A 56292-nucleotide genomic window follows, 5' to 3' on the forward strand; every position below is an offset into this window, starting at 1 on the left:
TGATCCTTTCAGAAGAAGACATCCCTGGACTTGACGCCAACTGGAAAATGAACCCGCCGCTACGCTCACGCCGTGATGTAGAGGCCTGCATTCAGGCGATTGAGGATGGCACAATTGATATCATTGTGACTGACCACGCCCCGCATAGTGAAGAGGAGAAAGCCAAAGGTATGCAGCTTGCACCTTTTGGTATCGTGGGATTCGAAACAGCCTTCCCGCTGCTCTACACGAAATTCGTAGCTTCCGGTAAATGGACACTGGCTAAACTAGTCCAGCGGATGACATCAGATCCGGCCCGCGTCTTCGGCCTTAAGTCCGGTAAGCTTGAACCGGGAGCGCCTGCCGACCTGACGATTGTGGACCTGGAGTCTGAAAGAGCTGTAGACCCATCGACTTTCGCGTCGAAGGGACGCAATACGCCTTTCACAGACTGGAAGCTTCAAGGCTGGCCAATCGCGACAATCGTAAGCGGCAAAGTAGTCTGGTCCGAGTAGGAGGACCACAAGCGAATCCCGAAGGGAGAGCGCAAAAGTAGCTCCCCGGCCTCTGCACAAGCCAAGAGCGAATCCCGCAGGGAGAGCGGCTCCAAGCCGACCAGGGATCAAGAACACAAAAAAAACTCCCCGGCCTCTGCACAAACCAAGAGCGTGTCCCGCAGGGACGACAAGCGGCTCTGTGCAGAACAGTCCGGAGAGTGAAATATAGCAGCACCACGCACCAGTGCTTTTTCGCAGCTAAGGAGCACCGCAGTCAAGCGGGTCCCTGAAAGGGACGGCAAGCGTTCCAAGGCTCACAGTCCAAAAGTGCAGCACAATGAAATCCTTCGCCAACCTTTCGGGTGTCCAGAGGGCAAAGCCCTTGGGGCCCTCCCTTCTAGGGAGGGTTTGGGAGGGTCAAAACTAAAGGAGATGATACCATAATGCAGGCAAGATTATTGCTCGAAGACGGTACTTTATTTACAGGCAAATCATTCGGAGCTGATGTCGAGAAGACAGGCGAGGTTGTTTTTAATACAGGAATTACCGGTTACCAAGAAGTTCTGTCTGATCCATCGTACTGCGGACAAATCGTAACCATGACCTATCCGCTAATTGGGAACTACGGAATTACCCGCGATGACTTTGAATCTGTAGCTCCATCGATTCACGGATTCGTGGTACGCCGTTACGAGGCGGTACCGAGCAACTGGCGTGCACAGAACAGCATTGGCGATCTGCTCAAGGAGTACGGGATTCCTGGAATCAGCGATATCGATACCCGCATGTTAACCCGGATCATTCGCCATCATGGAACAATGAAGGGAGTTCTTACTACTTCATCTAAGTCCATCGAGGAATTGAAGGAAATGATTCAAGCAACCAGCATTACTGAATTAAGAAACCAGGTGGCACGCACGTCCACTAACCATATTTACACCAGTCCAGGTGAGAAGGAACGCATCGTGCTCGTCGATTTTGGTGCCAAGAGCGGAATTCTCCGTGAGCTTACCAAGCGCGGCTGTGACGTTGTTGTCGTTCCTCATGATACAACGGCTGAAGAGATTCGCCAGCTGCATCCGGATGGAATTCAACTGTCCAATGGCCCTGGGGACCCGAAAGACGTTCCTTATGCCGTCAAAATGGTATCCGAGCTGCTGGGTGAATATCCGATCTTCGGCATCTGTCTGGGACACCAGCTGTTCGCACTTGCCTGCGGAGCCGATACAGAGAGCCTGAAGTTCGGTCACCGCGGCGGCAACCATCCGGTTAAGGAGCTTGAGTCCGGACGCTGCTATATTACTTCCCAGAACCATGGTTACACGGTAACGGAATCATCCATTGCGGGTACTCCGCTTGAAGTCACACACATTAACAATAATGATAAGACCATTGAAGGTCTTAAACATACGAAATACCCTGCATTCTCCGTACAGTACCATCCGGAGGCCGCACCAGGTCCGTATGACAACAGCTATTTGTTCGACCGTTTCCTGGAAATGATTCGTACACACAAAGAGCAGAACCCAACTAAACCGCGTCAGGCGCTAATTATGGCTGCAGCGAAAGGAGCGCGTTAAGATGCCAAAGAATAACGAACTTAAGAAGATCCTGGTAATTGGTTCCGGACCGATTGTAATTGGTCAGGCAGCGGAGTTTGACTACGCGGGAACACAGGCTTGCCAAGCGCTGAAAGAAGAAGGCGTAGAGGTTATCCTGATCAACAGTAACCCGGCGACCATTATGACTGATACGAATATGGCGGATAAAGTATATATCGAGCCAATCACCCTTGATTTTGTAACCCAAATCATTCGTCAGGAGCGTCCAGATGGATTGCTTCCAACGCTTGGCGGACAGACAGGTCTTAACATGGCAGTTGAACTGGCACGTGCAGGCGTTCTTGAGCGTGAAAATGTCAAGCTCCTCGGAACTCAGCTAACTTCCATCGAGAAAGCCGAAGACCGCGATTTGTTCCGTGAGCTCATGCGCGAGCTGGAGCAGCCGGTTCCAGACAGTGACATCATTACTACAGTTGAAGAAGCTGTAAGCTTTGCCAATGAGATCGGGTATCCGGTCATTGTCCGCCCTGCTTATACACTTGGTGGAACAGGCGGAGGAATTTGTGCGAATGAGGAAGAGCTGCTGGAGACCGTAGCGGCCGGAATTCGTTACAGCCCAATCGGACAGTGTCTGATCGAGAAGAGCATTGCAGGTATGAAAGAAGTCGAGTACGAGGTTATGCGTGATGCGAATGACAACTGTATTGTTGTCTGCAACATGGAGAACTTTGATCCAGTGGGCGTACATACTGGAGACAGTATCGTTGTGGCGCCGAGCCAGACGTTGTCTGACCGGGAATATCAAATGCTGCGCTCTGCATCTTTGAAAATTATCCGTGCACTGAACATCGAGGGTGGATGTAACGTACAGTTTGCCCTGGATCCACAGAGCTACCAATACTATGTAATCGAAGTGAATCCGCGGGTCAGCCGTTCATCAGCGCTTGCTTCCAAGGCAACAGGCTACCCGATTGCCAAGATGGCCTCCAAGATCGCGCTGGGTTATACGCTGGATGAGATTGTTAACCCCGTAACCGGCCAGACCTATGCCTGCTTCGAACCTACACTGGATTATATCGTCAGCAAAATCCCGCGTTGGCCGTTCGACAAATTTATCAGCGCGAACCGCAAACTCGGTACACAGATGAAAGCTACGGGAGAAGTTATGGCCATCGGCCGTACTTTTGAGGAATCTATCCATAAGGCTGTACGTTCCCTTGAGATCGGTACTCACCGCCTGCTCCTGAAGGGCGCTGACCAGCTCAGCCAGGAAGAACTGGACAGAAGATTGGTTCAACCTGATGATGAGCGTCTGTTCCTGGTTGCCGAAGCCTTCCGCCGCGGTTATGAGCTTCAGCAGATTCAGGATTTGACGAATATCGACTGGTGGTTCCTTGATAAGATCGAACGCATTGTGAATTTTGAGAATAAAATTGCTGCAGAAGCCGAGCTCACTAGCGAGACGCTCTATGAAGCCAAACGCCTTGGGTTCACCGACCGGGCCATTGCAGAGCTTCGCGCGGGGGCATCACGCAGCGAATATACTACGGAGAACAGCGTAAGAAGTCTTCGCCTGGAGCAAGGACTGCGTCCTGTATACAAAATGGTAGATACCTGCGCAGCAGAATTTGAAGCTACAACGCCGTATTACTACTCCACATATGAAACAGAGAATGAAGTCCTGCCTTCTACGAAGGAGAAAATCATCGTGCTGGGTTCCGGTCCAATCCGGATCGGTCAAGGCATCGAGTTCGACTACTCCACAGTTCATGCGGTGTGGGCGATCCAGAAGGCGGGTTATGAAGCCGTCATTATCAACAATAACCCGGAGACGGTATCGACTGACTTTAACACGTCAGACCGACTTTACTTCGAGCCATTATTCTTCGAAGATGTAATGAACGTCATTGAAGAAGAGAAGCCGGTAGGCGTCATTGTACAGTTCGGTGGTCAGACAGCGATCAACCTCGCTGCACCTCTGCAAGCTGCGGGCGTGAACATCCTGGGAACCAGCCTGGAGAGCATTGACGAAGCGGAAGACCGCAAGCGGTTTGAAGCTCTTCTATCCCGGCTTGAGATTGCTCAGCCTAAAGGCAGCACAGTAACATCCGTCGAAGACGCTGTAGGTACAGCGCAGTCCCTCGGTTACCCTGTACTGGTTCGCCCTTCTTACGTACTCGGCGGCCGCGCAATGGAAATTGTGTACTCGGACGACGAATTGCTGAGATATATGGAGCAGGCCGTACAAATCAACCCTAAACATCCTGTACTCATCGACCGCTACATGCTGGGTAAAGAAGTTGAAGTGGATGCTATCTGTGATGGAGAAACGGTCTTGATTCCGGGAATCATGGAGCACGTTGAGCGCGCAGGGGTTCACTCAGGTGACTCGATCGCCGTGTATCCGCCGCAGTATCTGTCCGAGACGCTGAAGCAGAAGATTGTAGATGTTACCATTAAAATAGCCAAAGAACTCAAGACCGTCGGACTGGTCAATATTCAGTTCGTTATCTATAAAGATGAAGTGTATGTAATTGAAGTGAATCCGCGTTCTTCACGGACGGTTCCATTCCTGAGCAAGGTAACCAACATTCCGATGGCTAATGTAGCTACACAGTGTATCCTTGGCACAAAACTTAAAGACCTTGGCTATGTGGACGGATTATGGCCGGAGAGCGAATTTGTCTCAGTCAAAGTACCGGTATTCTCATTTGCCAAATTACGCCGGGTTGAACCTACGCTCGGTCCTGAAATGAAATCAACTGGTGAAGTTATGGGACGTGACCAGAACTATGCGAAGGCCTTGTACAAAGGACTGATTGGTGCAGGCATGAAGATTCCTGCAACAGGTTCTATGATCGCTACCGTATCGGATAAGGACAAAGAAGAAGCTATTGAGCTGTTCCGCGGCTTCCATAACCTTGGATACAATATCATTGCGACTGGCGGTACGGCAGAAGCGCTGACAGAAGCTGGAATTCACGTAACTACTGTGAATAAGCTAAGCGAAGGCACTCCGAATATTCTTGATCTGATCCGCGGAGGTAAAGCTCACTTTGTGGTCAATACGCTGACAAAAGGCAAAGAGCCTGAGCGTGACGGCTTCCGAATCCGCCGCGAAGCGGTAGAGAACGGCGTGGTATGTATGACTTCCCTGGATACGGTTCGTGCGCTTCTTACGATGCTCGAATCCATTAACTTCACATCGCAAGCAATGCCTTCTTTAGCTACTGTGTAAGACTTCTTATGCATCAGGAGTTGGAACTGAGTATAGGGAGGAGAACACAGCTATGGTGAATAATAATATTGCCGGACGTTTGATGGTGGCCCTGGATTATTCCTCAGCAGAGGAAGCCAGGCTGCTCATTGACCGGCTTCAGGGGATTCCCTGTTATATGAAAGTAGGTATGCAGCTGTTCTATACGGCTGGCCCTGATTTCGTCCGTGAACTGAAACATAAAGGGTATAATGTATTTCTGGATTTGAAAATGCATGATATCCCGAATACGGTCAAAGGAGGCGCGAACAGTATCACCCGTCTTGGTGTGGATATGTTCAATGTTCACGCCGCAGGCGGGGTACAGATGATGAAAGCCGTGAGAGAAGGGGCAAGCGAGGCTCTTGCACAAGATGCCTCTCTAACTTCCCCGCTCATCATTGCGGTAACCCAGCTTACAAGTACAGATCAGCGCACGCTGAACGAGGAGATAAGCATTCCGGGAACTGTTGAAGAAGCTGTGGTTCGTTATGCGCGCAGAACGCTGGAAGCGGGTCTTGACGGAGTGGTTGCTTCTCCGCTGGAAGTGCAGGCGATCAAGGATGCCTGCGGTACAAGCTTCAAGACGGTCACACCGGGTATCCGCCCGCAGGGCAGCGCTCAAGGCGATCAATCCCGGACGCTTACGCCCGGTGAAGCCATTAGCAGGGGGACGGATTTCATCGTAGTGGGTCGTCCGATTACTGCCCATGCGGATCCGAGACGCGCAGCTGAGCAAATCATAGAGGAGATGACCTTGTAGTGCTGAATCAAAAAGAAACTGAATTCAAAATTGCAGAAAGTCTGCTGGAGATTGGTGCAGTCGCATTGCGTCCTCATCAGCCGTTTACGTGGACTTCAGGCATTAAATCACCGATCTATTGTGATAACCGCCTTACAATGTCATTTCCCGAAGTTCGCGATCTGATCGCTGAATCTTTTGCCAGCCTGATCCGTGAGCAGTACCCGGATACAGAAGTCATTGCCGGAACAGCAACGGCTGGAATTCCTCATGCAGCCTTCGTATCGCAGAAATTAGGCCTGCCTATGGCCTATATCCGCGACAAAGCTAAAGGACATGGCAAAGAGAATCAGATTGAAGGCTTGATCAAGTCAGGCCAGAAGGTCATCGTCATTGAAGACCTGATCTCTACAGGGGGGAGCTCCATCAAGGCAGCGCAAGCTGTTCAGCAAGCAGGAGCTGAGCCGCAGGCAGTCCTTGCCATCTTCAGTTATCAGCTGGACAAGGCGGTTAATGCCTTTAAGGAAGCAGGGATTGAGATTCAATCGCTGTCGAACTACTCGGCTCTGATTGAGGTTGCGGTGAAGAAGGGCACGATACAGGAGCAGGATCTGGAACTGCTCAAATCCTGGAGAGAAGATCCGTCTTCATTTGGGAACTAGTAATATAAATAGTGTTTTTTAGAAGAACAAAAATCTTTATTTGAGAAGACAGCCGGTATAGCCGGCTGTCTTTTTCTATATTAGGAGTAAAAATAGTGATATTTTCTTATAAACTTATTGTAACTTTTTGACAGTACAAATCGTTTATAATTCAGAAGGACTTGGAAATATTTACATATCTTATTAAATAGGGAGAGCACAGGTTATGAGGCGATGGCTGCGCAAACGTCCTGTTGACGAAGGTCTGGGCGCGGGGAATGAAGCTTTGTCCACATCGGTACAGGTATTTGAACCGGAACCGGACACGAACCAGATGGAAGAGGATTGGATAGATTCAGAGAACTTAGATTCTAGTAAAACCGAGCCTATCAAACAAGACACAGACCCATTAATTGATCCGGTCATCATACATAAGCCATTAGAGCCTATTCTCGAAGTCAAGAATGTTCACCGGTCCTTTCAAGTAGGAGGACAATCTCTTCACGTGCTCAAGGGAATACACATGGAAGTGCTGCCAGGACAGCTGGTTATGCTCAAAGGGAGGTCGGGCTCGGGTAAGACCACTCTGCTGAATATGCTGGGTGGGCTGGATCAGCCAACAGAAGGGGAGATTTATTTCCGTGGTCAAACCCTTCATACGTTGAGTGACAAAAGAAGAACGGTTCTTCGCCGTGACCAGATCGGGTTTATTTTCCAGGCCTATGCTCTGCTTCCGCTTCTGTCGGCATGGGAGAATGTCGAGCTCAGTCTGCGAATGGCTTCAATTCCGTCTAAGGAGTGGAAGGAGCGGGCTGCCCACTGTCTGAACTTGGTAGGGCTGGGCAAGCGAATGCACCATCGGCCTTTTGAGCTCTCGGGGGGAGAGCAGCAGCGGGTAGCCATTGCCAAGGCTATTGCCCACCGGCCTCATCTGCTGCTTGCAGACGAGCCAACGGCCAATCTGGATTCCCAAATGGGCGCTCAGGTAATGGCCGTGTTCAGAAATATCATCGAAACGGAGAACGTCACCATCTGTATGACGACCCACGATCCTACAATCTTGGAGGTAGCAGACCATGTTTACGAAATGGTGGATGGAAAATTTATCTAGAAGAAAGGGGGGCCTCGGTCGAAGTCTTGCCATCACCGCTTTATGTGTGAGCGTTCTCGCCTCTTCAGGCTGCGGGCTTCTGCCCAAGGAGCAGGAGGAAGAAGTACTGCCCACCATTCAGGCTCCCAAGATTTCTAAGAAACCTGAATATGAGGTTACGTCAGATACATTTGAGACAACGGTACAAAGCAGCGGTCAGTTCCTGAGCCAGCGCGAGGAGCCGGTGTATTTTACACTAGGGGATACCCTATCGCTCCATCTCAAGGAATTAAATATCAAGCTTGGCGATAAGGTGAAGAAGGGTGCCGTTATTGCCACTCTGGATACAGAAGAGCTTCAGAAAAGCGTACGTGACAAGGAGCTTGATATCCGATCACAGGAAGTCACCATGAAGGAAGCGCTTCGTACACAAGATGAGAAGGACCCGATCGAATTTGAGACGAAGAAACTGCAGTTCGAGAAAGCCCGCCAAGAGCTGGCTGATCTTAAGGATCAGATCTCAAGAGCGGTACTCACAGCCCCTTTCTCTGGCACGGTAACCTCAGTCAATGTAGATAAGGGAGCCATGATTAAGTCCTATGATACGATCGCAGTTATTGCAGATACGTCCAATCTCGTTGTTGCCGCCAATATCCAGAAGGAAGATCTAGAGAAGCTGGTCGTCGGGATGCCGGCCAAGGTAGACATCAATAAGATCGGGGAGATCAGCGGCAAGATCAAAGTTCTACCCAGTGCAAGTGCTTTGGAGCGAGCTGGTGACAATGGGGGCAGCTCGGGCGGCAATGGGGGCAGCGGCAGCGGTGGAGCTCCTGGAACTGGGGGCACCACTACACCTCCGAAGAAGCAAAGCCTTGATCAATACATGATTATTCAACTGGACAAATATCCGAAAGGAATTGAACGAGGCACCCAGCTTAGTGTTACGGTATCCACCTCCAAGAGGGAGAATGTCATAGTTATTCCAATCTCTGCCCTGCGCACAACCGGCTCCCGCAGCTATGTGCAGGTTGTTGAGGATGACGGCAGCAAGCGGGAAGTGGATGTCGAAGTGGGCGAGCAGAGATCAACCGATGTTGAGATCAAAAAGGGACTTACTGTCGGACAGAAAGTAGTGGGCCGCTAATGGGAATGCCGCTGGTTCGATTCTTATTCCGAAAAATGTGGAATACAAGGTGGCTGACCCTCAGCACACTGCTCGGACTGATCGTGGCGGTGTCATTTACGGTAAGTATCCCGATGTATTCCGATGGCGCCCTCAAGCGAGTCGTAGCGCGGACCCTTCAGGAGAAGAGCACAGGTCTTCCAGCCGGATCTTTGCTAATGACCTATCAGGCTGCCGGAGGGGATAAAACCGATCTTCCCGGTCTTCAAACGGTGGACCAATACATAAGACAAGACCTTCCGAAGGAAATTCCGTTCCCGTATAAGGCCTATGTGAATACCCGCTCCATTCGGGGAACAGAGGTGTACCCGGAGGACCCTTCCAAGGTCGATGCCAGCCGAACCCGGTCGATGACGCTGGCTGCCATGAGCGGTCTTAAGGATGAGGTAGAGATCACCAAAGGCAGGCTGCCGGGAGATAAAAGAGCAGATGGTACCGTAGAGGTAGCCATGCTGGAGGACGGCATGTACCAGAATGATCTCCATGTAGGAGATATTCTGAATTACCCGGTATACAGCGGACTGGATATCACGCTTCGTGTGGAAATTGTGGGTTCTTTTAAACCTAGTAAAGAGACCGATCCTTATTGGGTACAGGGCCTTGAAGGCATTGCCAATAATCTGTACACAAGTGAATCCGCCTTTAACGGAGGAATTCTGAAGGAATTAAACGTCCCGTTAAATAACTCAACCTGGTACTATGCTTTTGATCTCGCTGACATTAAGACCAGCCAAATTGCCACCTTATCCGGATCGCTGGATCGACTTAATACTGAGCTTTATCAGAAGATGAAGAACACCAAAGTTACGATATCCTTTGGAGAGCTGCTGGCCAGCTTCCGGAGTCAAAGCCTACAGCTTCAGACGATGCTGTTCACGCTGGCCGCACCGATGATCGCCATGGTCTTTTACTATATTGTCATGAACGCACGGCAGGCTCTTGATAAGCAGCAGAGCGATATTGCAGTACTTCGCAGCCGGGGGGCATCAACCAGGCAGATCATCATGATCTACCTGCTGGAGAGCATTATACTGGGCACGATCTCGATGATTCTGGGACCGCTTCTTGGCTGGTTCATGTCGAAATCCATAGGCTCCGCGAACGGATTCCTTGAATTCGTTGACCGGAAATCGATTCCCGTCGGATTTAATACCGATGCTCTCCTGCTTGGCGCAGCGGCAGTCATCCTGGCGATATTATCCACCTTGATTCCGGCGATCTCTTATGCGAAGTCATCTATTGTGAACACGAAGCGGAAGCAGGCGAGAACAGACCGCAGTCCATTCTGGCAGCGCTGGTTCCTGGATGTTGTTCTGCTTGGTGTGGCAGGTTACGGCTACTACTTGTTCAATGAACGGCAGATGCTTACTTTTACAACAGGCTTGACAACAGACCAGCTGCAAATTCAGCCTTTTCTGTTCTTCGTACCAGCCATTGCCATTTTTGCGCTAGGGCTGTTCTTCCTGAGAATATTCCCATTGCTGCTGAAGTTCATCGGCTGGGCAGGGAAGCGCTGGCTGCCAGTGTCATCGTATTTGAGCCTTACCCAGCTATCCCGCTCCTCGTTATCCTATTACCCGCTCATGATCTTGCTGGTTCTCACCTTGGGACTTGGCGTATATAATGCATCTGCCGCAAGAACGATTGATCTGAATTCAACCGAACGCACGCTGTACAGCTACGGCACAGATGTTGTTGTAGAGACGCAGTGGACGGGTACTCCTGAGGTCACGCTGAATGCAGGCGGTAATGGAAGCTCCGGTGGAGCTCAAGGCGGCACGCAAGGAGGAGGAGCATCGGGAGGAGGACTCCAAGGCGGCGGTGGTGGAGCGCAAGGAGGCGCTGCAGGACCGGGGGGTCAGCAGAATAAAAATGCAAAGATCGTCTATTCTGAGCCGCCGTTTGAAGTATTCCGTACTCTACCGGGTGTAGAGAGTGCTGCAAGAGTTCTTCAGACCAAAGGAAATATCGTGGTCTCCGGTCAGTCCGCCGGGCAAGGACGAATTATGGGGATTGATAACGTTGACTTTTCCAAAGTGGCCTGGTTCCGGAATGATCTATTCCCGGCACACCCTTTCAAATATCTGAATCTGCTAGGACAATATGAGGCAGCAGCTTTGATTCCTACGAATCTGGCAGACAAGTATAAGCTGAAGCCGGGGGATACCTTCACGGTGTCGATTGATGATCTGACAATTGATTTCGCCGTCTACGGGATCATTCCTTACTGGCCGAATCTGTATCCGGACCAAGCTCCTTTTGTCATTGCTAATCTAGATTATATATATGACCAGGTCCCGATGATCCCTTACGAGGTATGGCTGAAGATGAAGCCTGGGGCCAAGGTAGCACCAATCTACAACAAACTATCCGAGGAAGATATCACGATATCGAAGATCAAGGATGTGAGAACCGAACTGGTTACCCAAAGTAAGCTGCCGACCCGCGGTGGGGTATTCGGAATCCTAAGTCTCGGTTTCCTTGTATCCGTAATTATATCGTTAATCGGATACATTCTATTCTGGTTCTTTAATCTCTCCGGACGAGTAGTTCAGTTCGGGATACTGAGGGCAATGGGTTTATACCGGAGACAGTTAACCGCTATGCTCCTCGCTGAGCAGATTTTAACTGCGGGCTTGTCCATTGTGCTTGGAATCGCGATCGGCAAGCTTGCCGGGCGATTATATCTCCCTTTTCTCCAGACAGCAGACAACGTGACCTCAGAGGTACCGCCGTTCCGGATTGTCTTCGATGCCAAGGATACGCAGCAGCTGTATCTGGTTGTAGCTGTCATGCTTCTAATGGGAGCAGGCTTGCTGCTCTGGCAGATCCGCCGGCTGAAGGTGCATCAGGCCGTAAAGCTTGGAGAGGAGAGATAAAGCATGATTCACTGCGAAGGTTTGGTCAAAATTTTCAAGACCAAGGATATCGAGGTTGTTGCGCTGCAGGGTCTCAATTTAACGGTTGAAGACGGAGAGATGATGGCGATTATCGGGAACAGCGGCAGCGGCAAATCTACCCTTCTTAATATACTTGGCGGGCTCGATCATCCATCAGCCGGTCAGGTCATTGTAGGTGAATGGGATCTTCTCAAAGTTAACGAGAGTGAACTCGTTCAGTACAAGAGGAACACGGTCGGTTTCATCTGGCAGAATAACGCACGGAATTTGCTGCCCTACTTGACGGCTCTGGAAAACGTCGAGATGCCTATGATGCTTGGTGGCAAGGTTGACCGTGCTTATGCGAAGCAGCTGCTGGAATGGGTCGGTCTGAAAGACCGGATGCATAACAAGCTGCAGCAGTTATCCGGGGGAGAACAGCAGCGCGTTGCTATTGCAATCGGCCTGTCTAATCGTCCGAAGCTGCTGCTGGCAGATGAGCCCACCGGTTCGGTTGACACCCGAACCTCGGATCAAATTATGGAAATATTCCGCCGGATCAATCGGGAGATTGGTCTTACTATAGTCATCGTAACGCATGACCTGACGCTTGCCAGTAAAGTTGACCGGGTTATTGCGATACGTGACGGACTTACAAGCACAGAGTTCGTTAAGAGGAACCCGGGACTTGACATGGCTACTGGAGATGGGGGATTTGGCAGTCAAGGCGGACTTCAGGAAGTTCATGAGGCATTCGTAGTGGTTGACCGGGTAGGTAGATTACAGGTTCCCAAAGAATACCTGGAGGCACTTGGAATTGGGGGAAGAGCCAGCATGGAATTCGATGGAGGGAAGATTGTAATCACACCGCCCAAAATAATTAAGGAGGAAGAATCTTGAGAAATCGATTTGGCAAGACGTACAAAATTCTCGCGACAAGTCTTGCTGCGATCATGCTGACAGGCATGATTGCAGGCTGTACCTCGGATAAGGCGAAGGACAGCAATGAGCCCAAGGTGCTGCGTATCGGAATGCTGTATGGCGGTGGGGGGAGTGATCAATATTTCAGGCAGCAGTTTACAGATGTATATGAATACACTCATCCTAATGTCACTGTAGAAATTGTGCCTGCAATTAACAACGATCAATACCAATATAGTGATATGCAGAATTATCAGCCGCCTGATACCTTGAAGAGCTTGAAAAAGCTTATGACTGGCAGCAACCCTGTTGATGTGATTGTCTCCGATACGAACAGCTTGAAGAAATTAATTGATGAGAACTTGCTTAAGCAGCTGGACCCGATGATACAAGAAGATAAGTTTGATACTTCAGATATCGTTCCTTCTGTTATCGATGGGATTAAGCAGATGGGAAATAACAACATCTATGCCCTGGCACCAACTTTTATGCCTTCCGCTCTCTTTTATAATAAGAAGATTTTTAAGGATGCCGGTGTAGATGTGCCTAAAGACGGGATGACTTATGACGATGTGTTTAATTTGGCCAGACGTGTAGCTAAAGGTCAAGGGAAAGACCGGATCTATGGTTTTGCATTTAATCGTTATAACGGTGCTACTGCGAGTGACGATGTGTTCAAATACAGTCAACCGCTGCAATTAAGGTTCTTTGATGAAAAAGCGGAAAAAATGACGGTAAATACACCTCAGTGGGAAAAGGTCATTAGTACAATTGTACAGCTCAGAAAAGATAAGATTTTATATGAGAATACGCAAATGAACAATCCGCAGCAAAATCAGACGTATAATCCAATTGACAATGATGTCTTTAAATCTGGCAAAACGGCGATGGTTTTAGGCGATATTGGCCTGGTTACCGAGTTGACTGGAATGAGTGAGGCTGCGAAGACGAACAAGAAGGTTAAAGCCTTTGACTGGGATGTTGTAACCATCCCTACACATCCGGAGAAGCCTGGCATTGGTGGGGACATCTACCTTAACAATTATATGTCGATCAATGCAAGCGCGCCGAATCCGGATACGGCATGGGATTTCATTAAATTTCTGAATGGACCAGAGTGGGCCAAGATTAAAGCAAGAAGCACAAGCTATGAGATGGTATCCCGCAAATCTTTTATCAAGCCCGTGAGTGGACTTAATTATAATGTGGCTGCTTTCTATAAGCTGAAGCCCATTCCTCCTGTGAACTCAAATGACGAGAAGCTGCAAACCGAGAAGCCGGGAATCTATGGAGTTACTATGGTGGGGCAGAACTTCATCCAAGAGGTTATCGACAATAAGAAGACACCAAAAGAAGCCCTTCAGGCTTGGGAGAAGAAGGGGAATGAAATGCTCCAGGAGATCAAAAAGAATCCAAAAACACAGTTCCAGCCTGATGGAACTCCATTTATCCCACCTACCGATGGTGCCGCTACTAAAGGCTAAGTTAACTGTAAGCCAGCCATTTTAACTAATCATATCAATACATGAGCCGTCCTTTCTGGATATCCAGAGGGCGGTTTTTGTATGACTATTTTTTGGTTCAATCTGGACATAATAAGGGAGAAGCTAAGTTTTGATCAAAAAGAAAGTGAGCGGATATTCATGCGCTGGGTGTACTTTAACAAACTTTATAGAACTAAATTTCAAGCAGGCTGTCTGGCTCGCAGGCTGGAGCATGATGGGTGGATCTATGGGCTGGATGATTTAAGTGAAATTGAAATATTTCGCTCCCGCCGGGGCAAATACGGGGTTCGATTTATTCTTTAGGTTCCCCTTGACTCAAGATATGTTCATGAGGTATATTATTAGATGTCGCTATTTACTGACGCGGGGTGGAGCAGCCCGGTAGCTCGTCGGGCTCATAACCCGAAGGCCGCAGGTTCAAATCCTGCCCCCGCAATACTTTTATCACAAAGGTAACAAGGGCCCTTAGCTCAGTTGGTTAGAGCGGTCGGCTCATAACCGATTGGTCGGGGGTTCGAGTCCCTCAGGGCCCATAGCGTGCAGAACCCTTGCTGAGCAAGGGTTCTTTGTTGTTTCATTATAAGTTAGGCAAGATGACCATACATGTTTAGAGAAGACTGGTGTGGAGTCCCGGACCAAGAGAGAATAGAGCTCAATTGCCAGTTTGCCCATGCAAAGAGGGGAATAGGAGCATACATTACTTTTGAATCAGGATCGAGGGGAGGGGAACAACGATGAGTGAATGTCACGTTAATCGTCCAAATCCTGTTTTTACTTCTACAGGGGTGATTTTGGTTCTTTTTATCCTGCTGGTAATTATTACTCGTACTTTCATCTAATTAACACCAGCCTAGTTAAATAAGCAGGACAGCAGGGACGGGTCTATCAGGCTCGTCTTTGTTGTGTGTGAAAAAGTATTGTTGCAGCAAGTATTTATTGTTAATATTTAATTAGTAAAAATAACCAGAACTTGAACATTAAGCTTTTTTATGTGCCTTATATAAAGGGTCTCCTGGCAGCTTATGATGAAAAAAGATTCCTAGTTACTAATTTTGGGTAAACATATTGTACTTTTGACTCGAATTCTTCATCTAAGTTGGGGGGCCAATACGAAATGGAAGAACCTATACCTGAAATTAATGTGAAGTTCAATTGTCAGGTCTGCAATCATGATATTAATGTGCTCTTCAAAAGCCAACAAGTAGAGGCCGTTCGCTGTCCCGGTTGCAGTAAGGTGTATTCTCTGCTTAAGCCTACAATAGGCGAAGAGATCTTGCTGGATTGGGAGCGGGAAGCTTTATATCATAAAATAAAAGCTGAAAAGACAAAGCAGGACAACAGCAGTCTGGTAGCTCTTATGATCAAAGTGGCTGAGCTTCTGACCTGGCGCGATGGCGGCAACGGCAAGCTGAAGGCCATTGAGGCGCTGCGTCAGTGGTGCATTGAGAATGAGGAGCCGGCTGTAATGGAAGAGCTGAAGATCATCTATGGCCGTGGCAAAACAGACCGTTTCCCTCCCCGATAGAACTTTCACCACATCATGAATAAAGAGGTCTGAATATACCCAGAATAAACGGTGTCTTTCAAACCAAACTTAAGGGGAGTGTTAGGCATGCGTGAAGGCTTGATACCAACGGTTCTTGGAGCAGTAGTGTCAGCTACAGCCGCTTCCATGCTAGGAAGCCGTTACAAAATGGCTGCAACTGGTGTGCTTGGTTTTGGTCTGGCTCATATTGTACTTGGAACAATCGATTTGATCGAGCACCGTTAAGCGTTTGGAAGATGCCGGGAAGAGACTCACTCTTCCCGTTTTTTTATGTCAGGATAATTACTTATAGGCACTCATTACCTCCTCTAGATCCTGCAGCCGAATGATCAGTTGGTCCACATCTAACGTATGATGACGCTGATAGAGACGTGGGAGGTCAATCCCGATGGAATCCGCCTTACCATATGTCAAAATGAGATCCTCAATCAGTACCGTAACTCCGGTTCCGTCCCCGAACTCCTCCGGCTCAAGCCGCTCCCATGGTGATGCGATCTGTAGATACAGGATCTTGGACCAGTACCGTTCTTCAGGGTCTAGCTTAACTAGCAGTACCGCCGGAGCCTGGGCATCAACATCAAACTCTGTTAACACACCTATTCTTGCCAAAATTTCCTCACTCCCTTACTTAGCTGTCTTGATAGCTGAGTCAATATTCTTTGAGTCTCCTGTGATTTAGCAGGTAGTCTTGAAGCTTCCTCTAAGCGATCATCATTCGCATCGGTCATTCTCGCATTCTCTTGCGCGGTGAGCTGAGTAAGAATCCGGTTCTGAATCTGCAGCAGCCTCGCATAGGAGAATTTATAGGGAAGATGAAACTCAGAGGCAATAAGCTCTACAGCTTCTTTTTGCGCCTCTCCAAGTGGCAGCTCCTTAATCATATAAAAAGGGGCTGCAGCATATTGGAGAAATCGTTCTGCCTCGAGTTCCTGCTGCTGCAGGAAAAGCTCCGGCATTTGTCTCTGATTACCCGCATGTCTAAGAACATGACACAGCTCGTGGAAGTAGACAAGCCGTTTGGTGAGCGTATCCATTCCCTTGGGTAGAAAGATGACATCCGTCATATTACAGCTAAAGGGAGGACCTTCATATTCCACAAGATCAACCCCGAAGGCAGCAGATACTCCATCTATATCCAGATGTGAGGGACGGAGAATTCCATGCTTTATGTAGCGGGAGCTAATCCATTGTTCAAGCTCGGTTTCATAGTAAAGAGATAAATCCATAACAAATTCCTCCATTTAGGGAATGTATGTTCGTATATAGGGCGAAAAATAATGCCCTTAAGGAAAGGGCATCTTCGAATTGTGTTCTAGTTAACGGAGCAGCTTCTTCTTTTGTTCCCGATAAGCCTTCAACGCCGCTTCCATTACTTCAATCTCATCTTGGCTATATTGATCCGGTCCACCGTAGAAGGCCATCCCGGTCTCTTCTTGCAGGGACTTAGGTTGTGAGGTCCGGCCCAGCAGGTAATCTGCATCTACTTCCAATATGTCTGCGAGGGTAGCCAAGGTTTCGGAATCGACCGTGCGCTTGCCGGATTCATAATGTCCATACCCCTGCCGTGTCATTCCTAATTTATCAGCCATATCTTGATGGGTCAAGCCCTTGGAGAGCCTGAGCTGAGTTAATCGTTCCGTAAACACTTCATCACCTCGCTTACTTCTATTATACCCATTGTGAAAAGGTGTACGCAACAATTAGTTTCTTATTTGTGATTGACAGCAACAAATTGTTGCGTATAATTAGGGAAACGAGGAAACAAATTGTTGCCTAAAATATGGAGATAGGGGATGCGCTGATGATGAAGTCTAAAGGAAATGCTCTGCAGTTAACCTATGAACTGCCTGTCGTCAATAATGAAGCAACAAGGAAACGGGTCGAAGAAGAGCTGGAAACGGTTCGGATCTATAGACGTATCGGGATAATCCGGCGTGAGGCAGGAACGACTTCCAGATACGAGCCGCGAGTGCATGGATCGACCAATATGATTAGTAAAACTACGGAGAACCATGCGGTATGGAATGTGGACCGGGAGCTATTGATGGAGAGAAAAGCTGTGATGATGGATAAAGCCTTGATGTGTTTAAGTGAGCTGGAAAGAGATCTTATCCGGCAACGATATTTGGACACGGATGATACGTATGACTATCTTGTATGTGGAGATCTTGGCGTAAGTGAACGTAAATACCGCAGGGTGAAGGCACAGGCTATGTACAAGCTTGCGCTAGCACTTAAGCTTGAGGTACTGGCTTGAGGATGTAGAGAGCGTGATCGAATCCATGATATGGGTGATCTCACAGAACCAGCTGACTTTTGTCAGCTGGTTTTGCTTTTGCTGTCTGGTTGCGGTAGAACTGCTGGAATTAGGCTCACTATGAGATCATTAAGGACTGGCCGGAAAGTGGCCGTTTGATGGCCGGAAGATGGCCGTTCGCTAGGCAAAACCGGTGTTATAGTTATATCATCGGGAAGTTAAGCAAAGGACACCGAAGGCGGACAAGCCCTTAATTGTAGACCGGCTCAGTAGAGACCGGTTATTTATTTTTTAGCGGAATGATCCAAGAGCTTGGCTTCCCGATAAATGATCTGGATAAGAAAGGAGTTGAACATGAGAGCAGCGATTAAGCATCAAATCGAAAGCAGCATTTCGGAGTTGGCTGGACGGGTATACGACATGGATGCCGACATCTCCCTGCCTCTTCCGCTGTGTATGATCAGACAGGGTGAGGAGACGGCTGAATATCCATGGAACGGATATCGATGTTACTTTGAAGTTATCCCGTATGGGACTGATTTTGCAAAAGTGGATCAGCTGTCTGAGCAGATTATTGAGGCGCTGCATGAGAAGGCACTGGTCCCGGATACGGGGAGCTCGCTAACCTGCAGATACACCGGAAACCCGGGTGGTGACATGGTGAATACGGGACGAACCGGGGCTAGTCGAATCTTAAGATTCGCAGCCATGAAGCAGTTGGCTTACGAGAAATCTGAGCAAGACTCGCTCTGGTTGGCCGGGCTTCAAAAATGGACACAGGAAACAGCCGGTGACGAATGGACTGTCTATACGGGCTGGTGGCCAACAGGGTATATTCGTCCCTGCATCTTGTGGAGATTAAGCAGCAGTGAACTGGTGATGACAAATTCATCTGTGTTAGATGTGGATAATCGATTGTCGGCTCACGTCATAGGTCGAAGTCCCGAGGAAGAACAGAACATGGTGAGCACACTGATTGAAGCCATTGGCAGGCAGGTGAAGCTTCCGCTGGATGCCTCCCATCTGCGTCAATGCTTGGTGAAGGAGTGTACGACGAATCTAGAAGCAGACCGGATTGCGTCCGGGCAGATCTCGGTACTCCTGAGGACAAAGACCCGCAGGAATATCGAGACCGTGCCATTCATTAAAAATATCAATTATTCAGAAGTTCTTAAAGATTGAGGAGGCACACTATGCTGAGAAAATCAGGCAAAGCCCAGAAGGCAGCTGAATCTGAGGAAATAGTTACAATTGAAAATCTATACACGATTAAAGAGCTGTCGGAGCAATCCGAGGCTCTTTTTCATGTCAAGCCTGAAGTTCTGGCAGGTTCTTTGTATGGCTTGGCAAGAGAACATTATTCGGTCATGGAATCGGCCGAGCTGGTCCAACAATTTTTGAAAGCGAAGGTGAAGTGAAATGGCAGGAGGAAATTGGTCCAAATCAGAAGGTCAGGTATTACCGGGTCTATATATGAATTTTGAAGGGGTGGCTGCTTCGTCTATTCAGCCGGGGAGCCGCGGGACTGTTATTGTTCCGGTGAAGGCAAATTGGGGACCTGTTCATGAGTTTGTCGAGGTCGGAAGTGAGACTGCGATTCATGAACTATTCACGAGTGATGTCTCAGGAGGGGCTAGCGCATACAGTTCATTGTATCTGGCGTTATTGGGAGGACCCAAGAAGCTCTTGGCTTACCGCTTGGCAGACAACACTGCCGCTTCTGCAGAAGTAAATCTAAAAAGCGGCGCGGTCAATGTGCTCAAGCTGGTTGCAAAATACCCGGGCAGCCGCGGGAACAAGTTCAAAGTTACCGTTCAGCCAAGCCTAGGAGATAGCTCGGTTCAAGAAATCAAACTATACGAGAACACAACGCTTCTCTATACTTTTTCGGTCGAAAAAGGAATTCCTGAAGCAGCCATCGAGGCAATTAATCTTAGTCCAGCGAACAAATGGATTACTGCGGAGAAGCTGGCCGAAACTCAGGAAAGCCTCGCCAATGTGACGGATGCTCCTTTTACCAGCGGGCTTAGCGGCATTTCAGGTATTCAGAACAGTGATTATATCGAAGCTCAGAGTGCGCTTGAAACGCAAGAGTTCGATGTGCTGTCTCTGGATGGGGTGACTGACCCCGCTCTCCTACAAAGCTTCTCAGTCTGGCTGAAACGGATTCGGAAAGAAGGCAAGAAGGTCATTGCCGTGTTCGGTGGATCTTCTGCAGATGACAAGGGGACTGAAGCGGTGAGCAAGGCCGCTGGGCGTTCAGCTGTGTTCAATCACGAAGGAATTGTCAATGTAGGTACCGGTGTCAAATTAGGGGACAACGATTACAGCTCTGCCCAGACGGCTGCCTATGTGGCAGGTCTGATCGCAGGACAGAAGCTGAGTGAATCGGTCACGTATGCGGCTGCGCCTTTTACCGATGTGACCCGCAGATGGACCCGTTCCGAACAGGAACAGGCGGTCAAGAACGGAGTGCTGCTGCTGATTCATGACGGCCGCCAGGTTAAGGTGCTTCGCGGAATCAATAGTCTGGTTGAGCCGGGCGCGGGTCAGAACAATGCCTGGAAAAAGATCCGCACCATCCGTGTGATGGATGCTATCAATAGTGATCTTCAGCGTTCGGCCGAGGACACCTATATCGGTAAAGTGAATAATACGGAAGAAGGGCGCCTCGCATTGATCGGGGCCAGCAAAGAATATCTGCGTCAGCTCGCTTCAAGCGGAGTCATTGAGTCTACCGGGTACAATGTAGAACTCGATCCTGATTATTACGGTGGTACCGCAGCACACACACCTGAACCGGATCAAGTATATCTGCGCTGGAATGCCAAGCTGTCTGATGTGATGGAGCAGCTGTTTGGAACTTTTAACGTACAATAATTCATTTAAAAGGGGATGAGCAATATGTTGGATGCATCAAAGGTTATTCTCGGTACTTATGGTCAGGTCTTCATCGATGGAGTGTGGCAGACTCATATCAATAAGCTGGAAGCTAGCGTGGAGGTGGAGAAAAGGGAGCTTAATCTATGTGGCTCGGATTGGAAAGTTCATAAGAACGGGATCAAGAAAGGTACAGGGACGATGAGTGGTTATAAGATCACTTCGGATTTGATCAAGCGTGGTTTTACCAAGTTCGAGATCCTCTCCAAGCTGGATGATCCGGAAGCATACGGTTATGAGATGGTTAAGCTGATCCGCTGCTCGCCTGACAAAATCCAGTTAGCGAACTGGAGTGCAGGGGAAGAAGTGGCCGAGGAGACGGCGTTTACATTTGAAGGTTATGAACTCGTAAATCCGATTGTTGCCAACTAAATTTGATGGAGGAATGCTTACATGAGTACGATTGAAAATCTAAGTGAAGAACAAATTCTGGACAGCCTCTTTGAGGCGGCGAACAAGCTGCCTGAAGAGGCTGTCTTTATTCAGCGGCTGGATATGAAGCTGGTGCTGCGGGGGCTGACCTCCAGCAAAGTGGATAGTATCCGTGAGCGCTGCACGATCCGCAAGACCGTGAAGGGCCGGACTGAGGAGAAGGTGGACACTGAGGTGTTCAACGCGCTCCTTATCTCGGAAGCCACGGCGCAGCTTGAGGTGAAGGGACTTCAGCTCAGCGGTTGGGGAGACTCCCGCATTGTCAGCAGAATGAAGCTGTCCGGAGGAGAACAGGCGGTTAGACGCATGCTTCTTGCGGGTGAGCTTGACGCCGTAGGCGACAAAGTGCTGGAGCTATCCGGATTTGGCGTTGCCATCGATGACCTAAAAAACTGATTCACTCCGGCGGAATGACGACGATGCTGTACCACATGTGGTCACGGCATCATCTCCGTCCCGGAGTGTTCTGGACGCTGCCACAGGGGGAGCGCAAGCTGCTGCTTGCCTTCTCTGAGCTGGAGCTGGATATGCTGGCGGGGAATAGTTCGTAGAGAAGGGGGTGAACGAATGATATGAGTGAGACTTCGGATGTGAAGTTGAATGTAAACGTCGGCTTTCAAAGCCTGCTTATTGGCAACCGGGAGCTGAAAAGCATGGATAAATATCTCGACTCAATCCAGAAGCGGGTGAAAAAGCTGGAGCAGGTGCAGCTCATGTCCCAGGTCAATATGGTTGACCGGATGACCCAGTCTGTGAAGAATCTGTCGAGGGCACTTGACCAGGTGCACTTGAGATATCTTGCTAAACCGGCCGCCTACCAGGTCAATATTAAGGAGAAGGTAGAGGTTGTTTTTGGAGACTTGGCCTCTGCACTTGGAAAATGGCTGAAGGGTATGCCGACGGGCTCCGCCGCTGCGCCTGCTACACTGAGTACTTCTGTGTACGTAACGACAATTGGCTCGGATGAGTTGACGGCTTCGTTTAAGGCAGCGCTCAGCGAGATTTTTCCTGGAGGAAAGCTGGCCGTGGAGTGCAGCTGTAAGGGTGGGGAAGAAGATAAGGGCTGGTTTGATACAGTTATGGATGTAACTGGGTTTCTTAATGACTTATCTGACTTAGGGGAAAAAGTTAGTGATATCCGTAAAAAAAGAAAAGATAGAAAACGAGGCAAATCCGGCAACGATGCCTCCGAGAATTTCTCAAAGAAAAAGGGCCGGGATGTCAGCAATAAGACTCCTCGTGAAGGCGGGAGAACCAGACAAACAAGACCGAGCAAGCCTCCTGATGTACGCAAGTCCCTTATAGATACTCCGACGAAAACAATCAAAGAATCTTTGGCAGTTGGAAAGTCTACGGCATTAAACGGGATTCAAGCGGGGGCCACCGTGTTGCCGAACCCTGCAGCGGTCAATACTTCTCCGGCAGCTGCTATTCCAGCAAAACAGGTTGTTCCACCTCAACCTGCAGCAGTCCCCAAACCCGCCGTGACGCCTCCACTGAATAAGGTAGCTGAGGTTGCAAAGGCAGCTTCGCCTGCCAAGGGATTCTTTGGCGGACTCCTGGATACAGGAAAAAGTCTCTTTAAAGGTGCGGCGAATATTGGAAAGAAAGTACTCGGTCCTCTCAGCACAGCAATGGACGTTATCGACATTGTCAAAGCCAAGCCTGGTGAGGAGCGTAATCGGGCGGTAGGCTCAGCCGCAGGCGGTTGGGCAGGTGCCGCAGCTGGGGGAGCGATCGGCACCATGATCCTCCCTGGAGTCGGCACCGCCATTGGGGCTGCAGCTGGTGGATTGATAGGGAGTATCGCGGGTAGTGATATCGGAAGTGCAATCGGTAACTTCTTTTGGGGGAAGAAAAAGGAGGAGCCTAAGCCAGCAGTCAAGGCTCCGATTCCAAAGATGCTGCCTCCAAAGCCTCCTTCAGCTGCAGTAACAGGGTCATCACTTGCCGCCGCAGCGGCAGCGGGTTCGGCTAGTGGGACAGTGGCCGCGAATGCACAGGCGAAGAGCTCCGTCCCGGCAGGACTAAAGAACGGCCAGATGCAAACGGTGCAAATCTCGGAGCCTCAATTAAATGGCCTGCTGAATGAAATCAAGAACCTAAAGCTTGAGACTAATAACCAAATCAACGTCAACATGCCGGTTGGCGCCGTTCAGGTACAGACCTCGAACGGGCAGATTGACTATGATGCGATTGCGGCTCAAGTTGGGCAGAGGGTGGCTGCACAGCTCAGGGGAGCCATGCAGAACAGCAAACCCAAATTTTTAGCGAATTAGATGCAGGAGGTGAACCATGATTTCCGGGATGGAATTTAGTCTGAGGGATGGGAATGGGGACAATTTTGTTTTCCCCGTGAATCCTGAAGAAGTGCAGATTACACGCGAGCGGGGATACGATACGGTATCCCTTTTGTCGCTGGGCGATTTTGATTTTCCGCAAGGGGAGAGGGTGAAGGAGATCACCTTCTCTTCTTTTTTTCCAAAAGTATATGACGAGAGTTACTGCAACTATAAGCCCGTTCCCGACCCGCAGAAGGCCATGAACAAGCTGACGACCTTTCTGCACAGCAAGACTCCGCTGCGGTTGATCATCACAGGGACTCAGGTGAACACATTGGTTATTATAGCCTCCCACAATTCGACCTTTCGTGGTGGTGAAACGGGAGATGTCTATTTCGATCTGACCCTGAGGACTTGGAGAGAGTTGAAGGTTGGCAAGTTAGGTGGAGGGACTGCAGGGTCTGCAGCCAAATCCAGTCGGCCTGATCTGAAGAAATCCCCCAAAATCTATATTGTTAAGCCAGGAGATTCGCTAACGAAAATAGCCAAGCTCCAGCTCGGCAGCAGCGCACGTTGGAAGGAGATTTATAAGCTTAACAAGCTGCTGATCGGGAATGATCCGAACAAGATCAGGGTTGGTCAGAAGCTGGTGATGCCATGACTAGCGTAGGCAGTGAGGCCAATTACAAAGTGATTTTGCAGAACAAGTACGACCTTACCTCGCTGGTGGAGAGTATTTCACTCAGGGATTCACTGGATCAGATCGCATACCAGGCAACGATCAGTCTTATAGTCAATTCAAGCCTGCCTGCAATAGAACCGGGGCAGGATATTCGTGTTAGTGGTGTGCCCTATGGAGGTAAAGGCCTGGTGTACCTTCTTCAGCCCGGAGTGATCTGGGAGTGTGAAAGCTCGGGAAGCCCCAAGCGGCTTACGTTAACGGTATACGATAAGACGATTTACCTGGATCGTTCAGAAGATGAATACCTGTTCCCCAAAGGGCAGTCTGCCGACGAACGAATGAAGAAATATGCGCAGCACTGGCATATTCCACTGCATAAAGACATGCCGAATACGAAGACAAAGCTTGGACGGTCCATGTACCGGGCTCAGTCTATCTATTCGATGATGACCAATGATCTTAGGGAGACGGCAAAGCTTGGGGGTGAGCTGTTCCATCCGAGAATGACGCCGGGCGGTCTTATACTGTACAAATTAGGCAGTAACGCTGTGGTCTATAAGCTTGATTATATTACTGAGTTTAATCAGTCCAGATCCTTGGAGGGAGCTGTGACTGAGGTAAAGGTCATCGGTTCGTCGGAAAGCGGCAACGAGGATATTCCATCTAAAGTGCTGGCTAGGGTGAAAGGGGAGACGGATAAGCTTGGCACGCTGCAGAAAATTGTCCAAGACGACGCGGTTAAGACGCAGGCTGCTGCCAAAACATTGGCTAAAAGCAAGCTTGCAGGTATCCAGCATTCACTGACCGTGACTTCCCTTGATGTGAACACGATCAGGGCAGGGGACGCCGTTACATTCAGTGGAGAACGACTAATTGTGACTTCTGTCAGCCGGGAACTGAAGAGTGGAGGCACGATGACCTTGGAGCTTGCTTCAAAGGATGATGTAAGAAGGAGGTTTTATCTTGAGTGAAGATGCTTATGGAACGCTGGCTTCACTGGTTAACACCGCCATGTTGTCTCATACCAAGCAGGCATTGAGTGGAGTGGGGCCCGTCTTGGCTACCCTAACTCCATCAGGTCTGAGGCTGGATGATTTCAAGCATGAAATCCAGGATTTCTTGGTGGCGGAGCTTCCTGGGAACTTAGTTCTGCCTGAATTCACACTTACAGGTACTGTGGAAGGTCTGAGGGATGGAAGTGGTGCAGCGGTTGGTGGAGAGGGACGGTTTCTTTTTCACGAGACAGAAGTGGAGAAGACCTTATTGAATGTGCGAAAAGGTCTCCAGCCCGGGGATCGGGTGCTTGCTCTTCGCCTAAATGGAGGCCAGGATGTAGTTGTCATGTGTAAGGTGGTGAGCGGGAATGCCTAATCTATTTCCTGTAAGCGCGGATTTATCAGAATCTGAGCTTCTGCAGGAAGCCGAGGCAGGGGCCACGACTCGATTCGGACGGAGCTGGAGATTTGATTTTGATGCAGGAGAATTTAGGATTACCCCGACAGGCAAGATCGCTGAAGCGGACGAGAAGCAGGCCTGGGTCCAGTGGTGTATGAAGACGATTCTAACCGCACGATACAAGTATCTAATCTACTCCCGTGACTATGGTCATGAATTGGAAGATCTGATCGGTTCCGGGGGGCAGAGAGCTGTCTATGAGAGTGAGATTCAGAGAATGGTTCAGGAGGCTTTGCTCACGGACAGCCGTACCGAACGGGTGGATGGGTTCGAGTTCAATTGGCTGGGGGATAACTGCTCTTTCAGTTGCAGCGTATCTAGTATCAGGGACGAACAAGTAACTTTACAGGGAAACGTGGTGATATGATGAACGAATTGCCTTTGTATTTGGAGGATCAGACTGAAGAAAATATTTTGCAGCGCATGCTGGCCAGAGTGCCTTCCGATATCGATATTTCGGAGGGTTCTTTCATGTGGGATGCGGCCGCTCCGGCCGCATTCATGCTGTCCGAAGCTGCAGTATGGGCACAGCAGGTGCTGAATCGCGGGTTCGCAGCGACCGCCTATGGCGAATATCTGGATCTTCGCTGCGCCGAGCACGGCGTAGTGAGACGGGAAGCTGCACAGGCTGCAGGTATGGTCATTTTTACTGGAACCCCTGGAAGTGTGATTCCATCTGGAACGATTGTGGCTACACCTGCGGATGAGATATCGGGGGAGAACTCGATTGATTTTGCTACTGTTGAAGAGGTTGTACTGGGTGAGGATGGACTTGGGACAGTCACAGTAAGGGCGGTGGTCGCTGGCAAGAACGGGAATGTTCCTGGAGGTACGATTACCGTGATGACATCATCGGTTAGCGGGATCAGTGCTGTTACGAATGAATCGGAGACAAAAGGCGGTGCAGATGTCGAATCGGATGAGTCTCTGCTTGCGCGTTATCTTGAGAAAGTTCGCAGTCCTGGGACCAGCGGGAATAAGGCGCAGTATCGCCAGTGGGCTTTTGAACAGCCGGGTGTAGGAGGGGGGCAGGTTCAGCCTCTTTGGAAAGGACCGGGAACCGTAGGCATTTACCTGCTAGATTCAGAGAAAAGGGCAGCTAACTCGGAGGTGGTCGAAGCCGTACAGCACTATATGGATCCAACTCAGGATGGGCAGGGTCAAGGGGCCGCCCCAGCGGGAGCTGTGGTAACTGTCATGGCGGCAGAAGAAGTGCCTCTAAATATTAGTGTCAAGCTGACGCTGGCTGGCGGTTCTTCGCTAGCTAATGTGAAGACGATGATTGAGAAAGGAATTCGGGATTACCTGAAGACGATCGCCTTTACCGATCCGCTTGTCCGCTACACAAGAATTGCAGCCGTTCTGTTGGATATCTCAGCCATTATTGACTACACAGACCTGACCATTAATGGGGTGAGTAATACCAATCTAGAGATCCCACAGGGCAAGGTCGCAGTGCTCGGGACGGTGAATGTTGATGAGTGAGTTGGTGATGAGGAGTAGGCGGGGGCAGGAAATGCTGTCCTATTTGCCTGATTATTATGCGACCTCAAGGGTCATTAAGGCGGATATGGATGCAAAAGGGGCCGAGTTGGACTCCCTCTTCGCGGCTATGGATGAGATGCTAGATCAATTCTTCGTCAAGACCGCCACATGGGGACTGGGCAGATGGGAGTCAGAGCTTGGCATTCGGACGGAGCTGGGTAAGCCTATTGAACAGCGCCGCGCGCTGGTAGAGTCAAGACTAAGAGGGGCCGGAAGTTTCACAGGTCGTCTAGTGAAAAATGTAGCCGAGTCGTATAACGGCGGGAAAGTGAATGTTACGTTCCAGCCGGCGAAATATTCTTTTGCGATCCAATTCGTAGATACAATTGGTATCCCGCCGAATCTGGACGATCTCAAGGCTGTAATTGAGGAGATCAAGCCAGCACATATGGCGGTGGAGTATGAGTTCAGTTATATGCTAATCCGCGATCTTCATGGAGTAATCAAGATTAATGAGCTGGAGAACATTCCATTATCTAAATTTGCAGGAGGTGGTTACCGTGGCTAGCAGCACACCCAATTTGAATTTATTGAAAAAGAACCCAGCAACAGACGGCAATGACACGTTCAACATCGACACCATGCTTAATCAGAACTGGGACAAGATAGATGAGGCCATTGGCTCCATCCATTTAGATATTCCAGATGCCAGCCTGACGGTAAAAGGGAAGGTGCAGCTTTCCAGCTCCACAAGCGGAACGAGTGAATCGCTGGCGGCTACGGAGAAGGCGGTAAAGGCCGCATATGATCGGGCGAGCGCAGGGGTAACGGCAGCTGGTGCAGCCGAGACGAACGCTAAGAATTACACAGATCAAGTAAATAGATGGGGGGCTTTATAAATGGCAGATGTAAGCAAAAGATTAGCTAAGGGGATATTTGGTACAAGCAGTTCCACGCTATACACTGTACCGGCATCTACTACAACCTTTGTAAAGGCGTTAACTATTTGCAATAAGACGGCAACAGATGCAGTTGTAACTCTTTTGCTGGCTGGAACAGAAGTGATCTATCAGCATAAGATCAAGGCTAACGACACGATCACCATTCCGTTCCTTGATCAGATTCTGACTGCAGGGGAGACGATCACCGGACTGGCCGGGACAGCATCTGCACTTACCTATTACATGAGTGGCCGTGAGGTGAGCTAAATGGGTAAGCTGGATTCGTTTCGACTAGACGCTAATAGGATAGACGGTGGCAGTGGATCTGGTACCGCGGGAGCAGGGGATGTTCGCGTTGGCAAAACTTTTTCCAATGATGCTGATACTGATTTGGCAGGAGCGCTCGTTACGCAAGCTTTAGCAGCCCAGACCATTTTCCCTGGAGCATCAGATATTGTTAAACCAGCAGGCATTTATGACGGAACTATTACGATCAAGGCAGGTAAAGCATTGGGCTCGGATGTATCCTATTTGGATATGGGATTAAATCTCCCTTTCATGAACTCGCTTTTAAATCAAAATAGCTATACCATTAAGGTTGTTGGCACGTCTGAAAACTATATACTTATAGACTCAGGCTCTACGGCGATACTGTATACCCGTTCAGGGACAAGGCTGTGGCTATATAGTACTAGCGGCTCGGCAGTGCTGAGAACGGGTGCTATCAACGAATCGTCTGGTTATGCAATTGCATCTTTCGCTGCCAATGGTTATTTGCTTATTTACAAACTTAACTTAACAACTGGAGTGCAAATGGGTTATCTATCCATTCCCTCGGTCAACACTCCACCATTGTTACTGATAGGGGACATATTATATATCAAAAACGATAATTACCTAACTTCAGTGAATGTCACGACTATGGCCACCATTCGACAGGTGACGGTTGGTTCAACTGCCGACACATATATGTTGGATTATTACGGAGGGAACTTATATACAAAATCAGTTAATACAATTTATAAATACAGCATATCAGCGGGTATATTCAATTTTGCTGAGTCGTTCCCATTAAATAAGGCAGATAACACCGGGCTGACTTTGGATGTCGTGAAAATGAACCCAGTTACCGGCGACTTTTATAATACAACTGGCACGGCGTTGCAATGTATTGGGTTCGATACCAAGACAGTGAAGTGGGAAACAGCCTACGGAGGATTGCAAGGGGTTTACAATGATGGATCTTGTTTTCTGGTCAGTAATACACCGCCCATTGCCAGAGTTTATTTATCTTCGGGGCTGCTGCTGTCTACTGGGAATATACCTAGCTACTATGCGCCTGGTTACAATAACTATTCCAGCTATTATGACTGTTATATCGATGGGATTTGGATACCACATAGAGATAGCTCAGACAACGTTTATAATAAAGTATTCTCGTATAGTCTTACCAGAAAACTACTAAGTTAGAGGAGGAACGGTAAATGTCTATTTTTCTAGTATTTAATGCTAAAGAGACACTAAATGGTGAGAGTGTTGTGGAAACCATTCATTATCAGCCCGAAGACTTGACGTCAGAACAATTGAAAGCAGGGATTTTAGTTGATTCTTTACCAGTGCAACCAGAGCACGATATATCGCAATATCCAATGCTAACGAGAAATGAGACGACGGGTAAAATCAGGTATCAACTTGTCCATAGTCCAGACTTAAATCCATTAAATGACCAAATCAAGCACCTCCAGGATGAAAATTCTCTCTTGAAAGCCCAAAACTCAGCTTTAAAAGATCGTGCTGACTTTATCGAGGATGTTATCGCTGAGATGGCATCTCACATTTACCAATGATAATCCGCATGCTCTATTGGCTTCTAACACGCATAAGGGGAGGTGAGGACGAATGGCAATGTTTTTTGCACAACGCGTCATCCTTGGCAAGACCAAGTTTACAGACGTACCGGCATCCCTGCAACCAGGAGTAAAGGACATTCTGGTAGATAGTGGCCTGGATTACCTGGCCCAGTAAACAAACACCGCCGCCAAGCTCACTTTTTATGCCCCCGCATCCCGGGGGCTCTTTTCTTAAAACAACCACTATTACACACAGAGGGAGGCTAATTTATGACCGACGAGAAAGTAAATAAAGAGGGAGGGACAAAGGATGTAGTTATCCAAAGGCTCGAAGGGGTCGAGAAGGGGCTTGCAGCATTGTCCAATGAGTTTACCCGACTAGCAGCCGAGAGCATCAGCACGGCAACCAAAATCAAGCTCCTGGAAGAGAATGATCATCGTCATGATGAGAGTATCAACCAGATCAAAGAATCCACGATAAAAATGGAAATCCAATTCAGCGCTATTATGGCCAAGTTCGATTCATTGGAAAGTAAGATTTTCACCCTGCTTCAACAGGCAGGCAAAGACAGCAGCGCCGAGCGCAAAATGTGGCTCGATCTGCTTAAGTACGTAATTGGAATTACCGTAGGGGTAATGGTAGCAAATATGTTCCTTGGAAAGTAGGTGTAACCATGCGATATGACATACGGAACCGGACCAATCTGGATAACCTGTCCCCAAATACCCGCATGGCAGCTTATAGATGGTATCAGTTTTGCTTGGATAACAACATAGATATCCTAATTACTGAGACGATCCGGACGAAGGAGAAGCAGGCTGAGTATGTAAAGAACGGAACGAGTCATACCCTGAAGAGTTGGCATTTGGTAGGCCAAGCTCTTGACTTTGTACCTGTGTCTGCAGCTGGTGGGGCTGACTACAACGCCTATAACCGGGCAGACATTCAAAGGGCCATTATCGAAGCCAAACGACTTGGATTCAAGTGGGGAGGGGACTGGAAAGGCAGTTGGGACAAGCCGCATTTGGAGTATCCGTACAAAGGCTATGGAACAGATAAGAGGCTTGAATTCATGCCCGTAATTAACAATTTTAAGGGAGATGATGAACGAATGACAGCAGCAGAAAAGAAGGAATTTGATGCACTTAAGGACACAGTAAATGCCCAGGCCGACCGTCTCACAAAGCTCGAGAAGCTGCACACAATGGAAATACCTAAATGGGCTGAGAAGGCTGTGAAATCCGCATATGAAGCCGGATTAATTGACACCCCTAAGGGTGGAAGTGAGGATTTTTATAGGGTATTAACGGTTCTCTATCGCGGCGGGTTACTCAATACTAGAGCGGAGGATAAACAATAAATGGATAATGCAAATCTCACAGTAGTTCTGGCCTTCGCTTCGGTGTTGGCCATTTTTGTATTGGCTGGGGTGCAGCTGGTTAAGACAACGATAAATGTGAAAAAGAGTTTGCTGCCGGTGATCGGCCTGGGGATCGGGCTTGTTATTGGAGCAGTAGCAGCCCCATTCACAGACCTTAATCTGACCCTGCGTCTTTGGGCAGGAGGATTAGCTGGACTCAGTGCGACGGGATTATTCGAACTCGGAAAGAATCGACTGGGGAATCTAGAGGATTAACATCAGGGCTTGTCCTTCTTTTTATCATCAATTATTTTCCTCTGCGAGGGCGTACACCCAGCCACACGGGCACCAGCGGGCATATGGTAGGGTAAGTCAACTATCAAGGAGGAATTATTTAATGAACAATAGTGCCTTAGGAATGTCAGAGAACCACAAAATGGGTATGGGATACGGTGCACCTATGCAAAGCCCGGTCTACACATCTCCAATGCAAGGTTACGAACATGAGCCTATGCATATGCATGGAGCTCCTTATCATCATTGTCCGCCCGTACATGTACAGTCTGCGTGTCACACTCCAGCCCCTGCCGCAGGAATCTGGGCTTCTACAGGTTATATTCTTGTCCTGTTCATTCTTCTGGTTATCATCACTCGCGGTTTGTGGATCTGAGCATTCTCTCAGTAAGGAACAAGCGGGCCTCCCGGGCCCGCGCCTTATTTAAAGTCCCGTCTTCTTACCTTGGTCATGGCCATCTTTCACAGGCTGTACATGCTTCTGATGCTTCATCAGCTCACTAACAGTAACGCAGCGATACCCGCGTTTTTGAATCTCGGGGAGAATTGTTTTTAGAGCCAGAGCAGTCTGTGAGCTTCCTTCTACATGGTCATGCATTAGAATAATGTCGCCGCTGCGGAGATTGCCCAGCACCTTGCTCACAATCCGGTTCACGCCGGGTCTCGCCCAGTCCCGTGTATCTTGATGCCAAGACCAGAGCACAACCTGATAGCCTTTATCATGACTGGAAGTAACAATGCTTTTATTGTAAAAACCGCCTGGCGGGCGGAATAAGACGGAATGCTTCCCTGTAGCATTATATATTGATTCTTCAGCTCGGGTGACTTCTTTATCGAATAATTGGGTTGAATTTCTCGCGTTGAAATACGTGTGTGAATACGTGTGATTTCCAATTTCGTGTCCTTTTTGGATCACCTCTTTAAGAAGCCCCGGATGCTGGACAGCCCGGTTACCAATTACGAAGAAGGTGGCCTTCGCTTGATATTGCTCGAGAAGATCGAGAATGACAGGAGTCTGCTTGGGGTCTGGCCCATCGTCAAAAGTAAGAGCAACCACCTTGTCCTTGGTAGGAACCTCCCATACAATTTCCCCGCGGGGTTCAAAGTAATCCCGTCCCATCGGTGCTCCCTGAGCCGCCGCTGAGCTGTCAGTACCTGAGATCGCACTGGTGCTAAGGACTAGCGACAGGGCTATTGTCCGCCATTTATACATGGTTGCCTCCTTAATAAGTGAACAAGATTCATTTATTATGTGAGGAATGGGGCAGTTCATACATTTCTACCTGAAAAGCTGGCGTTATGGCTAGTGTTGACATATTAGCAAGCAGCATGGTATGATCTATTTCGTCGCTAATAAAGTAATATTTTTATCAGCACTAATTGGCGTAAATACGCCGGGGTGGCGGAATTGGCAGACGCACAGGACTTAAAATCCTGCGGTAGGTGACTACCGTACCGGTTCGATCCCGGTCCTCGGCATCCTTGATTGATAAGGGCAGGTCTTTACGACCGCAGCCCTTGAATAAAGCTCCTTTCAGTGCTTGTCTAATTACAAGTTCTGGAGAGGAGTTTTTATTATGTTTAGATTTATTAAAGTCATAATACATCTCCTTCCATCATACAAAATTCCCTAGAATGCAGCACATAGCTATTTTCTTTATTTTAAATGATAAATATGTATGAAAATAACAGGACTTTATACACGCTCTAAAGTTCACTTTGTAATGTTAATATCTACAAAAGGTTGAGATTAACTTTAACTTCAAGCTTTTGATTTTACAGAGAAGGCCAACAAACGACCTCTACGGAGATGTGGTGGGCTATCTCTTTAACATCTTTGGAAAACGCTTTCAAAATATAGCGAAGGGAGAAAATGAATGCGGGAAAAAATCATAATCATTGATAATGATACTGAAACTCGCAAGTTATTGATTCAATACTTTCTCAAACATGGGTATGAGGCAGTTGGATATGCTCATAGCGGACAAGCCTTGGTCAGCCTCATTCATTCTCAAGATCCTGATTTAATAATTCTTGACTTGTCAATGCCAGGAGAGAGCAGCTTGAACTTATGCACGGACTTGCGCCATGTCAGCGATAAACCAATCCTATTTATAAGTCATCATACCGAAGATGATCTCAGGATTGAAGCCCTGAACCGGGGAGCAGATGAGTTTATTGCCAAATCTTCAAGCTTTGAAGTATTGCTCGCCCGAATCCGAGCACACCTCCGCAGGTATAGACGAGCCTTCCCTGTTAACCAACGTCATTTGATACTCTATCCAGGCCTGCATATCGATCCTACTACCCACTCAGTAATAGCCCATGGCAAGGAAGTCTCTTTATCTTCTAAAGAATTTCGACTCCTTGTTGTTCTGGCAAAGAACCCAAATCGCGTATTCCACACCGAAACCTTATATGATCTGATTTGGAAAGAAATTAAGCACGGGGACATTCGAACAGTCATGGTCCATATTTATAATTTGCGGCAAAAGATCGAGAAAAACCCAAGCGATCCGCTATATATTCATACGGTTAGAGGTGCCGGCTATAAATTTAATGGATCGGTCTCACTAATGATGGAGTCTAGGGATACTTAGTTGTGGAGCACTGCTTACTAAACTAATCTATAACTTTTCTTAAAAACTTATTTCATAACTTTAACTAGATTTTAACATAAGTTGGTAAACTTGATTTTAGATGAAAACGATTGCACTCATCATGAATCCAGCTTTTTAAGTAGATTATCACTTGCTGGTATACGGATCACGTTTTCTCGTTTCATACCAAAGGTTAGAGGAGGAGAAAAAATTAATGGTAAAAAAAAGTTTCAAAGTTTTACTGTGCATGATGCTGTTCTGCTCAATGCTATTGAGTGCTGCAGTACCAGCGGGCCAAGCAACAGCGGCCACAGTAACCCCGGACGGCAACGGCGGACAGCTGCAAGTAGCTAGCCCATTTAGCTGGGATAATGCAAACGTTTACTTCGTCATGACAGACCGTTTCAATAACGGTAATACCGGCAATGACGGCGCTTATGGCAGACCTAAGGCAGATGCCTGGGGCTCGAATGTGGGTACATTCCATGGCGGAGATATTAAAGGCTTGACTAAGAAACTGGAAGAAGGCTACTTCACAGATCTGGGTACAAATGCAATTTGGATTACAGCTCCTTGGGAACAAATGCACGGCTGGGTAGGCGGTAAAGATGGTGACTTTGCTCACTATGGCTACCATGGCTACTATGGTCTTGATTTCACTGAAATGGACAAAAGCATTGGTACTATTGATGAAATGCGCGAGTTCGTTGATCTCGCTCACAGCAAGGGAATCCGCGTTGTCTTTGACGTGGTTATGAACCATGTCGCTTATCCAACACTTGTGGACATGGCGGAATACGGGTACGGAGATCGCGGCGGACTCGCTGGCAACTGGACTCCAGATAAGAACCAAGGCCAGAACTGGCACACGCACAATAACATTATGAACACGAGTAATTCCAGTGCATGGGCTTCCTGGTGGGGTAGCAGCTGGATTCGTGCCAACAATATTGCGGGTTACGATCAATGCGGCGGCAGCGATCAGACCCTCTGCGTAGGGTTCCTGCCTGATATCAAGACGGAGTCCACTACTCCTACTGGTCTTCCACCGATATTGAAGACGAAGTTCAACAAAGAAACAAGCGGTTACGACAACTGGATCGTTCCGGCAGCCAAGCAATACCGCCAAGACCTGAACGTCGCTCCTAAGGATTACATGATCAAATGGCTGTCTTCATGGGTCGAGGAATTCGGTATTGATGGCTTCCGTGTTGATACTGCGAAGCATGTTCAGGCAGACAGATGGAAGGAACTCAAGACAAGCGCAAGCAGTGCGCTGACGAAGTGGAGACAGAACAACCCTACGAAACCGGGTGCAAATTGGACAGATAACTTCTGGATGACAGGTGAAGTGTATGATAAAGGTCTCGGCAGAGACGGCACATACTTCGACAATGGATTTGATTCCTTAATCAACTTCTCGTTCCAAAGTGCGAATAAGAGCGATTTGGAAGCACTTTTCTCACGCTACGCAAGTGAGTTTAATAACGATCTGCCCAACTATAATATGCTTAGCTACATCTCGTCCCACGATAGAAATCTTTACAACCGTGCTGGCTTGGTTGATGCAGGTACAGCTTTGCTGCTGCTTCCTGGCGCGGTGCAAACCTTCTACGGAGATGAAACGGCAAGACCGTTCGGGCCTACCGGGTCAGACCCTGACCAAGGCGCACGCTCAGATATGAATTGGAGCAGCATTAACCAAAATGTTCTGTCACATTGGCAGAAGCTTGGACAATTCAGAAACAACCACATTGCAGTAGGTGCTGGAACTCATAAGAAGCTTGCGGATAGCCCGTATACGTTCTCACGCATTTATGAGAAGGATGACGTTCTAGATAAAGTAGTTGTGGCTACAGGAGCTTCCGGAACTGTAGATGTGAATGTATCCGGCGTATTCCCGGATGGTACTACTGTACGCGATGCTTACACGAAGAATGAAGTAGTTGTAAGCGGAGGCAAAGCCAAATTTACCGCTGGAGTCAATGGAGTTATTTTAGTTGAAAATGTTGGTGTAAACAAAAAATTCCCGGTTCTGACTGCCTCACCAGCAGGCGGTAAATTCAAGACTGAAACTACCACAGTAACCCTTTCGATCAAGAATGCGGACAGCGGAAAGTACACGCTGGATGGCAGTGATCCGATTAACGGAACTGCATTTACTAATGGAACAACAATCACAATTGGCTCAGGCATGGCCATTAATGACACGAAGACACTGAAGATGTACGCAACTAATGAAAATGGCGAAGGTTCTGCGGCTTACGACTTTACGAAGGGTGATCCTAATGCCAAGCTGGAAGTGTACTTCAAGAAACCGGCTGGATGGGGAACACCTTCCATCTATTTCTACGGTACAGCACCTAAGGACAACGACCCAACCTGGGCTACTGCCCCAGCAATGACAAGCGCTGGCGGAGACTGGTATGTCTACAGCTTCGACAAGGCTGAACAAGCTACGATTATCTTTAAAGACAACACAGGCAAACAATTGCCTGCCCAGAACCAGGCTGGCTTCACCAGAACAGCAACAGGCTGGTATGACGGAAGCACATGGTCCGATACAGATCCACGTATCATAACTAAACCTACGGCTCCAGCAAACCTGGCTTCATCAGCGAAGACAGACAAGACCGTAACATTGACTTGGAATGCATCTACTGACAGCTCCGGAATTGCCGGATACGATGTATACCGCAACAATGTGAAGGTAGGATCATCTACAACAGCAACTTATAAGGATACAGGCTTGACTGCTGAAACAACGTATACCTACAAAGTTATTGCCAGAAGCCAATCCGGCGGAACATCCGATCCAAGTAACGAGATCAGCGTTAAGACTAACCCGACTGAACAAGGCACAGACAACACTGTTACGGTTTACTACAAGAAAGGATACGCAACTCCATACATCCACTACCGCGCTGAAGGTGGAACATGGACAGTCGTTCCTGGCATGAAAATGGCAGATTCTGAAATTCCAGGATATGCTGTGTATACAATTGATTTGGGCACCTCAACGGCAACACGAGCAGAGGTAGCGTTCAATAATGGGAGCGGTCAATGGGACAGCAACAATCAGAAGAACTATTTCTTCAACAAAGGCGACAATACCTATGACTCAGGTAAAGTGACTGCAGGTAAACCGGAAGGTCCAAAGCCAGGCAATAAGGTTACCGTCTACTACAAAGAGGGTTGGACGAATGTTAATATTCATTATCGCCCCGAGGGTGGCACTTGGACGTCCGTTCCAGGCGTGAAGATGGAGAATGATTCGCTGAATCCGGGCTACAAAAAAATAACTATTGATATTGGAACCGCAAGCCGTCTGGAGGCTTGCTTCAACAACGGAAGCAATGTCTGGGATAGTAACGGTCAGAAGAACTACTTCTTCAACACTGGCGACAATATTTACATTCCTGGTATCAATAATGCCGCAGGACAAGTGAAGCTTGGGGAGAAGCCGGTGGGAGTAGATACGATTGCTCCTTCAATTCCAGCTAACCTTGCTGGCAATCTCAGCAGTGGAACTCCTAAGACAATCACGTTGACTTGGGGTGCCTCTACTGACAATATTGGCGTAGCAGATTATCAAATTACTCGTAAGAGTGGTACAAACACGGAGACATTTACGGTGAAAACATCAACATTTATCGACAGCACCGTAAAGGAAGGTACGACTTACAAGTACCTAGTCCGCGCTCGTGATGCTGCAAATAATTTTTCCGCTAACAGCAATGAAGTAACCATCGAAGTACCGAGTACGGGTGATACCATCGCACCTTCGGCGCCAACCAATGTAACGGGTACAGCAACTGCTAACAGTGTTGCCCTTGGGTGGACGGCTTCGACAGACAATGTTAAAGTTACGGGTTATGAAATCTATCGTAATGGAGCTAAAGTGGGTACTTCAGCCACTCCAAGCTTTACCGATACTGGATTAACTGAAGCAACATCGTACAAGTACACTGTCAGAGCTTACGATGCTGCCGGCAACTTTTCTCCTGCCAGCAATGAAGTAACCGTTGAAACTTTAGCCGGAACTGGAGTCGATACAGAGGCACCAAGTATTCCAGCCGGACTTGTATCGAACGGTAAGACAAGTTCAACGGTAAGCCTGACCTGGACAGCTTCGTCAGATAATGTTGCGGTGAAGGGTTACGACATCTATCGTGGTGCAGTAAAGGTTGGAACTTCAACAACTACAACTTTCAAGGACACAGGTCTGACTGCAGAAACATCATATACCTACACTGTAAAAGCTTATGATGCTGCAAATAACTTCTCATCAGCAAGCGCTGAGCTTACAGTGGTGACATTGAAAGATGTTATCGTCATTCCTGGTGGAGACAAGCCATATTCCACTAACCCTTCATTTGGGAAACGCGTATCCACTCCAATCACCATTGATGGAGCCAACAGTGGTGAATGGACAGATGACATGCTGATTGCCATCGACATGGCCGGTGATGATCCGCGTACACTTGGCAGCAACTGGTCTATGCATGAAACGCCAATGGATCTTAGTCATTTGTGGGCAGCATGGGACAGTGATTACCTGTACCTGGCTTGGCAGTATGTAGATGTTACAGACATCGTTGACCCTGCTAATGCTGGTTCTGCTGGCGGAACACCGATCCGTTCAATGGATATGCCGCAGACCATTGCTTTTGACACGATTCGTGGTGCTGGGGCAACAAATGATATGTGGAAGAAGAATGGAAATAAGCCGCTCTGGGGCGGTCAGGATCTTCCTGATTATCAATTTAATATCGCTTCAAATATGTTCCACTCCGGTTACATTTCAAGAGCAGTTAACGGTTTGTTCCCTGTTGACGATGCTGGAGTGAACTATAAGACAGGCGCAGCAGCTGGTATTACCGTTAAATTTGCTAAAGGCAAAGGATATACGACGCTGTGGGGTGTGAAAGATGCTGATGATGTTAAAGATGCAAGCAAACTTGTAAACTTCATGGCGCTTGGACATGATCCAAATCGTGATACATTCTATGAAGCGAAAATTCCACTCAGCGCACTTGGAAATCCGGATATTGAGCATGAAGGTATTGGTGTAATGCTATCCCAAGGCGAATTCTCACCAATGGATACCCTTCCTAATGATCCAGCGACTTCCGATACGCCAGGGGTCTCAGAGTCCAACTCCCCTAAAGAGTGGAGCGACATCGATTTATTGACTGTTCCATTCGCACGTATCGGCAAATAATCGCATACGGCTGTTGTTGAAATTGCATATTCCCTGCAACAACGCAAAGAGGTCGGCCAGTTTTCTGGCTGACCTCTTTCTATTATATCAGCGTTAATGACTAACAAAAAAATAGCAATCATTTGCGCTTCGTTATTTCATTCTGTATGAGCTTTTCGTTGTGACATAAATAATGTTAAACTGTAAAATAAAAGAATAGAGATATTGGACATTGAAAACTTAAGCTGATCTGGAGGCTCGACTTCAAAGCACATGCTTAAATTGCCTTGTCGACTTTTAGGGTATCCGAAATACATAGGCTCACTAGACAAGGCCGTCTCTGTTCCTACAGAGGCGGCCTTCTGCTGTTTTCCGCGTTGTCGGAACTGCGGATATGGGTAATTTGCAAGTAGAGAAGCAGTTAGGAGGAGACTGTGATGTTTGGTAACGATTGGGACGATATTCTAAAGAACGAGATCAATAAGCCATATTTCGTTGATTTGATGCGTTGGCTGGATGAAGAATATAAGGAGTATACCGTGTATCCGCCCAGGGAGTTCTTGTTCCAGGCCTTGAAGCTGACCCCTTATTCGGACACAAAGGTGGTTATTCTGGGACAGGACCCCTATCACGGGCCAGGACAAGCTCACGGACTGAGCTTTTCCGTGTTGCCCGGTGTTAAAATTCCGCCTTCACTTAGAAATATATATAAGGAAATGGCAAGTGACCTAGAAGTCCCCATTCCCGGGACGGGAACTCTTACCCCATGGGCTGAGCAGGGCGTGCTGCTGTTAAACAATGTGCTTACTGTTAGGGAAGGACAAGCGGGCTCTCATCACGGAAAAGGCTGGGAGCTGTTCACTTCAGCTATTGTGGAGGCGCTGAATCAGCGAACAGAGCCGCTTGTATTCATCCTTTGGGGCGCTCCTGCACAGAAGAAGGGAGCTATGGTGGACCGATCCCGCCATGAAGTCATCATGTCGGCTCATCCCAGTCCCCTTGCGGCCAGACGAGGTTTCTTTGGAAGCAGACCGTTCTCCAGAACCAATGATTTTCTCGAGAAGCAGAATAGACCAGCAATAAAGTGGGAGCTTGAATAGATTAACTGAGTCTTATTTTGCAGGAATTAGTCTTTGGATATGGAAAAGAATTAAGACCCTGTAAATGTAAGCAAGCTAATCAGACTCATGGGTGCATCAGATGTCACAAGTTACTGGAGAAGGAGAACGGGCCATGCGTTATGAGGATTGGATCGGACAGGAAGTGATCGTATACTGTCAGGACCAGGATGACATATACACGGGAACGATTGAAGGCTGGGACCGGGCCGCGAACAAGCTGCTATTGGGTCCCCGGTCAATCGCGGTACCGATTGAAGATATCATCAAAATTCAGCCTGGCAGCAGAGGCAAGAGATTTGCCAGAAAAGTAATGAAGACCCGAACCGTGAAGGCAGGCCCTCACTCGGTCGGGTATATCATGAAGAACCGGGTGCAGTTCGATAATGCTGTTTATTTTAAGTCCCCGGTTGCCGTGTGGAGAGACAATCAGCTTCTGCACTACCAAACAGCTATCCAGTATCATAATGAACACGAGGTGATGCTAATCACCGGGGAGAAGTATTCCAAGCTGAGTCATACTTTTGTAGTAAGATCCATTCGCGGCTGAGAAGGTTTGACGATAACTTTCGCAGTATCCTGGATTGTATAAAATATGTACTACCCCATGACTGAGGTGGTGCATATATTTTTTGGTTAAATCCTATTGTTTTCATCGGAATATGAGGTTATATTTAGAATATGAAATATAAGCAGAGAATACATTGAATAAGAAGATGAAATGGAATATAATTGGAACAAATGTTCTCGGTGTAAAGGATAACATCAATGATAAGACTTATTCCATTTATGAAACAGCGTATCTATCGATATGCGGCCTTGATTCTCTGCTTGTCTATACTTGCCGGCTGCTCATTCTCGGGGAGTACCAAGGATCAGTCGCCTGGCAGTCCGGTTGACGGGAAAGGCAAGCTGCAGGTAATTTTTATTGACGTAGGACAGGGGGCTTCCCAGTTAATTATCACCCCTACAGGAAAGACCCTGCTTATTGACGCCGGGAATAACGATCAGGAACAGGTGATGCTGGATACGCTGAAGAGGTATGGAGTCACTAGACTGGATATTGTCATCGGTACTCATCCTGACGCCGATCATATTGGCGGACTGGATAAGGTAATTGACCAGCTCAGCATCGGTAAGATCTATATGCCCAAAGTAAGCTCGAATACGAAGACATTTGAATCCGTGCTTCGTTCGATTCAGCGCAAGGGACTGAAGGTTACTACGGCCAAGGCGGGACTTACGCTGAACCTGGATAGCGGCGTACAAGTGAACATGATAGCTCCGTTGTCCCGCTACGAAGATACCAATAATAACAGTGCTGTAGTTAAAGTAACTTATGGCAAGCGTTCTTTCCTCTTAACAGGAGATGCTGAAGCGGAGAGCGAGAAAGACATGCTGGCCTCAGGTGCAAATCTGCGTTCAGATGTGCTTTTGGTGGGTCACCATGGCTCCAAGTCCTCTACGAGCACAGCGTTCCTCAAGAAGGTGAATCCACAATATGCTGTGATCCAGTCCGGCAAAGGGAACAAGTACGGTCATCCGACTCAGACGATTCTAAAGCGTCTGCAGAAGCAGGGTGTGAAGGTCTACCGCAACGATACCCAGGGAACGGTGGAATTTCTGACGGATGGGCAGCATTTTCAGATCAGAGCAGAAAGGTGAGCTGGTTATGAAAGGAATTGTCGAAGGATTTGAAGAGGGTTACTGCATTATCGAAGTAGACGGACATACGACAAATGTTCCTCTGAACCAGGTGGATCCCTCTGTTAAGACCTGTGATGTTGTCGATTGGGACGGCAAGCGATGGATCACGAACCGGAAAGAGACAGAGAAGCGTATCCAAGAAATCAAGTCACTGATGAAAGATGTGTGGGAAGATTAGAGGTTAAGGAGGATTGTAGCTATGTCAATACAGCGGCCATCAACAGGTGAATATTCACCCTATTATGAGAGCTATATTCAAGGACTCCCCGAAGGAGACATTCTGGCTCTCCTGGATTCTCAAATCAATGAATTTAGTGAGCTTCTCCAGTCCCTGACAGAAGAGAAGGCCAACTATCGCTACGCAGAAGGCAAGTGGAGTATTAAGGAAGTGTTAGGCCATATCAATGATACAGAGCGTATTATGAGCTATCGGTTGCTTCGGATTGCTAGGGGAGACAAGACACCTCTGGCTGGATTTAACGAATCCGACTATGTTACTTATGCTGGGTCAGAGCGGCTTTCGGTGAGTGACCTTGTGGCTGAATTCTCCGCCATCCGCACAGCTACTTTGGTATTAGCCAAACAGCTTAACGATGAAGCATGGAAGCGCACAGGAACGGCAAACGGAGCTGAAATTACTGCTCGCGCAGTTATTTACATCCTTGCAGGACATGCGGCTCACCATGTGAAGCTTATTCGTGAACGCTATCTTCAATAACAAATCTTAGTGGCGATCGATTTACATAATAAAATCTGGTTATAGCATTAAAGAAGCCTGCACCGAACAAGCGTAGCTTGATCAGTGCAGGCTTCTTTTGTCTATCTAAAATTTGAGGGTTATCACCTAAAGATGGCTTATTCCCACGAAGCGATAGCTTCCAGATTACCAGTAATCTCATACGCTCCGAAATCGACAGGGAGGATAAAGTGCTCACCTTTACGAAGCGGATACACATCGCCGCCGCATTGAAGTTCGCCTTCTCCGGCAATGATGCTGACTAGGGTATATTTGGAGCTTGAGTCAAAATGCGTCTGGCCGGTAACGGACCACTTTTGAACAGTGAAGAAGTCATTTGCCACAAAAGTCGTAATCTCCGCATGCTCTTGTACTTCTGTACGGTAAGTCTCTTCTTTGTATACCTGAGGGACTGTAGTTACTTGAATGGCCTTTTCAAGGTGGAGCTCACGTGTATTGCCTTCTGCATCTCTACGGTCGTAATCATACACACGGTAAGTGGTATCTGAGCTTTGCTGTGTCTCCAGCACAACAATGCCTTTGCCCAGGGCATGCAGTGTTCCACTTGGGACGTAGAAGAAATCGCCTGCTTTGACGGTAACTTTGGACAGAAGCTGATCCCATTTCCCTTCATGGATCCAGCTAGCCAGCTCCTCCTTGCTCTGTGCACCATGCCCGTAGATGATCTCGGCACCCGGTTCCGCATCTACAATATACCAGCATTCAGTCTTCCCAAGCTCGCCATTCTCGTGTTCTCCCGCGTAGGTATCGTCAGGATGAACCTGTACAGAGAGGTCATCTGAAGCATCCAGGATTTTGGTAAGCAGCGGGAATACCTTGGAGCTGGAGCGGAACAGCTCTTGATGGCTAGCCCATAACTCGCCAAGCGCCATGCCTTGAAAAGGACCATTCTTCACAACGCTCTGCCCATTCGGGTGTGCGGAGATAGCCCAGCATTCGCCGGTCTCATTTGAAGGAATTTCGTAACCGAACAGGTCCTTCAGCTTGGTGCCGCCCCAGATACGTTCTTTGAATACCGGTTCCAGAAAAATAGGTTGACTCATAATTATAATTCTCCTTCCACGTGATTGAAATGGTTGTGAACTAGTATGACATATGGACAAGTGCAGCTGCGCCAATTAGTCCAGCGTCCTGCTGCAGGGCGGCAGGCACGATGGGGGTCTTCCGGCCGGAAGGATTAAGAGCATACTTTCCAACGTAGTCCTGCACGGCCTTAAATAGCGGTTCGCCGACTTGGGAAACACCGCCGCCGATCACTATTTTCTCCGGATCCAGAGTATTGATCAATGTGACACACCCGATGCCAATATAATAGAACACCTTATCGACCAATTCTTTCACGGCAGGATGACCGTTGGCTGCTAGCTCGAAAGCTTCCTTAGATGTCACGCTGCGCCCAAGCAGCTCGCTCGCCTGTCTAGCAATGGCGGTGCCGGAGGCAACATACTCCCAGCATCCCCGCTGTCCGCATACACACAGCCCGGCAGCAGGATCAATGACGAAATGTCCCACATCGCCAGCGTTGCCGCTGGCACCTGTGATCAGCTTGCCGTGCATATAAATCCCGGCGCCAATTCCAGTGCTGATGGTGACGAATACGAAATGCTGTTCATCTTTGGCGGCGCCCAGCCACTTCTCGGCCAGTGTCGCGGCAGTAGCATCATTCTCCAGCTTGATCGGATAGGGAAGATGACGCTTCAATTCATGAATCAGCGGAAAGTCTCGCCAGGCTGGCAGGTTGGGAGGACAGGTAATCTGTCCGCTGCGAGTATCCAGCGGCCCAGGCGCTCCTATGCCGACACCGGCAATATCCTGGCCCGCGATTCCGCTGTTATGGACCAATGTAAGAACGGTCTCCGCGATCCGGTCCACCATGATATAAGGAGTTACAGTTGGATCCGTGGGAATCGAGGATTTCTGAATCACATCACCATCCGCGGAGATGATGCCGATCGCTGTCTTGGTTCCCCCGATATCGATCCCGATAGCATACTTCACATTAAGTACCTCCTGAAAGATCAATTTAACTTGACAACACTTGACATAAATTAGTATTGTAAAGTATTATTAAAGTCAGTGTACCACAACTAAGGGGGATTGCAAGTTATGGCCCGCGTCAAAAAAGTGTCTATGCAGGATATCGCCGACAGGCTCCAAATATCGAAGAATGCAGTCTCCCTGGCTCTAATGGACAAAAAGGGAGTTAGTGAGGATATGAAGAGCCGGATTATTCAGACGGCCAAAGAGCTGGGGTACGGCCCCTATGGGAAAAAGCAGGTGGAGCACCCGAATCTGCTCGTTGTTGTCCCTGATCGAATCACAAGCTATGATGACAACGACCATTTTCATTTTTACCACGATATGATCTGGGGGCTTGAATCCGCCATCCGCAAGAGCGGTTATAACGCTATTATTGTAAGAGTTGATCTGGCGATGGAGCAGAATCTTATACTCCCTGGACAATTTGATGATATTAACTATGCGGGTATCCTTCTGTTCGGGATTATGGAGAAGGCTTATGCCGAAATGATCTGGAAGCTGGACGTCCCGCTTGTGATGCTGGATTCCTATTACCGGGATTTACCCTGCCCGGCAGTGACTTCGGCTAATATGGAAGGGGCTTATCAAGCTGCAGAGTATTTAATAGGAAGAGGACATCATCGGATCGGGTTCATTGGACCCGTGAATCTGACGACAAGCCATGAGGAGCGCTGGTATGGGTTCTGGCGGGCAATGCAGCAAAGCGGAATCCGGGTCGAAGAGAAGTGGTGCCTAACTTACTCAAGTGGTTATCACTCTACCCGGCAGGAAATATCGGAATTACTGGGTCGTATGGACCAAATGCCAACGGCCTTCTTTTGCGGGAATGACCGGATTGCCCTGCTTCTTAGTGAGGTGCTGCAGGAGCGCGGGATTCGGGTTCCGGCAGATATATCCATCATGGGGTTTGACGACTTGAATATGTCTGCCGCCTCAGCCCCTCCGCTAACTACCATGCGGGTGAACAAGATGGGCATGTGCAATGCCGCGGTTGAAATGCTGATCTCCCAGCACCAACCCTCGAGGGAAGCGGTGCGCTGGAGTATATATCCCGAGCTTGTAGAACGAAGTTCTACTACAGGGCAATAAGCTTACTTGATAGATCCCCTTTTCTAGTGAAAGGGGATATTTAGTCTATCTGCTTACCAGGCAGAACACTCGGGTAAAAAATATCACAAAACGTAATCTATATACTGGATTAATTTTGTGGAACGATATACAATACGGGTTGTGTCTTTGCAGATACCTATTGAAACCACGTAAAGGAAGTTGAATATGCCTGGAAAATTAAAACGTCTGCTGATCGGCAGACCCATGAAATCTACTGAGATTGAAGGCGAGAAGCTCAGCAAGTTGAAGGCCTTGGCCATCCTGTCTTCTGATGCCTTATCCTCGGTAGCATATGGTACGGAGCAAATACTGATCGTCTTGATGGCAGCCGGTTTCGCCGCTCTCTGGTATTCCATCCCCATTTCTATTGCCGTACTGGGCCTGCTGACGATCCTCATTGTCTCTTATCGACAGACCATATTCGCTTATCCTGGCGGCGGCGGTGCTTACATTGTTGCGAAAGACAACCTGGGATTATCTCCAAGCCTACTGGCTGGGGGTTCTCTATTAGTTGACTATATATTGACTGTTGCGGTTAGTGCTTCGGCGGGGACCGATGCGATAACTTCGGCCTTTCCGGTACTTCATGATCACCGGGTTCTGATTGCCGTGTTCATGATTCTAATCCTTACCATTATGAATTTGAGAGGAGTGACGGAGTCCGCATCCATATTGGCGGTTCCGATCTACCTCTTCGTAGTAGCTATCTATGTCCTAATCATTTGCGGAGTTATCAATTATTTCACTGGCGGGGCTCATGCGGCGGCTCCCGAATTTGGCAAGACGATCTCCAATGTGAGCTTGTTCCTTCTACTAAAAGCCTTCAGCTCCGGATGTTCCGCCTTAACCGGGGTCGAGGCCATGTCCAACGCCATTCCTAACTTCCGTCAGCCATCGGATAAGAATGCGGCGGCAACGCTTATGATGATGGGTATACTTCTCGCGGGAATGTTTATTGGAATAAGCCTGCTGGCTTATTGGTACGGCATTAAGCCTGCCGCAGAGGAGACTGTTGTCTCCCAGATTGCTGAGAGTACCTTCGGCAGGGGGACACTGTATTTTATTATTCAGGGCGTGACCGCAGTGATCCTGATTTTGGCGGCGAATACAGCTTATTCTGCTTTTCCGCTGCTTGCCTTTATGCTGGCAAAAGATAAATTCATGCCCCACGCCTTCATGGTGCGGGGAGACCGGCTCGGCTTCTCGAACGGAATCATTTTCCTCAGTATCCTGTCGGCCGTGCTGGTTATGGTCTTCCAAGGGAATACGGAGAACCTGATTCCTCTGTACGCGGTCGGCGTGTTCATACCCTTTACCTTGTCACAGCTCGGGATGATGATCCGCTGGATCAAGCTGAAGCCGTCAGGCTGGATACTGAAGCTTTTTATCAATACAGTGGGGATGCTTACTACCCTTTCGATCACGCTCATCTTCATATTCACTAAGTTCAGTCAGATCTGGGTCATCTTCATCTTTCTGCCGCTTGTTGTCTACATGTTCATGAGAATTCAGCAGCACTACTCCAATACGGCCGACCAGCTGCGTATCGATCTCTTCAATGAGAAGCCAATCGCGAAGGGTAATACGGTCATCATACCGGTAGCCGGAGTTACCCGTGTCGTGCTGAATACAGTTAGTTATGCCAAGACTCTTTCAGATAATGTGGTCGCTGTATATGTAGGATTTGATGATGAGTCAGTCCGCAAGATTGAACAGAGATGGAACGAGTGGAATCCTGGGGTACGGCTGATTATTTTGAAATCCCGTTACCGGAGTATCCTCGGTCCTCTGCGTAAATTTATCGATACGGTGGAGTGGAAAAAGGCAGAAAGTGATCATATCACTATCCTTATCCCTCAGTTCATCACCAAGCATTGGTGGCAGAATCTGCTCCACAATCAGTCAAGTCTCATGATTCGTGCCTATCTGATTAATCGAAAAGATGTCGTAGTCGCAACGGTACCTTACCATATGGATCGTTAATCTGAGCTGTTCCTGTTATGAAGAAAGCACCCGCCGCGGGTGCTTTTTTTGGCATAGAGGAGACCCGCGATGTATAATTTCGTCTGCTTTTAATACAATTAAAACACTGTATAGTACAATAGTTATGTGGAATGAACTAAAGGGTAAGTAATCCTCATGAGTTAACAGGAATAAGGAGTGATCTTGTAAGATGAATACCGTATGTGTATTTGCAGGTTCCAATCCAGGCGTGAAGCCTGAATACCGGGCCCAGGCAATTCAGCTGGGAAGTACCCTCTCAGATCAGGGTATCCGTCTTGTATATGGAGGTTCCAAATTGGGACTGATGGGGGAAGTCGCTAATGAGGTGCTGCATCGCGGCGGCCATGTAATCGGAGTGATGCCTAAAGGGTTATTTCGCGGGGAGATTGTCCACCGGGAATTGACGGAGCTTATAGAGGTTGAGAGCATGCATGAACGTAAGGCCAAAATGGGAGAAATCGCCGATGGCTTCATCGCCCTTCCGGGCGGTCTAGGTACATTTGAAGAGCTGTTCGAGGTATTATGCTGGGCGCAAATCGGGATTCATAAGAAGCCGATCGGCCTGCTCAATATTAATGGTTACTATGATCCTCTTATTGAACTGATTAGACACAGCGTTCAGGAAGGTTTCTCAAATGAGTCGCATCTGAGCCTGATTACCGTCTCGGAGGATCCGCAGCAGCTGATCACTCAGATGATGCAGTATCAGCCGCAGGAGCTGGGTAACAAGTGGAAGCAATTAGTCGTTGAATAGAACCTGCACAGCAAGCCCCGCCGATTGATCTTTCTCACCCGGCGGGGCTTGCTGTCATGTAACAACTACAACATGAGAGTGATGACAAGCAGTTCGAAAAGAACCAGAGGCAGGATTACGTTGTTATAATAATAGAAGCCGCCCGGGGCTCCAAGGAAACGTTGATCTTCCTGGCCTGCAACACTCAGATACAAGAAACGGTCGTCGGCGCTTACGATAATTCCTTCATAAGTATGACCGTCAATCGTAACTACTTTCACGGGACGATTCAAATGAATGGAACAAATATGCCGAATTTGATCTTTAACCCCTTTGAGCTGCTGAACCATAGTCGGGTTAGCCTGGTAGACTACTTGATTGTCTTGCTGTAATCCGTATGCCATTGTTAAATGACCTCCTTAAGTGGGCGTTTGTCATGGTTCAGTATATACATCAGGCTCCGATAAGGTTCCGCATTTCTTTAAGCTTCTGCAATGTTTTGAGGAGCTCTCCAACCTTCATCCTGCGAATCCCTGTTTGGTGTTAAATATCCGGTGGGTAATAGTCAATAAGTAACCGGGGAGGTATCAACCATGGCAAAGCTAATTCTTGGTGTATTTGAGACAACTCAGGATACATCGATCGTTATCGATGAGCTTAAGAAAGCGAAATTTGATGAAGACAAGGTATCTGTGCTGTCGCGCAAGATCACACATATGAATAAGATTACCGAGAATACGGATATTGGAGATCCCAAGGCGGGCAATGGGGGAAAGAGCGTATTTGGGATGCTCAAAAATGTAACAGCCCAGATTGAAGAAGAGGCGGTAGAGCTTATTGCAACGGGTTCAGCAGCCAGGAAAATGGCGGGGACCAAGGTCGGCAAGGGTACAGACGACTTTATTGTTGCGTTGGTAGGAGTGGGGATTCCCCGCGAGGATGCGAGAAAGTTTGAAGAGCACCTACTTCAAGGTCATATCCTGGTTATGGTGGAATGTAAGCCGGAAGAGGCGGACCGGGTTGCTAATATTTTCACACAGCATCATGTGGTAGGAATTGAATAGAAATGGTAGATTTAAATAAGTCTACTATTTAATCGTTATAGGAGTTGTCAGATGAAACAAGTTAAGGCATTTGTTGATGGGGAAGAAATCATAGGTTTTTATTTACTGAAGTCTGTCGGGGTCAAGCAGACGAATGGAGCGGCTCCCAAAGATTATCTTGATCTGATTCTCGCGGATCCATCGGGGGAAATTTCGGCAAAGTTCTGGGATGCTACACATACAGACAAAGAGACCTTCTTTGCACCCATGCTCGTAAAAGTAAAAGGTCTCGTTCACACTTACCGGGATAAGCTGCAGTTCAAGATTTCCCAGATTCGTCCCGCTTCTGCGGATGACGGTCATCACATCACCGATTTCATCAGGTCGGCGCCTGTCGCCCCGAATGATCTGGTATATGCCATTACCACAGCAGCAGCGAGCATTCAAGATGAGGACTATCGCTGGATTGTAGATGAATGCATCCAGAAGGTAGGAGATAAGCTCCTTCATTATCCTGCCGCCAAGGGAATGCATCACAATTTCTATGCGGGCCTAGCGTATCATGTTGTACGTATGCTTGAGCTTGCAGAGTTCCTGGTTGTGCAAAGACCTTTCCTGAATCGGGATCTGCTCGTCGCAGGCATCATTCTTCATGATATCGCCAAGACAGAAGAATTAACCGCTGAGCTTGGTATTGTCTCTGAATACAGCTTTACCGGTAAGCTGATTGGACATATCTCATTGGCGGTGAACTGGATTACTGAAGCTGCCCTGCGCAGGGGAATGGATCTTACTTCTGAGAAAATCGTTATGCTGCAGCACTTGATTCTCTCTCATCATAACCTTGGAGAGTGGGGAAGCCCGGTTCAGCCGCAGCTGCCGGAAGCGCTGGCATTACACCTAATAGATCAGCTGGATGCCAAGATGCAGGCCGCTGAGGACGCCTTGGATACAATGGCGGATCCAGGAGGCTGGACACCGCCTGTACGGGCGCTTGAGAATAAGCCGTTATATCGGCGTAAGCAATCCTAAATAAATATAGCTGCAAGAAGAAGAGCCCTGAATTCAGGGCTCTTCTTCTTGCAGCTAGGATCGGATTACACCAGCTGAGTGTCATCACCTGTGCTGTTCTTCTTAGAGCTGCTTTGAGAATTGTTTTGGGGGTTGTTCTTCGGATTCTTACCCGCTTCGTCACCCTCTATGTTGTCCATGATGGCGCCGACCACATCCTCCAGCTTGTCTGTAGAAGCCGGACGATTGGGATCTACATCAGGCACCTCTTCAAATCCAGGTTTTCTTTTCTCATCAGATGTACTCATAGCCCAGTGTCATCTCCTTTTCTCTTATCAGCTATAGAATGTCACCGAATTTCCCGGTATATGTAAGGATAACCCGTCATGATATCAATTGAATCGCACTGGTGAAGAGTAAAGGGGCTTGATTTCTAAAGCCCTGGCTGGGCATAACTCAAAAAAGTCCCTGGGCCCAGGGACTTTATAGGAATCAGGAGGACGGATTGGAATCCTCTGTCAGTCGTTCTTCAATTCGGTGCTCGATTTTCTTCAGGATTGTGATGAATTCAGCCCGTTCTTCGACGGTAAGCACCCCGAGCAGGTCAGCCGCGTACTTATAGCGGAAGTTAATGATCTTCTCAGCCAGGCATTTGCCTTCTTCGCTTAATGAGAGCCAGACAATTCGGCGATCGTCCATGCTCCTAACCCGGATGACGTACCCTTCCGTTTCGAGTTGATTCAGCATAATTGTAGTTGCACCCGAGGACAAATTAAGCTGTCTGGAGATGTTCACTACCATCGACCGTTCTTCCCGATAAATGATCATCAGCATCCGCGCTTTGGTATGGTTCAGTTTGTCATCCCGCTTCTTATACTGCTGGTCGTAGAGCTTATTTCTATATCGAAAGATCGTCTCCATGAAGTGCTCCATGCTTTCAACTTCAGATATCGCGTTCTCCTCAATTTCCATAGTTATAAAATCCCCCTGTTTATCTGTCTACATTCATTACGTAACAACTTGTGTGATGTTTCAATACTTTTTGAAAATAAGGATTGTATATTCAAATATTTTATGATAAATTATCTTTATTTCCAAATTACTTTATTGTAAAGTAATTATACACAATTTCTGGAGGGAGTTCGAGAGAATTATGAAAGGTCGTCTTATTTTAACAAATATTATTGGTATCGTTGTCCTTGCGGCATTGATCATGGGTGGGGCTTATTATTATTACCAGAGCGTCACTTATATCAAAACCGAGGATGCAAGGGTAGCTGCGGACATCGTTCCGGTATCTGCTCCGGCTGCAGGTGTGATCTCTGGCTGGAATCAGAAAGAGGGCGCTGTACTGAGTGAGAAGGCAACTCTGGGACAAGTAGGTAATGGAACTACCAATGTGAATGTTACGGCACCTATGGCCGGCACATTGATCAAGAACCAAGCTAAGAATGGTGAACTGGTTCAGGCAGGAACGCCGCTTGGCCAAATTGTAGATATGAAGAATTTGTACGTAGTGGCTAATGTGGATGAAGACCAGATTAAGGACATCGATGTTGGCTCCAAGGTGGATGTGGTAGTTGACGGTGACCCGGGAACAACAATCCAGGGCAGCGTGGAACAAATCGGCTATGCCACCAACTCGGTATTCTCGCTAATGCCGACAAGCAATACAAGTGGAAGCTATACTAAGGTAACGCAAAAAGTTCAAATCAAAGTGTCGATCAGTAACTATTCCAAAAATGTACTGCCTGGGATGAACGCGGAGATCGTCATTACTAAGAAATAGGGAACCATTCGCAGAGGTAATTGATCTGCAGAAAGGAGATTGACGATGGCCACCAATCAACAAATAGACAAACCAGCCAGCAGCGGATTCAGACAGCATCTCCCGCTGCTGATCGTCCTTATGGTCGGTCTGTTTCTGGCAATATTGAACCAAACTTTGCTCAATGTGGCACTCCCACATATCACGAACGAATATGGCATTACAACGAATACAGCCCAGTGGCTGCTTACGGGGTATATGCTCGTGAATGGGGTGCTGATTCCGCTGTCCGCTTTCCTGATTGAAAGGTTCGGGGTACGCGTGCTATTCCTGGCCGCCATGTTCTGTTTCACCCTTGGAGCGTTAATATGCGGGGTTGCGGGCAGCTTCTCGGTACTTCTAATTGGCCGGTTAATTCAGGCAGTAGGAGGCGGTGTGCTTTCACCGCTTGTTATGAGTGTTATCTTGTTCATTTTCCCTCCTGAAATGCGGGGAAAAGGTATGGGCATCTTTGGCCTGGCCATGATGTTCGCCCCTGCAATCGGCCCGACATTGTCCGGTTGGGTTGTGCAAAATTATGATTGGCACATTCTCTTCTCTGGGATGATCCCATTTGGAGTTATTGTCATGATTATTGCTTTCTTCAAGATGCGCAATATTGAACAGCCGAAGCTCATTAAGCTAGACTTCATGGGCACTTTATCCTCTCTCGCAGGTGTAGGTCTGCTGCTCTATGGGCTTAGCGAAGCCGGAACCAAAGGATGGGGCGACACCGAGGTCATGACGTGCATCATTATTGGTACCATCCTGGTGGCTTTCTTCGTCATCTGGGAAATGCGTACCCGGAATCCCCTGCTCAATATGGGTGTGTTCCGATTTGGAATCTTCTCATTATCGAATGTTATTAACATTTTCGTAACGGCGAGTATGTATGCGGGGATGCTTCTTATCCCGATCTATCTTCAGAACCTGCGCGGAATTACCCCGCTCGATTCGGGTCTGCTTATGCTTCCAGGTGCACTTGTCATGCTGATCATGTCCCCGATTTCGGGTATTCTGTTCGACAAAGTCGGCCCGCGGCCTTTGGCCATCATTGGTATGGTCATTACGACGATAACCACGTATCAGTTAACTAAGCTGACGCTGGATACCTCTTATAGTTATATTTTGATCATCTACATGGTTCGATATTTCGGGATGTCCTTCCTGATGATGCCGATCATGACAGCGGGGATGAACCAGCTGCCAAGGGATTTGAACAAGCATGGTACGGCCATGTCTAATACACTTCGCCAAGTGAGCGGATCGATCGGCACAAGTGTAATTACAACCATCTTTACTACTCGTACCACCTTTCATGGAGCAGCTTATGCGGACCGGATGGATACAACGAATCCAACCTTCATGCAGTCCTTTGGTGAGCTTGTGAACAAGATTGCAACCGAGCTGCATATTCCACTTGCCCAGGCCAAGACCCAAGCGGTTACGATGCTTGCAGGCCATGTCAAAATGGAAGCGACAGTTCAAGGGATTAATGATGCCTTCTTCTGGGCGACCATGATCTCTGTAGCCGGACTGGTTCTGAGCTTCTTCCTTAGGGATGTTAGAAAAGATAAAGATCGTCTGGCCAAGAAAGAACGTAAGGAAACGTTAATGCTGCCAGCTCCGAAAGAGACGCTTGTAACGGAAAGGGGAGTATAATGGAATGAACATTTATATCGTGTATGATTCGGAAGGCGGACATACCCAGGCTCTTGCCCAGGCCATTGCAGATGGTGCTGCGCGGGTAGCGGGAGCTAACGTACATCTGCGTTCCGTGGAGGAAGCGGATGTCTACGCTCTTGCTGATATGGATGCGATTATCTGGGGCTCCCCCGGTCATTTCGGTACAATTAGTTCCGGACTTAAGCAGTGGATCGACAAGCTAGGTTATCTATGGGCAGAAGGCAAGTTGATTAACAAAATTGGTGCGGTATTCTGCACCACGGCTACCGAGCATGGTGGACTTGAAGCTACATTGCTGAACCTGATTACGCCTATGCTGCACCAGGGTATGATTATTGCAGGACTTCCGGGTAATATTCCGGAGAATGCAACATATGGCTCCTACTATGGGGTAGGCGTAGCGTGCCCGATTGACAGCACTGAGGTTATCAGTGAGCAGGGAAGACAGCTTGGGATGGCCCTGGGTGAGCGTGTAGCCGGATTGACTGCCCGTTTTGCAAAGTAATGTGAGGAGGGAATGTCATGACGATCATCATTACCTGTGCAGTGATTGCCCTGTTGATCATTGCTGTCCTGGTCTCCATTAACATTCGAAGCGGGTCAGCCTCCAGCAGGGAGGAGCGCGTCCCGGCTGTAAATGAAGCTGAGAAATTAGAGCAGCCCGCTGCTGTGGAGTCGGAGGTAGCTGCCTCTCAGTTCACTGAAGGTCCCGCTGCCCCGTTAGAGGTAACCGAAGCAAGTCAGGCTGTAGAGTCTCCGCTCTCAGAGTTTCAGAAGAACAGGGAGCATATAACTGAGTTGCAGCCGCATCACACGCCTGATCAGGAATTCCGTGAGGCCTTAAGAAGGCTGAAGGATCAGCCTGCTCCTGCAGCTCCTCCGGTTCAGGGCGATAGCGACAAGATGGCCGATGATGCCTATCGCAGGGCGCTGAGGTCCTTCAAGGATCAGCCGAAGGAAAAGTAACCAAACATATAGTGTATATTTTGAGGGGCTTCCAAGGGAGCCCCTTTTTATATGAGCGGAACAGTTGAAAGACCTTATGTAGAAAAACCTTATAAAGTAGAATAACCCCATCTGGAATGTCCAGTGGGATTATTCGTATGATATTTCATTTAACTTATGTAGCATTTATGATTTGAAAGGGATAATTCTTGTCACATGTTCAATTTCCTCTAAAAGAACCCACACAGCACCTTCAACTGTTCTAATCTGTACGCCCTTAGGATTCTTGTTCCATTTCGGAATTCCTGTCATCATATCTCCAGTGAACAGTTTAACAACCACTTCGTGCTGCAAAGTAACCGCCATTTTAAGTTGAAGAAGATCAATTTCCGCACTTGTTTTCATAATTTAGCCCCCATCTTATCATAGAATAATTGCTTATATCTATTACTTCGGACGAAGAGACTATATTACTGATAGCAATCCTAAATATGAGTCTTTAGGCTTATCTAATCAGTAAGCAAGACCTGTTTAGAACCTTTCCTCTGTGTTTAAAGCTTCATTTGCTGCCCAATTTGTTCCAATCCCCATAAAGTGAGCAGTTTAACAATAAGTGTGCGACAATGGACCTAACAATTATGTCTTCACTTCCATATTACCCTATTATTGTTACTAATAAATCATATTAGATAGATTCGTATGATATGATCAAAATATGGAATTATTTTGAATACGATCACGGACGTTA

63 protein-coding genes and 3 tRNA genes (1 of these 66 only partly in view) are annotated in these 56292 nt (G+C 48.0%); 56 read left to right on the forward strand and 10 right to left on the reverse strand.

Going from position 1 to position 56292, the window contains the following annotated elements:
• The 16 genes from pyrC to ACEN86_RS07720 all read left to right on the forward strand — a co-directional run.
• On the forward strand, positions 1-494 hold the final stretch of the coding sequence (gene pyrC, locus ACEN86_RS07645; RefSeq protein ID WP_495633704.1) for a dihydroorotase. The gene continues 793 nt to the left of window position 1, outside the view; only the last 494 of its 1287 coding nucleotides appear in the window; its start codon lies off the left edge, out of view; the stop codon is at positions 492-494.
• A 425-nt stretch (positions 495-919) separates the two neighbouring features.
• Positions 920-2056, forward strand: a complete 1137-nt coding sequence (locus tag ACEN86_RS07650) for a carbamoyl phosphate synthase small subunit (RefSeq protein WP_495633705.1) — start codon at positions 920-922, stop codon at positions 2054-2056.
• A 1-nt stretch (position 2057) separates the two neighbouring features.
• Positions 2058-5276 carry a carbamoyl-phosphate synthase large subunit gene (gene carB / locus ACEN86_RS07655; protein ID WP_495633706.1) on the forward strand — a complete coding sequence of 1073 codons (3219 nt, stop codon included), beginning with the start codon at positions 2058-2060 and terminating at the stop codon, positions 5274-5276.
• 52 nt (positions 5277-5328) lie between these two features.
• Positions 5329-6057: an orotidine-5'-phosphate decarboxylase gene (gene pyrF / locus ACEN86_RS07660; RefSeq protein ID WP_495633707.1), complete on the forward strand. Its 729-nt coding sequence runs from the start codon at positions 5329-5331 to the stop codon at positions 6055-6057.
• Positions 6057-6698, forward strand: coding sequence for an orotate phosphoribosyltransferase (pyrE, locus tag ACEN86_RS07665; protein WP_495633708.1), 642 nt, complete (start codon positions 6057-6059; stop codon positions 6696-6698). Before pyrF ends, pyrE begins: the two co-directional genes overlap by 1 nt.
• A 205-nt stretch (positions 6699-6903) precedes the next feature.
• Positions 6904-7788 carry an ABC transporter ATP-binding protein gene (locus tag ACEN86_RS07670; RefSeq protein WP_495633709.1) on the forward strand — a complete coding sequence of 295 codons (885 nt, stop codon included), beginning with the start codon at positions 6904-6906 and terminating at the stop codon, positions 7786-7788.
• A complete protein-coding gene (locus ACEN86_RS07675; RefSeq protein WP_495633710.1) occupies positions 7754-8911 on the forward strand; it encodes an efflux RND transporter periplasmic adaptor subunit in 1158 nt (385 codons plus the stop codon). The genes ACEN86_RS07670 and ACEN86_RS07675 overlap by 35 nt, the downstream gene beginning before the upstream one ends.
• Positions 8911-11829 (forward strand): ABC transporter permease, encoded by a 2919-nt coding sequence (locus ACEN86_RS07680; protein ID WP_495633711.1) that lies wholly within the window; start codon positions 8911-8913, stop codon positions 11827-11829. The genes ACEN86_RS07675 and ACEN86_RS07680 overlap by 1 nt, the downstream gene beginning before the upstream one ends.
• A 3-nt stretch (positions 11830-11832) precedes the next feature.
• Positions 11833-12729, forward strand: a complete 897-nt coding sequence (locus ACEN86_RS07685) for an ABC transporter ATP-binding protein (protein ID WP_495633712.1) — start codon at positions 11833-11835, stop codon at positions 12727-12729.
• Entirely contained in the window at positions 12726-14234 is a 1509-nt protein-coding gene (locus ACEN86_RS07690) for an ABC transporter substrate-binding protein (RefSeq protein WP_495633713.1), read from the forward strand. Before ACEN86_RS07685 ends, ACEN86_RS07690 begins: the two co-directional genes overlap by 4 nt.
• An 81-nt stretch (positions 14235-14315) precedes the next feature.
• The gene (locus ACEN86_RS07695) at positions 14316-14558 is read left to right on the forward strand and encodes a hypothetical protein (RefSeq protein ID WP_495634371.1); all 243 of its coding nucleotides are present in this window, start codon (positions 14316-14318) and stop codon (positions 14556-14558) included.
• A 59-nt stretch (positions 14559-14617) separates the two neighbouring features.
• A tRNA-Met gene (locus tag ACEN86_RS07700) sits at positions 14618-14691 on the forward strand.
• 23 nt (positions 14692-14714) lie between these two features.
• Positions 14715-14788, forward strand: a tRNA-Ile gene (locus ACEN86_RS07705).
• 201 nt (positions 14789-14989) lie between these two features.
• Positions 14990-15094, forward strand: coding sequence for a YjcZ family sporulation protein (locus ACEN86_RS07710; protein ID WP_221885995.1), 105 nt, complete (start codon positions 14990-14992; stop codon positions 15092-15094).
• A 275-nt stretch (positions 15095-15369) separates the two neighbouring features.
• On the forward strand, positions 15370-15780 hold the full coding sequence (locus ACEN86_RS07715; protein WP_495633714.1) for a hypothetical protein: 411 nt from the start codon (positions 15370-15372) through the stop codon (positions 15778-15780).
• Between the two features lie 87 nt (positions 15781-15867).
• The gene (locus ACEN86_RS07720; protein ID WP_127198041.1) at positions 15868-16026 is read left to right on the forward strand and encodes an asparagine synthase; all 159 of its coding nucleotides are present in this window, start codon (positions 15868-15870) and stop codon (positions 16024-16026) included.
• Between the two features lie 57 nt (positions 16027-16083).
• Here the strand turns inward: ACEN86_RS07720 and ACEN86_RS07725 are convergent, their stop codons facing one another.
• From ACEN86_RS07725 to ACEN86_RS07735, 3 genes are all read right to left on the reverse strand, one after another.
• Positions 16084-16410, reverse strand: coding sequence for a hypothetical protein (locus ACEN86_RS07725; RefSeq protein WP_495633715.1), 327 nt, complete (start codon positions 16408-16410; stop codon positions 16084-16086).
• On the reverse strand, positions 16398-17027 hold the full coding sequence (locus ACEN86_RS07730) for an ImmA/IrrE family metallo-endopeptidase (RefSeq protein ID WP_495633716.1): 630 nt from the start codon (positions 17025-17027) through the stop codon (positions 16398-16400). Before ACEN86_RS07730 ends, ACEN86_RS07725 begins: the two co-directional genes overlap by 13 nt.
• A 90-nt stretch (positions 17028-17117) precedes the next feature.
• Positions 17118-17447, reverse strand: a complete 330-nt coding sequence (locus tag ACEN86_RS07735) for a helix-turn-helix domain-containing protein (RefSeq protein WP_495633717.1) — start codon at positions 17445-17447, stop codon at positions 17118-17120.
• Between the two features lie 155 nt (positions 17448-17602).
• On the opposite strand from ACEN86_RS07735, the gene ACEN86_RS07740 reads away from it, so the two are divergent.
• From ACEN86_RS07740 to ACEN86_RS07850, 23 genes are all read left to right on the forward strand, one after another.
• Positions 17603-18058, forward strand: coding sequence for an ArpU family phage packaging/lysis transcriptional regulator (locus tag ACEN86_RS07740; protein ID WP_495633718.1), 456 nt, complete (start codon positions 17603-17605; stop codon positions 18056-18058).
• A 354-nt stretch (positions 18059-18412) separates the two neighbouring features.
• The gene (locus ACEN86_RS07745; RefSeq protein ID WP_495633719.1) at positions 18413-19240 is read left to right on the forward strand and encodes a hypothetical protein; all 828 of its coding nucleotides are present in this window, start codon (positions 18413-18415) and stop codon (positions 19238-19240) included.
• Positions 19241-19251: 11 nt separating this feature from the next.
• On the forward strand, positions 19252-19476 hold the full coding sequence (locus ACEN86_RS07750; protein WP_495633720.1) for a YqzN/YkzM domain-containing protein: 225 nt from the start codon (positions 19252-19254) through the stop codon (positions 19474-19476).
• Position 19477: 1 nt separating this feature from the next.
• Positions 19478-20938: a phage tail sheath family protein gene (locus ACEN86_RS07755; protein WP_495633721.1), complete on the forward strand. Its 1461-nt coding sequence runs from the start codon at positions 19478-19480 to the stop codon at positions 20936-20938.
• Between the two features lie 24 nt (positions 20939-20962).
• Positions 20963-21370, forward strand: a complete 408-nt coding sequence (locus ACEN86_RS07760; protein WP_495633722.1) for a phage tail tube protein — start codon at positions 20963-20965, stop codon at positions 21368-21370.
• A 21-nt stretch (positions 21371-21391) separates the two neighbouring features.
• Positions 21392-21826, forward strand: a complete 435-nt coding sequence (locus tag ACEN86_RS07765) for a phage tail assembly chaperone (RefSeq protein WP_127198032.1) — start codon at positions 21392-21394, stop codon at positions 21824-21826.
• A 23-nt stretch (positions 21827-21849) separates the two neighbouring features.
• Positions 21850-21981, forward strand: coding sequence for a hypothetical protein (locus ACEN86_RS07770; RefSeq protein ID WP_495633723.1), 132 nt, complete (start codon positions 21850-21852; stop codon positions 21979-21981).
• A 21-nt stretch (positions 21982-22002) separates the two neighbouring features.
• Positions 22003-23709 (forward strand): hypothetical protein, encoded by a 1707-nt coding sequence (locus ACEN86_RS07775; RefSeq protein WP_495633724.1) that lies wholly within the window; start codon positions 22003-22005, stop codon positions 23707-23709.
• A 28-nt stretch (positions 23710-23737) separates the two neighbouring features.
• On the forward strand, positions 23738-24373 hold the full coding sequence (locus ACEN86_RS07780; RefSeq protein WP_495634248.1) for a LysM peptidoglycan-binding domain-containing protein: 636 nt from the start codon (positions 23738-23740) through the stop codon (positions 24371-24373).
• Positions 24370-25365, forward strand: coding sequence for an XkdQ/YqbQ family protein (locus ACEN86_RS07785; protein ID WP_495633725.1), 996 nt, complete (start codon positions 24370-24372; stop codon positions 25363-25365). The genes ACEN86_RS07780 and ACEN86_RS07785 overlap by 4 nt, the downstream gene beginning before the upstream one ends.
• On the forward strand, positions 25358-25765 hold the full coding sequence (locus ACEN86_RS07790; RefSeq protein ID WP_495633726.1) for a hypothetical protein: 408 nt from the start codon (positions 25358-25360) through the stop codon (positions 25763-25765). Before ACEN86_RS07785 ends, ACEN86_RS07790 begins: the two co-directional genes overlap by 8 nt.
• Entirely contained in the window at positions 25758-26216 is a 459-nt protein-coding gene (locus ACEN86_RS07795) for a DUF2634 domain-containing protein (RefSeq protein WP_495633727.1), read from the forward strand. Before ACEN86_RS07790 ends, ACEN86_RS07795 begins: the two co-directional genes overlap by 8 nt.
• On the forward strand, positions 26216-27334 hold the full coding sequence (locus ACEN86_RS07800) for a baseplate J/gp47 family protein (protein ID WP_495634249.1): 1119 nt from the start codon (positions 26216-26218) through the stop codon (positions 27332-27334). Before ACEN86_RS07795 ends, ACEN86_RS07800 begins: the two co-directional genes overlap by 1 nt.
• On the forward strand, positions 27327-27902 hold the full coding sequence (locus ACEN86_RS07805; RefSeq protein ID WP_495633728.1) for a YmfQ family protein: 576 nt from the start codon (positions 27327-27329) through the stop codon (positions 27900-27902). Before ACEN86_RS07800 ends, ACEN86_RS07805 begins: the two co-directional genes overlap by 8 nt.
• A complete protein-coding gene (locus ACEN86_RS07810; protein ID WP_495633729.1) occupies positions 27895-28233 on the forward strand; it encodes a tail fiber protein in 339 nt (112 codons plus the stop codon). Before ACEN86_RS07805 ends, ACEN86_RS07810 begins: the two co-directional genes overlap by 8 nt.
• Positions 28234-28542 (forward strand): hypothetical protein, encoded by a 309-nt coding sequence (locus tag ACEN86_RS07815; protein WP_495633730.1) that lies wholly within the window; start codon positions 28234-28236, stop codon positions 28540-28542. It abuts the gene before it with no gap.
• Entirely contained in the window at positions 28543-29745 is a 1203-nt protein-coding gene (locus ACEN86_RS07820; protein ID WP_495633731.1) for a hypothetical protein, read from the forward strand. It abuts the gene before it with no gap.
• Positions 29746-29759: 14 nt separating this feature from the next.
• Positions 29760-30122, forward strand: coding sequence for a hypothetical protein (locus ACEN86_RS07825; RefSeq protein WP_495633732.1), 363 nt, complete (start codon positions 29760-29762; stop codon positions 30120-30122).
• A 58-nt stretch (positions 30123-30180) separates the two neighbouring features.
• Positions 30181-30300: a CD1375 family protein gene (locus tag ACEN86_RS07830; protein WP_495633733.1), complete on the forward strand. Its 120-nt coding sequence runs from the start codon at positions 30181-30183 to the stop codon at positions 30298-30300.
• A gap of 95 nt (positions 30301-30395) precedes the next feature.
• Positions 30396-30791: a hypothetical protein gene (locus ACEN86_RS07835; RefSeq protein ID WP_495633734.1), complete on the forward strand. Its 396-nt coding sequence runs from the start codon at positions 30396-30398 to the stop codon at positions 30789-30791.
• A gap of 8 nt (positions 30792-30799) precedes the next feature.
• Entirely contained in the window at positions 30800-31486 is a 687-nt protein-coding gene (locus ACEN86_RS07840; RefSeq protein WP_495633735.1) for a M15 family metallopeptidase, read from the forward strand.
• Positions 31487-31762 (forward strand): holin, encoded by a 276-nt coding sequence (locus ACEN86_RS07845; protein ID WP_495633736.1) that lies wholly within the window; start codon positions 31487-31489, stop codon positions 31760-31762. It abuts the gene before it with no gap.
• 319 nt (positions 31763-32081) lie between these two features.
• Positions 32082-32156 carry a YjcZ family sporulation protein gene (locus tag ACEN86_RS07850; protein WP_495634250.1) on the forward strand — a complete coding sequence of 25 codons (75 nt, stop codon included), beginning with the start codon at positions 32082-32084 and terminating at the stop codon, positions 32154-32156.
• 48 nt (positions 32157-32204) lie between these two features.
• On the opposite strand, the gene ACEN86_RS07855 is transcribed toward ACEN86_RS07850, so the two are convergent.
• Positions 32205-32993 (reverse strand): polysaccharide deacetylase family protein, encoded by a 789-nt coding sequence (locus ACEN86_RS07855; protein WP_495633737.1) that lies wholly within the window; start codon positions 32991-32993, stop codon positions 32205-32207.
• 180 nt (positions 32994-33173) lie between these two features.
• Here ACEN86_RS07855 and ACEN86_RS07860 point away from each other — a divergent pair.
• From ACEN86_RS07860 to ACEN86_RS07895, 8 genes are all read left to right on the forward strand, one after another.
• Positions 33174-33259: transfer RNA gene (locus tag ACEN86_RS07860), tRNA-Leu, on the forward strand.
• Positions 33260-33657: 398 nt separating this feature from the next.
• Entirely contained in the window at positions 33658-34380 is a 723-nt protein-coding gene (locus ACEN86_RS07865) for a response regulator transcription factor (RefSeq protein ID WP_495633738.1), read from the forward strand.
• A 214-nt stretch (positions 34381-34594) separates the two neighbouring features.
• Positions 34595-39604, forward strand: coding sequence for a carbohydrate binding domain-containing protein (locus tag ACEN86_RS07870; protein WP_495633739.1), 5010 nt, complete (start codon positions 34595-34597; stop codon positions 39602-39604).
• Between the two features lie 416 nt (positions 39605-40020).
• Positions 40021-40683, forward strand: coding sequence for a uracil-DNA glycosylase (locus ACEN86_RS07875; protein ID WP_495633740.1), 663 nt, complete (start codon positions 40021-40023; stop codon positions 40681-40683).
• A 100-nt stretch (positions 40684-40783) separates the two neighbouring features.
• Positions 40784-41251 (forward strand): hypothetical protein, encoded by a 468-nt coding sequence (locus tag ACEN86_RS07880; RefSeq protein WP_495633741.1) that lies wholly within the window; start codon positions 40784-40786, stop codon positions 41249-41251.
• 218 nt (positions 41252-41469) lie between these two features.
• A complete protein-coding gene (locus ACEN86_RS07885; RefSeq protein ID WP_495633742.1) occupies positions 41470-42366 on the forward strand; it encodes a ComEC/Rec2 family competence protein in 897 nt (298 codons plus the stop codon).
• A gap of 7 nt (positions 42367-42373) precedes the next feature.
• Positions 42374-42586 (forward strand): DUF3006 domain-containing protein, encoded by a 213-nt coding sequence (locus ACEN86_RS07890; protein WP_495633743.1) that lies wholly within the window; start codon positions 42374-42376, stop codon positions 42584-42586.
• Positions 42587-42607: 21 nt separating this feature from the next.
• On the forward strand, positions 42608-43126 hold the full coding sequence (locus ACEN86_RS07895; protein ID WP_495633744.1) for a DinB family protein: 519 nt from the start codon (positions 42608-42610) through the stop codon (positions 43124-43126).
• A gap of 137 nt (positions 43127-43263) precedes the next feature.
• On the opposite strand, the gene manA is transcribed toward ACEN86_RS07895, so the two are convergent.
• On the reverse strand, positions 43264-44208 hold the full coding sequence (manA, locus tag ACEN86_RS07900) for a mannose-6-phosphate isomerase, class I (RefSeq protein WP_495633745.1): 945 nt from the start codon (positions 44206-44208) through the stop codon (positions 43264-43266).
• A gap of 40 nt (positions 44209-44248) precedes the next feature.
• Positions 44249-45163 carry an ROK family protein gene (locus ACEN86_RS07905; protein WP_495633746.1) on the reverse strand — a complete coding sequence of 305 codons (915 nt, stop codon included), beginning with the start codon at positions 45161-45163 and terminating at the stop codon, positions 44249-44251.
• A 108-nt stretch (positions 45164-45271) separates the two neighbouring features.
• On the opposite strand from ACEN86_RS07905, the gene ACEN86_RS07910 reads away from it, so the two are divergent.
• The 3 genes from ACEN86_RS07910 to ACEN86_RS07920 all read left to right on the forward strand — a co-directional run bounded on the left by ACEN86_RS07910 (position 45272) and on the right by ACEN86_RS07920 (position 49073).
• Positions 45272-46294: a LacI family DNA-binding transcriptional regulator gene (locus ACEN86_RS07910; RefSeq protein ID WP_495633747.1), complete on the forward strand. Its 1023-nt coding sequence runs from the start codon at positions 45272-45274 to the stop codon at positions 46292-46294.
• Positions 46295-46480: 186 nt separating this feature from the next.
• A complete protein-coding gene (locus ACEN86_RS07915; protein WP_495633748.1) occupies positions 46481-48298 on the forward strand; it encodes an APC family permease in 1818 nt (605 codons plus the stop codon).
• A 190-nt stretch (positions 48299-48488) separates the two neighbouring features.
• Positions 48489-49073, forward strand: a complete 585-nt coding sequence (locus tag ACEN86_RS07920; RefSeq protein WP_495633749.1) for an LOG family protein — start codon at positions 48489-48491, stop codon at positions 49071-49073.
• Positions 49074-49138: 65 nt separating this feature from the next.
• Here the strand turns inward: ACEN86_RS07920 and ACEN86_RS07925 are convergent, their stop codons facing one another.
• Positions 49139-49456 (reverse strand): hypothetical protein, encoded by a 318-nt coding sequence (locus ACEN86_RS07925; RefSeq protein WP_495633750.1) that lies wholly within the window; start codon positions 49454-49456, stop codon positions 49139-49141.
• A gap of 189 nt (positions 49457-49645) precedes the next feature.
• On the opposite strand from ACEN86_RS07925, the gene ACEN86_RS07930 reads away from it, so the two are divergent.
• Positions 49646-50116 carry a general stress protein gene (locus ACEN86_RS07930; RefSeq protein WP_495633751.1) on the forward strand — a complete coding sequence of 157 codons (471 nt, stop codon included), beginning with the start codon at positions 49646-49648 and terminating at the stop codon, positions 50114-50116.
• Positions 50117-50167: 51 nt separating this feature from the next.
• Positions 50168-51127: a 3'-5' exoribonuclease YhaM family protein gene (locus ACEN86_RS07935; protein WP_495633752.1), complete on the forward strand. Its 960-nt coding sequence runs from the start codon at positions 50168-50170 to the stop codon at positions 51125-51127.
• Positions 51128-51192: 65 nt separating this feature from the next.
• Here the strand turns inward: ACEN86_RS07935 and ACEN86_RS07940 are convergent, their stop codons facing one another.
• Positions 51193-51414: a hypothetical protein gene (locus tag ACEN86_RS07940; RefSeq protein ID WP_495633753.1), complete on the reverse strand. Its 222-nt coding sequence runs from the start codon at positions 51412-51414 to the stop codon at positions 51193-51195.
• A gap of 184 nt (positions 51415-51598) precedes the next feature.
• Entirely contained in the window at positions 51599-52078 is a 480-nt protein-coding gene (locus ACEN86_RS07945) for a MarR family winged helix-turn-helix transcriptional regulator (protein ID WP_495633754.1), read from the reverse strand.
• 178 nt (positions 52079-52256) lie between these two features.
• Here ACEN86_RS07945 and ACEN86_RS07950 point away from each other — a divergent pair, with 178 nt between their 5' ends.
• The 4 genes from ACEN86_RS07950 to ACEN86_RS07965 are packed head-to-tail and all read left to right on the forward strand — an operon-like array spanning position 52257 to position 55565.
• Positions 52257-52895 carry an HlyD family secretion protein gene (locus tag ACEN86_RS07950; RefSeq protein WP_127198000.1) on the forward strand — a complete coding sequence of 213 codons (639 nt, stop codon included), beginning with the start codon at positions 52257-52259 and terminating at the stop codon, positions 52893-52895.
• Between the two features lie 45 nt (positions 52896-52940).
• Complete coding sequence (locus tag ACEN86_RS07955) at positions 52941-54575, forward strand: DHA2 family efflux MFS transporter permease subunit (RefSeq protein WP_495633755.1); 1635 nt, start codon at positions 52941-52943, stop codon at positions 54573-54575.
• Positions 54576-54579: 4 nt separating this feature from the next.
• Positions 54580-55104 (forward strand): NAD(P)H-dependent oxidoreductase, encoded by a 525-nt coding sequence (locus ACEN86_RS07960; protein ID WP_495633756.1) that lies wholly within the window; start codon positions 54580-54582, stop codon positions 55102-55104.
• Between the two features lie 17 nt (positions 55105-55121).
• On the forward strand, positions 55122-55565 hold the full coding sequence (locus ACEN86_RS07965; RefSeq protein ID WP_495633757.1) for a hypothetical protein: 444 nt from the start codon (positions 55122-55124) through the stop codon (positions 55563-55565).
• Positions 55566-55730: 165 nt separating this feature from the next.
• Here ACEN86_RS07965 and ACEN86_RS07970 read toward each other — a convergent pair whose 3' ends face one another.
• The gene (locus ACEN86_RS07970) at positions 55731-55949 is read right to left on the reverse strand and encodes a hypothetical protein (RefSeq protein ID WP_127197996.1); all 219 of its coding nucleotides are present in this window, start codon (positions 55947-55949) and stop codon (positions 55731-55733) included.
• Positions 55950-56292: the final 343 nt, after the last annotated feature.

The sequence above is a fragment of the Paenibacillus sp. Paensp111 genome, from assembly GCF_059492195.1.

Excerpts from the sequence above, each read along its gene's own strand:
- ACEN86_RS07780 (WP_495634248.1), top strand. The coding sequence starts at position 23,738 with ATGGAATTTAGTCTGAGGGATGGGAATGGGGACAATTTTGTTTTCCCC.
- ACEN86_RS07910 (WP_495633747.1), top strand. The coding sequence starts at position 45,272 with ATGGCCCGCGTCAAAAAAGTGTCTATGCAGGATATCGCCGACAGGCTC.
- ACEN86_RS07830 (WP_495633733.1), top strand. The coding sequence starts at position 30,181 with ATGTTTTTTGCACAACGCGTCATCCTTGGCAAGACCAAGTTTACAGAC.
- ACEN86_RS07680 (WP_495633711.1), top strand. The coding sequence starts at position 8,911 with ATGGGAATGCCGCTGGTTCGATTCTTATTCCGAAAAATGTGGAATACA.
- ACEN86_RS07710 (WP_221885995.1), top strand. The coding sequence starts at position 14,990 with ATGAGTGAATGTCACGTTAATCGTCCAAATCCTGTTTTTACTTCTACA.
- ACEN86_RS07815 (WP_495633730.1), top strand. The coding sequence starts at position 28,234 with ATGGCAGATGTAAGCAAAAGATTAGCTAAGGGGATATTTGGTACAAGC.
- manA (WP_495633745.1), bottom strand. The coding sequence starts at position 44,208 with ATGAGTCAACCTATTTTTCTGGAACCGGTATTCAAAGAACGTATCTGG.
- ACEN86_RS07650 (WP_495633705.1), top strand. The coding sequence starts at position 920 with ATGCAGGCAAGATTATTGCTCGAAGACGGTACTTTATTTACAGGCAAA.
- carB (WP_495633706.1), top strand. The coding sequence starts at position 2,058 with ATGCCAAAGAATAACGAACTTAAGAAGATCCTGGTAATTGGTTCCGGA.
- ACEN86_RS07940 (WP_495633753.1), bottom strand. The coding sequence starts at position 51,414 with ATGAGTACATCTGATGAGAAAAGAAAACCTGGATTTGAAGAGGTGCCT.
- ACEN86_RS07835 (WP_495633734.1), top strand. The coding sequence starts at position 30,396 with ATGACCGACGAGAAAGTAAATAAAGAGGGAGGGACAAAGGATGTAGTT.
- ACEN86_RS07920 (WP_495633749.1), top strand. The coding sequence starts at position 48,489 with ATGAATACCGTATGTGTATTTGCAGGTTCCAATCCAGGCGTGAAGCCT.
- ACEN86_RS07925 (WP_495633750.1), bottom strand. The coding sequence starts at position 49,456 with ATGGCATACGGATTACAGCAAGACAATCAAGTAGTCTACCAGGCTAAC.
- ACEN86_RS07855 (WP_495633737.1), bottom strand. The coding sequence starts at position 32,993 with ATGTATAAATGGCGGACAATAGCCCTGTCGCTAGTCCTTAGCACCAGT.
- ACEN86_RS07845 (WP_495633736.1), top strand. The coding sequence starts at position 31,487 with ATGGATAATGCAAATCTCACAGTAGTTCTGGCCTTCGCTTCGGTGTTG.
- ACEN86_RS07755 (WP_495633721.1), top strand. The coding sequence starts at position 19,478 with ATGGCAGGAGGAAATTGGTCCAAATCAGAAGGTCAGGTATTACCGGGT.
- ACEN86_RS07825 (WP_495633732.1), top strand. The coding sequence starts at position 29,760 with ATGTCTATTTTTCTAGTATTTAATGCTAAAGAGACACTAAATGGTGAG.
- ACEN86_RS07865 (WP_495633738.1), top strand. The coding sequence starts at position 33,658 with ATGCGGGAAAAAATCATAATCATTGATAATGATACTGAAACTCGCAAG.
- ACEN86_RS07890 (WP_495633743.1), top strand. The coding sequence starts at position 42,374 with ATGAAAGGAATTGTCGAAGGATTTGAAGAGGGTTACTGCATTATCGAA.
- ACEN86_RS07745 (WP_495633719.1), top strand. The coding sequence starts at position 18,413 with ATGAGAGCAGCGATTAAGCATCAAATCGAAAGCAGCATTTCGGAGTTG.
- ACEN86_RS07805 (WP_495633728.1), top strand. The coding sequence starts at position 27,327 with ATGAGTGAGTTGGTGATGAGGAGTAGGCGGGGGCAGGAAATGCTGTCC.
- ACEN86_RS07935 (WP_495633752.1), top strand. The coding sequence starts at position 50,168 with ATGAAACAAGTTAAGGCATTTGTTGATGGGGAAGAAATCATAGGTTTT.
- ACEN86_RS07875 (WP_495633740.1), top strand. The coding sequence starts at position 40,021 with ATGTTTGGTAACGATTGGGACGATATTCTAAAGAACGAGATCAATAAG.
- ACEN86_RS07715 (WP_495633714.1), top strand. The coding sequence starts at position 15,370 with ATGGAAGAACCTATACCTGAAATTAATGTGAAGTTCAATTGTCAGGTC.
- ACEN86_RS07720 (WP_127198041.1), top strand. The coding sequence starts at position 15,868 with ATGCGTGAAGGCTTGATACCAACGGTTCTTGGAGCAGTAGTGTCAGCT.
- ACEN86_RS07785 (WP_495633725.1), top strand. The coding sequence starts at position 24,370 with ATGACTAGCGTAGGCAGTGAGGCCAATTACAAAGTGATTTTGCAGAAC.
- ACEN86_RS07945 (WP_495633754.1), bottom strand. The coding sequence starts at position 52,078 with ATGGAAATTGAGGAGAACGCGATATCTGAAGTTGAAAGCATGGAGCAC.
- ACEN86_RS07915 (WP_495633748.1), top strand. The coding sequence starts at position 46,481 with ATGCCTGGAAAATTAAAACGTCTGCTGATCGGCAGACCCATGAAATCT.
- ACEN86_RS07685 (WP_495633712.1), top strand. The coding sequence starts at position 11,833 with ATGATTCACTGCGAAGGTTTGGTCAAAATTTTCAAGACCAAGGATATC.
- ACEN86_RS07960 (WP_495633756.1), top strand. The coding sequence starts at position 54,580 with ATGAACATTTATATCGTGTATGATTCGGAAGGCGGACATACCCAGGCT.
- ACEN86_RS07820 (WP_495633731.1), top strand. The coding sequence starts at position 28,543 with ATGGGTAAGCTGGATTCGTTTCGACTAGACGCTAATAGGATAGACGGT.
- ACEN86_RS07750 (WP_495633720.1), top strand. The coding sequence starts at position 19,252 with ATGCTGAGAAAATCAGGCAAAGCCCAGAAGGCAGCTGAATCTGAGGAA.
- ACEN86_RS07695 (WP_495634371.1), top strand. The coding sequence starts at position 14,316 with ATGACTATTTTTTGGTTCAATCTGGACATAATAAGGGAGAAGCTAAGT.
- ACEN86_RS07885 (WP_495633742.1), top strand. The coding sequence starts at position 41,470 with ATGATAAGACTTATTCCATTTATGAAACAGCGTATCTATCGATATGCG.
- ACEN86_RS07730 (WP_495633716.1), bottom strand. The coding sequence starts at position 17,027 with ATGGATTTATCTCTTTACTATGAAACCGAGCTTGAACAATGGATTAGC.
- ACEN86_RS07770 (WP_495633723.1), top strand. The coding sequence starts at position 21,850 with ATGCTGTACCACATGTGGTCACGGCATCATCTCCGTCCCGGAGTGTTC.
- ACEN86_RS07740 (WP_495633718.1), top strand. The coding sequence starts at position 17,603 with ATGATGAAGTCTAAAGGAAATGCTCTGCAGTTAACCTATGAACTGCCT.
- ACEN86_RS07675 (WP_495633710.1), top strand. The coding sequence starts at position 7,754 with ATGTTTACGAAATGGTGGATGGAAAATTTATCTAGAAGAAAGGGGGGC.
- ACEN86_RS07800 (WP_495634249.1), top strand. The coding sequence starts at position 26,216 with ATGAACGAATTGCCTTTGTATTTGGAGGATCAGACTGAAGAAAATATT.
- ACEN86_RS07880 (WP_495633741.1), top strand. The coding sequence starts at position 40,784 with ATGTCACAAGTTACTGGAGAAGGAGAACGGGCCATGCGTTATGAGGAT.
- ACEN86_RS07765 (WP_127198032.1), top strand. The coding sequence starts at position 21,392 with ATGAGTACGATTGAAAATCTAAGTGAAGAACAAATTCTGGACAGCCTC.
- ACEN86_RS07775 (WP_495633724.1), top strand. The coding sequence starts at position 22,003 with ATGAGTGAGACTTCGGATGTGAAGTTGAATGTAAACGTCGGCTTTCAA.
- ACEN86_RS07870 (WP_495633739.1), top strand. The coding sequence starts at position 34,595 with ATGGTAAAAAAAAGTTTCAAAGTTTTACTGTGCATGATGCTGTTCTGC.
- pyrF (WP_495633707.1), top strand. The coding sequence starts at position 5,329 with ATGGTGAATAATAATATTGCCGGACGTTTGATGGTGGCCCTGGATTAT.
- ACEN86_RS07965 (WP_495633757.1), top strand. The coding sequence starts at position 55,122 with ATGACGATCATCATTACCTGTGCAGTGATTGCCCTGTTGATCATTGCT.
- ACEN86_RS07760 (WP_495633722.1), top strand. The coding sequence starts at position 20,963 with ATGTTGGATGCATCAAAGGTTATTCTCGGTACTTATGGTCAGGTCTTC.
- ACEN86_RS07895 (WP_495633744.1), top strand. The coding sequence starts at position 42,608 with ATGTCAATACAGCGGCCATCAACAGGTGAATATTCACCCTATTATGAG.
- ACEN86_RS07955 (WP_495633755.1), top strand. The coding sequence starts at position 52,941 with ATGGCCACCAATCAACAAATAGACAAACCAGCCAGCAGCGGATTCAGA.
- ACEN86_RS07840 (WP_495633735.1), top strand. The coding sequence starts at position 30,800 with ATGCGATATGACATACGGAACCGGACCAATCTGGATAACCTGTCCCCA.
- ACEN86_RS07795 (WP_495633727.1), top strand. The coding sequence starts at position 25,758 with ATGCCTAATCTATTTCCTGTAAGCGCGGATTTATCAGAATCTGAGCTT.
- ACEN86_RS07970 (WP_127197996.1), bottom strand. The coding sequence starts at position 55,949 with ATGAAAACAAGTGCGGAAATTGATCTTCTTCAACTTAAAATGGCGGTT.
- ACEN86_RS07930 (WP_495633751.1), top strand. The coding sequence starts at position 49,646 with ATGGCAAAGCTAATTCTTGGTGTATTTGAGACAACTCAGGATACATCG.
- ACEN86_RS07670 (WP_495633709.1), top strand. The coding sequence starts at position 6,904 with ATGAGGCGATGGCTGCGCAAACGTCCTGTTGACGAAGGTCTGGGCGCG.